General features: G+C 48.5%; 55 protein-coding genes, 2 tRNA genes and 1 pseudogene (1 of these 58 only partly in view). 24 read left to right on the forward strand and 34 right to left on the reverse strand.

The window, feature by feature from the left end; all coding sequences use genetic code 11:
* Positions 1–893: 893 nt before the first annotated feature.
* From AC6R1A_RS15090 to AC6R1A_RS15105, 4 genes and pseudogenes are all read right to left on the reverse strand, one after another.
* Positions 894–970, reverse strand: a tRNA-Val gene (locus tag AC6R1A_RS15090).
* Positions 971–1,005: 35 nt separating this feature from the next.
* Positions 1,006–1,082: transfer RNA gene (locus AC6R1A_RS15095), tRNA-Val, on the reverse strand.
* 146 nt (positions 1,083–1,228) lie between these two features.
* Positions 1,229–1,726 (reverse strand): annotated as a pseudogene (locus AC6R1A_RS15100) (sugar transferase); the annotation flags it as partial.
* Positions 1,727–1,801: 75 nt separating this feature from the next.
* Positions 1,802–2,122, reverse strand: coding sequence for an STAS domain-containing protein (locus AC6R1A_RS15105; protein ID WP_500633354.1), 321 nt, complete (start codon positions 2,120–2,122; stop codon positions 1,802–1,804).
* 284 nt (positions 2,123–2,406) lie between these two features.
* Here AC6R1A_RS15105 and AC6R1A_RS15110 point away from each other — a divergent pair, with 284 nt between their 5' ends.
* Positions 2,407–3,258 carry a DNA ligase gene (locus AC6R1A_RS15110; RefSeq protein ID WP_500633355.1) on the forward strand — a complete coding sequence of 284 codons (852 nt, stop codon included), beginning with the start codon at positions 2,407–2,409 and terminating at the stop codon, positions 3,256–3,258.
* A 24-nt stretch (positions 3,259–3,282) separates the two neighbouring features.
* Here the strand turns inward: AC6R1A_RS15110 and AC6R1A_RS15115 are convergent, their stop codons facing one another.
* Positions 3,283–4,263, reverse strand: coding sequence for a DUF3080 domain-containing protein (locus AC6R1A_RS15115; RefSeq protein WP_500633356.1), 981 nt, complete (start codon positions 4,261–4,263; stop codon positions 3,283–3,285).
* Positions 4,264–4,475: 212 nt separating this feature from the next.
* Positions 4,476–5,888: an MATE family efflux transporter gene (locus tag AC6R1A_RS15120; protein WP_500633397.1), complete on the reverse strand. Its 1,413-nt coding sequence runs from the start codon at positions 5,886–5,888 to the stop codon at positions 4,476–4,478.
* A 119-nt stretch (positions 5,889–6,007) separates the two neighbouring features.
* Between AC6R1A_RS15120 and AC6R1A_RS15125 the strand changes: the two genes are divergently transcribed.
* Entirely contained in the window at positions 6,008–6,616 is a 609-nt protein-coding gene (locus AC6R1A_RS15125; protein ID WP_500633357.1) for a riboflavin synthase subunit alpha, read from the forward strand.
* 76 nt (positions 6,617–6,692) lie between these two features.
* Here the strand turns inward: AC6R1A_RS15125 and AC6R1A_RS15130 are convergent, their stop codons facing one another.
* Both AC6R1A_RS15130 and AC6R1A_RS15135 read right to left on the reverse strand, forming a co-directional pair.
* On the reverse strand, positions 6,693–6,896 hold the full coding sequence (locus AC6R1A_RS15130; RefSeq protein ID WP_334555318.1) for a CPXCG motif-containing cysteine-rich protein: 204 nt from the start codon (positions 6,894–6,896) through the stop codon (positions 6,693–6,695).
* A 210-nt stretch (positions 6,897–7,106) separates the two neighbouring features.
* Entirely contained in the window at positions 7,107–7,973 is an 867-nt protein-coding gene (locus AC6R1A_RS15135) for a fructosamine kinase family protein (RefSeq protein ID WP_500629807.1), read from the reverse strand.
* A gap of 265 nt (positions 7,974–8,238) precedes the next feature.
* On the opposite strand from AC6R1A_RS15135, the gene AC6R1A_RS15140 reads away from it, so the two are divergent.
* The gene (locus AC6R1A_RS15140; protein ID WP_334555320.1) at positions 8,239–8,583 is read left to right on the forward strand and encodes a DUF3802 family protein; all 345 of its coding nucleotides are present in this window, start codon (positions 8,239–8,241) and stop codon (positions 8,581–8,583) included.
* Positions 8,584–8,691: 108 nt separating this feature from the next.
* On the opposite strand, the gene AC6R1A_RS15145 is transcribed toward AC6R1A_RS15140, so the two are convergent.
* The gene (locus AC6R1A_RS15145; protein ID WP_500631173.1) at positions 8,692–9,156 is read right to left on the reverse strand and encodes a C40 family peptidase; all 465 of its coding nucleotides are present in this window, start codon (positions 9,154–9,156) and stop codon (positions 8,692–8,694) included.
* A gap of 129 nt (positions 9,157–9,285) precedes the next feature.
* Between AC6R1A_RS15145 and AC6R1A_RS15150 the strand changes: the two genes are divergently transcribed.
* On the forward strand, positions 9,286–11,337 hold the full coding sequence (locus AC6R1A_RS15150; protein WP_500631102.1) for a methyl-accepting chemotaxis protein: 2,052 nt from the start codon (positions 9,286–9,288) through the stop codon (positions 11,335–11,337).
* A 28-nt stretch (positions 11,338–11,365) separates the two neighbouring features.
* Here the strand turns inward: AC6R1A_RS15150 and AC6R1A_RS15155 are convergent, their stop codons facing one another.
* The gene (locus AC6R1A_RS15155) at positions 11,366–12,160 is read right to left on the reverse strand and encodes a sterol desaturase family protein (RefSeq protein WP_500633358.1); all 795 of its coding nucleotides are present in this window, start codon (positions 12,158–12,160) and stop codon (positions 11,366–11,368) included.
* A 100-nt stretch (positions 12,161–12,260) separates the two neighbouring features.
* Between AC6R1A_RS15155 and AC6R1A_RS15160 the strand changes: the two genes are divergently transcribed.
* Together AC6R1A_RS15160 and nagK are read left to right on the forward strand one after the other, a co-directional pair.
* Positions 12,261–13,013: a tRNA-uridine aminocarboxypropyltransferase gene (locus AC6R1A_RS15160; RefSeq protein WP_500633359.1), complete on the forward strand. Its 753-nt coding sequence runs from the start codon at positions 12,261–12,263 to the stop codon at positions 13,011–13,013.
* 144 nt (positions 13,014–13,157) lie between these two features.
* Complete coding sequence (gene nagK, locus AC6R1A_RS15165; RefSeq protein ID WP_500633360.1) at positions 13,158–14,066, forward strand: N-acetylglucosamine kinase; 909 nt, start codon at positions 13,158–13,160, stop codon at positions 14,064–14,066.
* 121 nt (positions 14,067–14,187) lie between these two features.
* On the opposite strand, the gene AC6R1A_RS15170 is transcribed toward nagK, so the two are convergent.
* The 6 genes from AC6R1A_RS15170 to AC6R1A_RS15195 all read right to left on the reverse strand — a co-directional run bounded on the left by AC6R1A_RS15170 (position 14,188) and on the right by AC6R1A_RS15195 (position 19,187).
* A complete protein-coding gene (locus AC6R1A_RS15170; protein WP_334555325.1) occupies positions 14,188–14,454 on the reverse strand; it encodes a DUF2960 domain-containing protein in 267 nt (88 codons plus the stop codon).
* Positions 14,455–14,552: 98 nt separating this feature from the next.
* Positions 14,553–16,361, reverse strand: a complete 1,809-nt coding sequence (locus AC6R1A_RS15175; protein WP_500633361.1) for a bifunctional molybdopterin-guanine dinucleotide biosynthesis adaptor protein MobB/molybdopterin molybdotransferase MoeA — start codon at positions 16,359–16,361, stop codon at positions 14,553–14,555.
* On the reverse strand, positions 16,358–16,957 hold the full coding sequence (gene mobA / locus AC6R1A_RS15180) for a molybdenum cofactor guanylyltransferase MobA (protein ID WP_500633362.1): 600 nt from the start codon (positions 16,955–16,957) through the stop codon (positions 16,358–16,360). The genes AC6R1A_RS15175 and mobA overlap by 4 nt, the downstream gene beginning before the upstream one ends.
* The gene (locus tag AC6R1A_RS15185) at positions 16,935–17,651 is read right to left on the reverse strand and encodes an energy-coupling factor ABC transporter ATP-binding protein (RefSeq protein ID WP_500633363.1); all 717 of its coding nucleotides are present in this window, start codon (positions 17,649–17,651) and stop codon (positions 16,935–16,937) included. Before AC6R1A_RS15185 ends, mobA begins: the two co-directional genes overlap by 23 nt.
* 9 nt (positions 17,652–17,660) lie before the next feature.
* On the reverse strand, positions 17,661–18,362 hold the full coding sequence (locus tag AC6R1A_RS15190; RefSeq protein WP_487901941.1) for an ABC transporter permease: 702 nt from the start codon (positions 18,360–18,362) through the stop codon (positions 17,661–17,663).
* A gap of 6 nt (positions 18,363–18,368) precedes the next feature.
* Positions 18,369–19,187 (reverse strand): ABC transporter substrate-binding protein, encoded by an 819-nt coding sequence (locus AC6R1A_RS15195; RefSeq protein ID WP_500633364.1) that lies wholly within the window; start codon positions 19,185–19,187, stop codon positions 18,369–18,371.
* A 235-nt stretch (positions 19,188–19,422) separates the two neighbouring features.
* Between AC6R1A_RS15195 and AC6R1A_RS15200 the strand changes: the two genes are divergently transcribed.
* The 3 genes from AC6R1A_RS15200 to AC6R1A_RS15210 all read left to right on the forward strand — a co-directional run bounded on the left by AC6R1A_RS15200 (position 19,423) and on the right by AC6R1A_RS15210 (position 24,578).
* On the forward strand, positions 19,423–20,859 hold the full coding sequence (locus AC6R1A_RS15200; protein WP_334555331.1) for a sigma-54-dependent transcriptional regulator: 1,437 nt from the start codon (positions 19,423–19,425) through the stop codon (positions 20,857–20,859).
* Entirely contained in the window at positions 20,852–22,885 is a 2,034-nt protein-coding gene (locus tag AC6R1A_RS15205) for a sensor histidine kinase (RefSeq protein ID WP_500633365.1), read from the forward strand. The genes AC6R1A_RS15200 and AC6R1A_RS15205 overlap by 8 nt, the downstream gene beginning before the upstream one ends.
* Positions 22,886–22,985: 100 nt before the next feature.
* Positions 22,986–24,578, forward strand: a complete 1,593-nt coding sequence (locus tag AC6R1A_RS15210; protein WP_500633366.1) for an ABC-F family ATPase — start codon at positions 22,986–22,988, stop codon at positions 24,576–24,578.
* Between the two features lie 143 nt (positions 24,579–24,721).
* On the opposite strand, the gene AC6R1A_RS15215 is transcribed toward AC6R1A_RS15210, so the two are convergent.
* Positions 24,722–25,606: a formate dehydrogenase accessory sulfurtransferase FdhD gene (locus AC6R1A_RS15215; protein ID WP_500633367.1), complete on the reverse strand. Its 885-nt coding sequence runs from the start codon at positions 25,604–25,606 to the stop codon at positions 24,722–24,724.
* 290 nt (positions 25,607–25,896) lie between these two features.
* Between AC6R1A_RS15215 and AC6R1A_RS15220 the strand changes: the two genes are divergently transcribed.
* The 11 genes from AC6R1A_RS15220 to cobB all read left to right on the forward strand — a co-directional run bounded on the left by AC6R1A_RS15220 (position 25,897) and on the right by cobB (position 37,105).
* Complete coding sequence (locus AC6R1A_RS15220; protein WP_500631090.1) at positions 25,897–26,349, forward strand: DUF3305 domain-containing protein; 453 nt, start codon at positions 25,897–25,899, stop codon at positions 26,347–26,349.
* Positions 26,339–26,872, forward strand: coding sequence for a DUF3306 domain-containing protein (locus AC6R1A_RS15225; protein ID WP_500633368.1), 534 nt, complete (start codon positions 26,339–26,341; stop codon positions 26,870–26,872). Before AC6R1A_RS15220 ends, AC6R1A_RS15225 begins: the two co-directional genes overlap by 11 nt.
* Before the next feature lie 199 nt (positions 26,873–27,071).
* Positions 27,072–28,805 carry a 4Fe-4S binding protein gene (locus AC6R1A_RS15230; RefSeq protein ID WP_500633369.1) on the forward strand — a complete coding sequence of 578 codons (1,734 nt, stop codon included), beginning with the start codon at positions 27,072–27,074 and terminating at the stop codon, positions 28,803–28,805.
* An 8-nt stretch (positions 28,806–28,813) separates the two neighbouring features.
* A complete protein-coding gene (locus tag AC6R1A_RS15235) occupies positions 28,814–29,455 on the forward strand; it encodes a TorD/DmsD family molecular chaperone (RefSeq protein ID WP_500633370.1) in 642 nt (213 codons plus the stop codon).
* Between the two features lie 80 nt (positions 29,456–29,535).
* Positions 29,536–29,733: a twin-arginine translocation signal domain-containing protein gene (locus AC6R1A_RS15240; RefSeq protein ID WP_487901950.1), complete on the forward strand. Its 198-nt coding sequence runs from the start codon at positions 29,536–29,538 to the stop codon at positions 29,731–29,733.
* 11 nt (positions 29,734–29,744) lie between these two features.
* Positions 29,745–32,600, forward strand: coding sequence for a formate dehydrogenase subunit alpha (locus AC6R1A_RS15245; protein WP_500633371.1), 2,856 nt, complete (start codon positions 29,745–29,747; stop codon positions 32,598–32,600).
* Between the two features lie 11 nt (positions 32,601–32,611).
* Entirely contained in the window at positions 32,612–33,220 is a 609-nt protein-coding gene (fdh3B, locus tag AC6R1A_RS15250; RefSeq protein WP_334555341.1) for a formate dehydrogenase FDH3 subunit beta, read from the forward strand.
* Positions 33,221–33,234: 14 nt separating this feature from the next.
* The gene (locus AC6R1A_RS15255; protein WP_500633372.1) at positions 33,235–34,254 is read left to right on the forward strand and encodes a formate dehydrogenase subunit gamma; all 1,020 of its coding nucleotides are present in this window, start codon (positions 33,235–33,237) and stop codon (positions 34,252–34,254) included.
* Positions 34,238–34,654, forward strand: a complete 417-nt coding sequence (locus AC6R1A_RS15260) for a hypothetical protein (protein ID WP_500633373.1) — start codon at positions 34,238–34,240, stop codon at positions 34,652–34,654. The genes AC6R1A_RS15255 and AC6R1A_RS15260 overlap by 17 nt, the downstream gene beginning before the upstream one ends.
* 313 nt (positions 34,655–34,967) lie before the next feature.
* Entirely contained in the window at positions 34,968–36,188 is a 1,221-nt protein-coding gene (locus tag AC6R1A_RS15265) for an ammonium transporter (RefSeq protein ID WP_334555344.1), read from the forward strand.
* Between the two features lie 179 nt (positions 36,189–36,367).
* Positions 36,368–37,105, forward strand: a complete 738-nt coding sequence (gene cobB, locus AC6R1A_RS15270; protein WP_500633374.1) for a Sir2 family NAD+-dependent deacetylase — start codon at positions 36,368–36,370, stop codon at positions 37,103–37,105.
* A 141-nt stretch (positions 37,106–37,246) separates the two neighbouring features.
* On the opposite strand, the gene AC6R1A_RS15275 is transcribed toward cobB, so the two are convergent.
* The 5 genes from AC6R1A_RS15275 to potA form a co-directional block, all read right to left on the reverse strand.
* Positions 37,247–38,284, reverse strand: coding sequence for an extracellular solute-binding protein (locus tag AC6R1A_RS15275; RefSeq protein WP_500633375.1), 1,038 nt, complete (start codon positions 38,282–38,284; stop codon positions 37,247–37,249).
* A gap of 177 nt (positions 38,285–38,461) precedes the next feature.
* Entirely contained in the window at positions 38,462–39,493 is a 1,032-nt protein-coding gene (locus tag AC6R1A_RS15280; RefSeq protein WP_500633376.1) for an extracellular solute-binding protein, read from the reverse strand.
* 97 nt (positions 39,494–39,590) lie between these two features.
* On the reverse strand, positions 39,591–40,358 hold the full coding sequence (gene potC, locus AC6R1A_RS15285; protein WP_500633377.1) for a spermidine/putrescine ABC transporter permease PotC: 768 nt from the start codon (positions 40,356–40,358) through the stop codon (positions 39,591–39,593).
* Complete coding sequence (potB, locus tag AC6R1A_RS15290; RefSeq protein ID WP_334555349.1) at positions 40,358–41,218, reverse strand: spermidine/putrescine ABC transporter permease PotB; 861 nt, start codon at positions 41,216–41,218, stop codon at positions 40,358–40,360. Before potB ends, potC begins: the two co-directional genes overlap by 1 nt.
* Entirely contained in the window at positions 41,199–42,323 is a 1,125-nt protein-coding gene (gene potA / locus AC6R1A_RS15295; protein WP_500631172.1) for a spermidine/putrescine ABC transporter ATP-binding protein PotA, read from the reverse strand. The genes potB and potA overlap by 20 nt, the downstream gene beginning before the upstream one ends.
* Positions 42,324–42,758: 435 nt before the next feature.
* Between potA and AC6R1A_RS15300 the strand changes: the two genes are divergently transcribed.
* Genes AC6R1A_RS15300 through AC6R1A_RS15310 form a run of 3 tightly spaced genes read left to right on the forward strand, consistent with a single transcriptional unit; the run spans position 42,759 to position 45,039 of the window.
* On the forward strand, positions 42,759–43,562 hold the full coding sequence (locus AC6R1A_RS15300; protein ID WP_500633378.1) for a hypothetical protein: 804 nt from the start codon (positions 42,759–42,761) through the stop codon (positions 43,560–43,562).
* Positions 43,555–44,370: a glucosaminidase domain-containing protein gene (locus AC6R1A_RS15305; protein WP_500633379.1), complete on the forward strand. Its 816-nt coding sequence runs from the start codon at positions 43,555–43,557 to the stop codon at positions 44,368–44,370. Before AC6R1A_RS15300 ends, AC6R1A_RS15305 begins: the two co-directional genes overlap by 8 nt.
* A gap of 9 nt (positions 44,371–44,379) precedes the next feature.
* Positions 44,380–45,039, forward strand: coding sequence for a DUF2987 domain-containing protein (locus AC6R1A_RS15310; protein WP_500633380.1), 660 nt, complete (start codon positions 44,380–44,382; stop codon positions 45,037–45,039).
* Between the two features lie 75 nt (positions 45,040–45,114).
* On the opposite strand, the gene ttcA is transcribed toward AC6R1A_RS15310, so the two are convergent.
* The 11 genes from ttcA to ccoN all read right to left on the reverse strand — a co-directional run bounded on the left by ttcA (position 45,115) and on the right by ccoN (position 55,183).
* Entirely contained in the window at positions 45,115–46,047 is a 933-nt protein-coding gene (gene ttcA / locus AC6R1A_RS15315) for a tRNA 2-thiocytidine(32) synthetase TtcA (protein WP_500633381.1), read from the reverse strand.
* Between the two features lie 180 nt (positions 46,048–46,227).
* Positions 46,228–47,175 (reverse strand): universal stress protein UspE, encoded by a 948-nt coding sequence (uspE, locus tag AC6R1A_RS15320; RefSeq protein ID WP_500633382.1) that lies wholly within the window; start codon positions 47,173–47,175, stop codon positions 46,228–46,230.
* 130 nt (positions 47,176–47,305) lie between these two features.
* Positions 47,306–48,055 carry a fumarate/nitrate reduction transcriptional regulator Fnr gene (gene fnr, locus AC6R1A_RS15325; protein WP_334555354.1) on the reverse strand — a complete coding sequence of 250 codons (750 nt, stop codon included), beginning with the start codon at positions 48,053–48,055 and terminating at the stop codon, positions 47,306–47,308.
* An 88-nt stretch (positions 48,056–48,143) separates the two neighbouring features.
* Entirely contained in the window at positions 48,144–48,818 is a 675-nt protein-coding gene (locus AC6R1A_RS15330; protein ID WP_500633383.1) for a sulfite exporter TauE/SafE family protein, read from the reverse strand.
* Positions 48,815–48,982, reverse strand: coding sequence for a cbb3-type cytochrome oxidase assembly protein CcoS (ccoS, locus tag AC6R1A_RS15335; RefSeq protein ID WP_334555356.1), 168 nt, complete (start codon positions 48,980–48,982; stop codon positions 48,815–48,817). Before ccoS ends, AC6R1A_RS15330 begins: the two co-directional genes overlap by 4 nt.
* Positions 48,983–51,355: a heavy metal translocating P-type ATPase gene (locus AC6R1A_RS15340; RefSeq protein ID WP_500633384.1), complete on the reverse strand. Its 2,373-nt coding sequence runs from the start codon at positions 51,353–51,355 to the stop codon at positions 48,983–48,985. It lies immediately after the preceding gene.
* A 17-nt stretch (positions 51,356–51,372) separates the two neighbouring features.
* Positions 51,373–51,852 (reverse strand): FixH family protein, encoded by a 480-nt coding sequence (locus tag AC6R1A_RS15345; RefSeq protein ID WP_500638598.1) that lies wholly within the window; start codon positions 51,850–51,852, stop codon positions 51,373–51,375.
* Between the two features lie 104 nt (positions 51,853–51,956).
* Entirely contained in the window at positions 51,957–52,934 is a 978-nt protein-coding gene (gene ccoP, locus AC6R1A_RS15350) for a cytochrome-c oxidase, cbb3-type subunit III (RefSeq protein ID WP_334555359.1), read from the reverse strand.
* Positions 52,931–53,107 carry a cbb3-type cytochrome oxidase subunit 3 gene (locus AC6R1A_RS15355; RefSeq protein ID WP_334555360.1) on the reverse strand — a complete coding sequence of 59 codons (177 nt, stop codon included), beginning with the start codon at positions 53,105–53,107 and terminating at the stop codon, positions 52,931–52,933. Before AC6R1A_RS15355 ends, ccoP begins: the two co-directional genes overlap by 4 nt.
* 15 nt (positions 53,108–53,122) lie before the next feature.
* The gene (gene ccoO / locus AC6R1A_RS15360) at positions 53,123–53,743 is read right to left on the reverse strand and encodes a cytochrome-c oxidase, cbb3-type subunit II (RefSeq protein WP_334555361.1); all 621 of its coding nucleotides are present in this window, start codon (positions 53,741–53,743) and stop codon (positions 53,123–53,125) included.
* Between the two features lie 12 nt (positions 53,744–53,755).
* On the reverse strand, positions 53,756–55,183 hold the full coding sequence (gene ccoN, locus AC6R1A_RS15365; protein ID WP_334555362.1) for a cytochrome-c oxidase, cbb3-type subunit I: 1,428 nt from the start codon (positions 55,181–55,183) through the stop codon (positions 53,756–53,758).
* A 258-nt stretch (positions 55,184–55,441) separates the two neighbouring features.
* Between ccoN and AC6R1A_RS15370 the strand changes: the two genes are divergently transcribed.
* Positions 55,442–55,804, forward strand: coding sequence for a hypothetical protein (locus tag AC6R1A_RS15370; protein WP_500633386.1), 363 nt, complete (start codon positions 55,442–55,444; stop codon positions 55,802–55,804).
* A 694-nt stretch (positions 55,805–56,498) separates the two neighbouring features.
* Here the strand turns inward: AC6R1A_RS15370 and AC6R1A_RS15375 are convergent.
* Positions 56,499–56,741: the 3' portion of a hypothetical protein gene (locus AC6R1A_RS15375; RefSeq protein WP_500631058.1), read on the reverse strand. Its footprint extends 72 nt past the window's final position; the window shows 243 of its 315 coding nt (coding positions 73–315); the start codon falls outside the window, past its right edge; it ends in the stop codon at positions 56,499–56,501.

Genomic DNA, 56,741 nt, shown 5'->3' on the forward strand with positions numbered 1-56,741 from the left:
ATCTCTAACAGTATGATATTTAGCCTTGTTCTTATCTATCAATTCTATTTCCAGAACTAATATTTTATTGTCTGGTAATACGTATTGGGGGCAGGCCTATCGGAGTTTGATAATTTGGTAGAAGTTAGTCAACGAGATATGATCATTAACTAAAATTTGATTTGGCAAATTTTTGCTATACCAGAAATTATTTGTTAAGACAGAGTGCTCAATGGGTCGTAACTCGGAATTGTCCAAAAGTGAGTTTCAAACATTGTTGTCGCTTTCGTTGGATAGCGACGTTGATTGAGCCTAAGTTTCGCTCTTTATTGTCAATATTGGATTCTGGTAGTCACAATAGTAACGTTACTTCGGAAATTAAAAAAGTCTCAAACTTTAATGTCCTCCAACAACAACCAATGCAAATGTAGACCGAGAAAACCTAACTAGTGTGCGGTTTTTTGCTTTTTACTCTATGCGGATTGATGAATATACATTCACCATCTGATCGCTATCTAAACAATACTTACCAGCCTAATATAGTTTCGCGGTTTGTCGAAAGAGCGATAAATGAGAACAACCTAAGAACCAAAATGACTCTTTGCAACTGTAATGAATGAGGTGACTTCTATATTTCAAGGACACCGAAATTGAGTCCTACAACTTTCAGTTTGGACACCGTTTTGGTCACCAAACAATTTTCATTTAGCCACCATTTTGGACACCAGATGGACACCGAGCATTTTTGTGTATTTAGTTGGTTTTTGTGGGTGAATAAATTCCGAGTTTTTATGCACTTAGCAATTGCTGGAGTAGGGTAAGAGTTTAGGATTAAATCAACACCAAGTTATAGTGATTAAATACAACAAAGCCCGCGTAATGCGGGCTTTGTGCTTGTTCTATAAGAACTAATATGGTGGATCCGGGCGAACTCGAATCGCCGACCCCCGCCATGTCAAGGCGGTACTCTAACCAACTGAGCTACGGATCCAAAATTTAATTTATTGCATGTTTATGCAAAAGGAATGGTGCGTCCGAGTGAACTCGAATCACCGACCCCCACCATGTCAAGGTGGTGCTCTAACCAACTGAGCTACGGACGCATTCCCTTGGAACGCCGAGAATATTAACCAGTCTTAATTCCCTGTGCAAGCCTAATTTCAATGATTTGAGTGCGTTTGCTTTATATCTAATCGAATTGGCGCCGTTTTAGACGCCGTTGGCGGTAAAGTGTGCATTGGGTCACGTGTTAGCGGCCTCGGCCGTTAAACATTACGCTGACGGTTTTCGTCGTGATCGCCATATCCATCAGTAACCAAGACTTCACTGACGACAAAGAGAGTGCGTAGCTGTGGTCGAATCCGACTTTACGGCGTACATCGTCGATGCAGGAGTCGTAGCCTTGGTTCACTTGCGCAAGGCCTGTGATGCCGGGCATAACGCCATAGGTGCGGTGGGCAAAGTAGGGAATAGCGGTCTCCAATTTTTGATAAAAGACTGGGCGTTCTGGGCGCGGGCCAATCAGTGACATTTCCCCTTTGATGACATTAAGCAGCTGGGGGATCTCATCAAGGCGGGTTTTTCTAAGGAAACGGCCGACAGGAGTGATGCGTGGATCGTTGTCGGTGGCCCAGACCGCGCCACTCACTTTTTCCGCGTCTTGATACATGGTACGAAATTTAATGATTTCGAACAGCGCCATTCGATCGGGGCTGGATTGACCTACTCGCAACTGCTTGTAGAGCACCGCCAAAGTACGAATTTGGGTTGCCATACCGACGCTCCTGTTTAGTTAGAGTCTTATTGCTCGGGTAGTGCGACATTAATGCAGCTTTGAATTCACAGGAATCGCCTGGCTAATGCGCAGCAGATTCATGATTTCCAGTGGCTGCCCGCTGACATTTTCAATACGCATTTGGCGATTCCGCTCGACTAAACGCTTGTACAAATACACCAGTGCACCGATGCCTGAAGAGTCGAGAAACTGCACGTCTTTAAAGTCCACTTCGATCTCCGTTTTGTTTTGATCGTCGATAATGGAGTCAATATAAGGCTGCGCACTGCGACTGCCTTCTGCGTCCATGTTGCCGTGAATAATCAGTGAAATTGTATTGACGTTGAGTTCTAGAGTTTGCATTTCCATGGTCATTCCCTCGATAAGTGTGTTGGGTTTTGTTTGGCTTATCGGTAGTAGAGCATGGAGCGTGCCAATTTTATTTCTTATATATTTTAATGAGTTAAGCTGATCTTCTGTCATTTCTCATTTTGAGAAATTCGCTTTTGTCATTTTGACAAGCAATTCAACTGCAATTGATAACGTTCTAAGTTTAGGTCAACATGAAGTGGCTCGAACGAATTTTGTTCACAGTTGCATAAGCTTGTAGGCTGAACAATGATGTGCGTAACGCTTTTACATGGATGAATGTTATGGATTTACGTTACACATTAACGGCTTTCGCCATCGTCACGGCACTGACAAGCCAAGCGAGTGAACCCACAGGTGCGGATCCCTGGCTGCAAATGCCACTCGCCAACAGTTATGATGCGAATGTCGATGTTGAGGCGTATTGGAAAAGTGAGAAACTCGATGGGATTCGAGCAATATGGACGGGTAATACCTTGCTGACTCGAAGTGGCAATCCAATCCATGCGCCAGCGTGGTTTACCGAGTCACTACCGGATTATCCAGTGGAGGGCGAGTTGTGGGCAGGGCGAGGGCGCTTTCACATCGTGCAACAGACAGTGATGGATACCACACCTCAAGACGCAGCGTGGAAACAGATCGACTTTATGCTGTTTGATTTGCCGACCTCGGCAGGCAATTATCAAAAACGCTATTACAACTTAATTGCCTTAGTCGAGACTATTGACCGGCCACACATCCGTTATGTCGAACACACGCCGATAGGCGATGAAGATGAACTGCTGCGCTACCTAGATAGTATTGATAGTGATAGCGGCGAAGGGGTAATGCTAAGAAAAATTACCAGTCGTTACCAAGCCGGTCGCAGCACGGACCTGCTCAAACTGAAAAAATATCAAGACACCGAAGCGCAAGTGCTTGGTCATAAAGTAGGTAAGGGAAAATACAAAGGCATGCTCGGCGCGCTGCTGGTCAAGCTGCCGAATGGTATAGAGTTTTACATTGGTAGCGGGTTTAACGATGAACAGCGCCGCAATCCACCACCCCTTGGCAGCACCGTCACCTTTCGCTATAACGGACTGACCCAAAATGGTGTGCCCAAGTTTGCGCGTTTTATTCGCGTCCACCAAGAGTAAGAGGTCTCACTTTCCAGCCAGCTATCAGCGAGGAGAGTCACCACACCGCGCAAACAGCTGCTGCCAATACTTAACGTGTTCTAGCGTGGCTTGGCGATACACCTGGTAGGCCGTGTCAATAGGGTACGCCGGGTCAAGAGGGACGTCAGCGAGAAAAGTGAGATGCGGTTCTAGCGCGTAGTATAGTTTGTCGTAATAGCTCAGTTCGGGTTGAATTTTCTCTATATAGATAGATTGGAATACGTTACGTAGATAGCGATACCGAGTGGTGTCACGTCCGGTGCCACACACAATCGCATCATCGTACTGATGCAACTGCTTGGTGATGGTATCAAGCCACAATGTACTGTTTTGCAGGGAAAACAGGAGATTCCCCAACCACAGTTGCTTGTCCAGCACCTCTTGATGAGGTCGGATTGGATGCGCGTATTGCCACGCAGTGCGTGGCTCTATCAATTCGGAAATGCCTGCCAAGGTTTGCAACGCACTGACAAAACGCTCATCTGGAAATCCGTTACTCGGTGAGAGCCAATCTTGAACTTGAAGTTGTTGTCGCATCGCATCGCTGGTGTAGAGCAAGTTAAACCAATGGCTGCTGAGTTGCGCCTCTTTGCTGGGTAAGAGTGTCGAGAGCGTCGATACGAGCGCAGGAGAAAGAGACTCAGCGTTGATGCAGCGTTGAATACCTCTTAATAACTCTGTTTGATAATCGAAATTGGCGAACTCGTCTTGCACTTTGCCCAGTGACGAATTTTTTTCAGCGATCAGATGAAAGAGCCCACATTTTCTCAATTCATAACTGTCGAGTAAGCCAAGGGTTGTGGCAGCGATGTCGACTCGAATGTCTGATTGCGCGGGGAGCGACCAATAAACCGCATCTGGCGGATCCAGCGCGGGTTTATCTTGAACATTAGCAACACGGCTTAAATAGTCGTCAAATCGTCCACCGGTAGAATGCGCGCCAAAGTCGCAGCCTGATAAAAGCGCGAGCCATCCTACCGCCACCAACCTCATTATGAGTGTTCGGATATGACGACCGAGGGATAGGGTCATCTTCCGTTTGTTCTTTGCTGTTTCATTGACATCATAGCGAGGAGTCATGGAATACTGTCTGGTGGTTTGATTGATAAGTTGTTACGTATGAGGCCAAGTATGGTTCAAAAAGACCAGCATGTAGCTGGTCTTAAGAAGAATACAGGTGATGAGCAAACACGTCCTTATTTCGATGCAAACTCTAACTGCAACTGTTCAGGTTGGCGGTGCATCCACTTGAGGCGCAGACCCAGCATCAAGGCAGCGGAGGACAAACCGACAATGAATCCCATCCAAAAGCCGTGTGCGCCCATGGGGTCGGTAATCCAATCGGTCATCGCGAGAATGTAACCGGTGGGTAGCCCTAATACCCAGTAGGCGATAAAGGTACGGTTAAAAATCGCAGACATGTCTTTATAGCCACGCAGCGCACCGGCAGCGACCACTTGAATCGCGTCAGTCACTTGGTAAATCGCCGCGAGTAGCAGCAGTTGCAAAGCAAGATCGATCACCGCACGGTTGTGAGTGTAGAGCAGTGCGATCTGTTCACGAAAGACGACAGTGAGGACGGCTGTGGCTAGTGACAGTGTCACTGAAACAATAATCCCGACACGAGAAGCCACTGCGGCGCCATCCACACTCTCTTCACCCAGCTTATGACCCACGCGAATACTGGTCGCAGCGCCAATGCTCATGGGCAACATAAAGACCAGCGAACTAAAGTTGATCGCCACTTGGTGAGCGGCGACGACCAAGGGCCCAAGTGGGGCAACCAACAGCGCGACGACCGCGAACAGTGTGACTTCAAAAAACATCGCGGCAGCGACAGGAAAGCCTAATTTTAACAAGCGGACTTGAGCAGCCAGCTTAGGCGCACACCACTGACCAAACACATTGATATGCGCTAAGCGTTTCGAGGTCACCACGTAGAACAGCAACATGGCAAACATGATCCAATAGACGATTGCGGTGGCAACGCCACACCCAACGCCGCCTAACGCCGGGGCGCCAAATTTACCAAAGACAAATATCCAGTTGAGAGGGATATTCAGTAAAAGCCCGAGAAAGCCAATCACCATCGCGGGTTTGGTCAACGACATGCCATCGGTAAAACTGCGTAAGGTTTGAAACAGCAAAAAGGCCGGAACGGCAAGCATCACCGCATCCATATAACCGATGGTTTTGGCCGCCATCACGGGTTCGACGTCCATTAGGCCTAAAATGGTTTGTGTTTGCAGCAACACGATCACAGTCGGCACGCTGAGTAGTAGCGCCATAATGATGCCTTGATGAATTTCAAATGGGATTTTGTGCTGACGACCAGAGCCATTGAGCTGCGCGACAACCGGCACTAACGCCATAAGCAAACCGATACCAAACAAGATGGTCGGTAGCCAGATACTGGCGGCAATCGACACCGCCGCCATATCGGTGGCACTGACAGCCCCGGCCATCACGGTATCGACGAATCCCATTCCGGTTTGAGCGACGGAGGCGATCAAGACAGGTGTGGCCAACTTGATGAGGGCTTTGGCCTCTGATTGATAACGTTGCACGGAAATCTCCAACTTACGGTCGTTATTATAATAGAAGTGAATAGTACGCTTGTGCGCGATGATAAAGAAGTGTCACACTAAGCGCCATCAAAATACGTATCAATACTGTCTTATCTTGCACACTGAGCAAGGTGAGCCCGACAAAACAGGTGGAAGTGATTATGTTTACGGGAATTGTACAAGGAACGGCGCAAGTTGTATCCATTGAAAAAAAAGAGAACTTTCAAACTCATGTGATTGCACTTTCAGAGACGATGCGAGAAGGACTGGCTATCGGCGCATCGGTCGCGCATAACGGCTGCTGCTTGACGGTCACACACATCGACGGCGCAAACATCAGTTTCGATTTAATGCAGGCGACGCTGCGTTTGACCAATCTTGGTGAGTTGAACGAGGGCGACCAAGTCAATATCGAACGGGCGGCTAAGTTTGGCGATGAAATTGGCGGTCATTCTATGTCGGGTCACATCAGTGCAGTGGCCAAGATCGTTGAGATCATTGATACGCCTAACAATCGTACTATCTGGTTTGAGTTGCCTGAAGAGTGGCTCAAATACGTATTAGCCAAAGGCTATATTGGTCTAGACGGTTGTTCGCTGACCATTGGTGAGGTTAAAGATTCGCGCTTTTCGGTGCACCTGATCCCGGAAACCATGCAGCGTACCTTGTTTGGCCGCCGTCAAGTGGGTGATTGCATCAATGTTGAGTTTGATCCGCAAACCCAAGCGATTGTGGATACCGTCGAGCGCGTATTGGCAAGTCGCACCTAACCTCGTTAGGCGATCGTGGATGACCAGTCCTGAGCGCTCGTTGCGTTCAATCCGTGCTGTGCTTTAGGCTCGAGCGTTAAAAAATCTGTTCATCATCGGCGTCGACTTGGAGCTCAACCGTATCGTGCAACTCGTCGACCATCATATTGAGATGAATCGTGTGACAACAGGCAGGGCAGTCATCATAAAAGTTTTGACTGCCATTGGACGCGTCGAGCGTAATGGCAATATGGTGCCCGCAATGAGGGCAAGAGATACGTTTTTCGGTGTATTCACGCATAACAGACTCCTTGCAACAAAACCGCCTTGGCGATGAATAAAGCATACGCTGACTTGTTGCTGTTTGACGTGAATTAAGTAAAAAATTTGACCTACTAAGGAAAAATCCCACCAAAGAAGTAGGCCGCGCAGAGTTTATCTACGCGGCCTTTTGGTTAGATTTAACGTATCTTCTCTACACGTAACGTCGAGGCGTAGAGATTAGTAAAGATCAGTAGCTGAGAATCGTGTTGATGCTTTTTTGTGCTTGCTCGAGATAGTGCCCGCCAAATTGGTTGTAGTGATTTAAGAGGTGGTAGAGGTTGTAGATCTCTTTACGCTCGGAATAACCAAGATCGAGCGGTAAAATACTTTCATAACCTTGGTAAAACTCAGGCTGAAATCCCTCAAACAACTCAGTCATGGCAATATCGCACTCGTGATCACCCCAATAGCATGCCGGATCGTAGCAAATCGGACCAAACACAGAGAGCGATGCGTTACCATGCCACAAATCACCATGAAGTAGCGAAGGGCTAGGGTGGTGATTGGCTAAGCGGTCGCGGATGACTTGGGTAAATTCATCAATATCGACCAAATTAATCCCTTTCTCTTTCATCAGTTGCAGTTGCCAACCGATACGCTGCTCTGCAAAAAAGTGGTTCCATTTTTTCGTCCACGGATTGGGTTGTAAGGTCGCGCCAATATAGTTATCGACATCAAAGCCATACTCTTTTTGTTCACCCCACTGATGCAAACGTGCCAGTTGCTGACCAAACTTGTAGCTGTTTTCGGCATCGTCGAGCGGCTTAGTCGGCAGATAGTTGAGGATAATAAAGGCGTGAGTCTTGCTTTTGCCGACGGCGATCAACTCTGGGACAAACACGGTATTGCTCTCACGCATAATACGGATGTTTTCCGCTTCAATTTCGAACTTAGGCAAAAATTCACGTGTGTTCACTTTGACGAAATAACGTTGCTCGCCATCAGAGATCATATAGCAATCACTGATATCGCCGCCGCTGATGCGTGTTTTTTCGAGGATCTCGAAATTGAACATTAGGGTATCGGAAAGGTGCTTAGAGATCGCTTGCCACATAATCTGCCCTCAACTCGTTGCTATAAATCCAGTTTAGAAGAGTTGACGCATAATTACTGGTTTCTAGTGCAAAAATTTCAATCATTTCGAGACTTTAAACGTACGATTAACGAAAGTGTGACCGTGCTCTAATCGAACAGTGAATTCCAGCTTGGTGCAAAAAATCAACATAAGCATGGATTCTTAGCCTGAATTGGTTGTGAAAGGGTAAAAAAATGACTTAGTATTACTACTGTATGGAACGACATAAGTAAGAGGGTGGATTGTGGTCGTTGACACAGATGGTTACTTAGCATTAATTGAACATTTAGCACTTAATATTGATATTTTCACAGCGGCTGATGGTGACACCGGAACAGAGAGCGTGGAAGACGTGGTGACCGATATGGTGGCAAGTAACATAATGGCCATTTTTGAGCAAAATCCTGAACTCCACTCCAGTGTCCGTTTCAAGTTACTCAAAGAAGCCGATTCTGTTGTTGAAGATTTGGGTGAAGTGTTGGCGGGCGTGTGGACCAAACCGGCGACCAATGAGCAAATTACCTTCCTTGATGAGTTTATTGCTCTGTTGAAAAACCTGTTCGATAGCGCTGTCGCCAAATACGACTAACGCAGTGATTCGAGCCTGTCGGTAGCGACAATAAATAAAACCGCCCAAATAGGGCGGTTTTGTTGTTTTGAAATGTTCAGTTTATATTGTTCTCATTAGACGCCATGCCTACGCTGGCGGCGTCTCGATGCGCCTAAAGTGCCAGAACTTCGAGGCCCAATATGGATTATCCAAGCGAGAAATGATTACGCCTTTGGACGTCGAGGCGTGCATGAATCGCTTGTTGCCCACATAAACTCCCACATGACGCACATTCCACGAGGTTTTGAAAAACGCCAAATCACCGACTTGAGCGTCTTGGTAGTCTATTTGTGCGCCGAGTTTTACCTGAGCTTTGGTTGTACGCGGAAGGCTCAATTCAAGCGCGTCGCGATAGGCTATCTGCACAAACGCCGAGCAATCAATACCAGAGTATGAGCTGCCGCCTAAACGATAGGGCACCCCCTTCCACTGCTCATAAACTTGCATAAATGACTGATTAACGGTTTGTTCGTGTGCGCTTAACGGCTGGTTAAGCGGTGCCTGCGCCGAGCGCTGTGGCGAACTGCTGCAGGCGAAAAGCGTGAGCGACATCAGTGTTGTCGCTATTGTGCTGCTGGGTATCCTTACGACTTTCTTCACATTCACTCCTGACACGTGGTTGTCATAATCACGTCATACACTACGCGCATCTAAACTTTTGTATGACGTCGGTTCCAAACTATGACTCAAAACAAACCCGCGACTGCGCACGCCAAACATCGTAAATCGTTATCACTGATTCAAACCATCAGTGCGGTGTTTCTCTCCATCACCATACTGGTGATCGTCCAGTCTGTCACCAGTGTGAAAGGCTTAGAGAGAGTGGACGCACAATTTCACCGCTTATCAAACCAAGCGCTGCCATTAGCGATGACAAACGCTAAGTTAACACAAACCATTTTAGACCAGCTCAAGCAACTGAGCTATGGCACACAAGTCGAGAGCCAAACGGAGTTGACGCAGATTCAAGAGCAGGTTGAACAGCGCATTAGCCAATCACACCAATATGCGCAAGATGTGTTCACTATTGCCAACGAGTTTGATCAAGCCATTTCCACTGAAGATCAAACAGCGCTGGCGGACAATATTGATCAACTGAGTCAGTTGACGCGACAAATTCTCGCAACACAAGCAGCCCTTCTTCAGCGTCAAGCGCAGATCAACACTGACGTCAGCGGTTTTCGTTATGGATTGAGTTCAATCGGTCCTGAAATGAACCGAATAAGCTCGTTTTTGGCGATAGACAACCCAGAATCAAGTGATGCGGCGAACCGATTTATTGCCAGTGCCAGCTCAATGGAGAGCACTTTTCTGGTATTGATGATGCAAGACAACTTGGATCAGGCCATGGACGAATACAAAGAGATGCGCAACCGGATCGCCGGCATCACCTTAGCGTACGATGACTTCGCTGAGTGGCACCCGGATGTGGTTGAGTTTGCCAGCTTGATCGCGCCGTATGAGATGGTTTTAGCGGGGTTTGAAGACGCTGGGGTCTTACAACAGATCCTAGACAAACTTGAACTCGCGGATACGCAAAGAGCGAACGTAGCAAAAGCGGCGGTATTGGCGAATCAAACCGTTACGCTTTTGAATCAGCTCTCAGACACATCCGAGGGGCTAATGAACGATAGCCAGGCGGTCGTCAACACGGCGATGAGTCAGATTGTCTCGACCATGTTGTTAAGTAGCGCCCTCTTAGTGACATTGGTGGTAGTCTCTTGGTTGGCACTGCGCAGCTGGACCAGTCGCGGCTTGAAGAACATTCTCGCTAGCCTCACCACACTCACAGAGCATGACTTTTCTCAATCGATTAGTTCAGTCGGGCCGTTTGAATTTAAAGAGATCGCCCGGAAGCTCAATCAAGTCGTTGCGTCAACCAATGAGTCTATTTCGACAGTGACACGCAACTGCGAAACCTTGTATCAAACCGCTGAAATCAGTCACAACGCCGCGGAGCAATCCAATCAAAGTTTGACTCAGCAAAACGAAGCGTTGGCGAGCATGGTGACCACGGTGACCCAACTAGAGGCATCGATTCGTGAAATCGCGCAGGTGACCAATGAATCTTACGGCGAGTCTCAAGCTGCAGCGCAGTTTTCAAGTCAAGGCGTCAACGCTATTGTCGATAATCAAGCCAGATTGCAATCACTAGAACAGACGTTAAACCTGAACGAGTCTTCGATGGTCGAGTTAGATAACCGCGTCAAACAGATCCGTGAAATGGTGGATATGATCGCCGGAATTGCAGAAAACACCAATTTGCTGGCTCTCAATGCTGCGATAGAAGCGGCAAGGGCAGGTGAGCAAGGGCGAGGCTTTGCGGTCGTCGCAGATGAAGTGAGGAAACTGGCTAGCGATACTTCTAAGCAAACCACGCAAATTAGTCAGCGTATGGGGGAGTTGGTCTCTGCGGCGGAGAAGTCGCGCCAAGCCGTTGCTGATACTAGAGCGGAAATGACCCACGCATTGGCATCGAGCGAAACGGTGAAACACACCTTTGCTGACATCGAACAAGCGGTTAACCAAATCAAATTGCGCGTCGAGCAGATCACGGTCGCCACTGAAGAGCAAGAACGCGCCACCGCTGATGTGAGTCAATCCATTACTCAGGTCTCCGATCAGGGTCAACAGACTAAATTGCAGCTGGAATCGATGGTTGAAAGCTCAGAGCAAGTGGCAGACATTGCGGGCCAACAGCAGACAATGCTGCATAAGTACCGCTTGTCCTGAGAAAAATAAGCGAAAGAAATATCGATAGTTAGGCTTTGGGGCGGCGAAAGGGCTGAGACAGCATTTTATCCAGCCACTGCTCGCGTGCTAGGTTGAAGATCGGTAAACCGATCTTCACTTCATCGTGGCCCAAAGCGGGCTGGTCGATATAAGTGCCAAACCCTCTATCCCATATTGAAAGAAAGAAGCCAAAGTTGGAGTGGGTCTCACGGGGGATGACTGAATGATGCACGCGATGCATGTCTGGTGTGACGATGAAGTGACGCAGCTTTCGGTCCCAATCAAGACGCAGCTTGGCGTTGCTATGATTAAACATCGCACTTGCATTGAGTAGCACTTCAAACACCACTACAGCAATCGGGGACACCCCCAGACCCAACACCAAGGCCATTTTAATCAGCATCGAAAGGAAAATTTCTAGCGGATGAAATCTCGCCCCGGTGGTGACATCGATGTCTTGATCCGAGTGATGCATGCGGTGCAATCGCCACAGCAAAGGGATGCGATGAAACAGGCGGTGCTGAATATAAATGGCTAAATCGAGCAGTAACACAGATAGGGCAACATTGAGCCAAGCAGGCACCTCCAGCCAATGCATGACGCCAAATTGATACTCGAGCGCGTACAAAGCAACGCCAAAAGCGAGGGTTGGCAGCAATAGGCTAAGAACAACAGAGTTAAACGCCACAAGCGTGAGGTTATTTAGCCAACGCACCGCTTTACTCTGGGTCAAGGTTTTACGCGGCACACACCACTCCCACAGCCCACACGCGAGCAGTACACCGATAAATACGCTGAGTCGAATAAATTGTGGGTCTTGCATGGCATCCTCTACATCTTCTACATCGGGAGTGAGTTTTGATTGAATCTCCCATCATGCTAGGTACACTCTAGCTCCCTAATTTGACCTTGCCAAACATTGTATGAGAGTTCACGCGTTTCATCGCTTATATCAACACCGATTAGACCGCTCAACCAAACCGTTTATTGCACGCGGCTGCAAAGTGGTGCGCTGCCCTTATTGCCAAGTGGCGCAGTCGTATTGCCTATGCGCGCATCAACCCAACATCGAGTGTGGCGTGCAGGTTTTGCTCATTGTCTCAGATAATGAAGTGTTCAAACCAAGCAATACCGGTCGGTTAATTGCCGATACCGTGCGTGAGACGCATGTCTATCAGTGGCAGCGCACGGAGCCCGATCCTGACATGCTCGCCCTCATCGCCGATCCAAGCAACGCGCCGGTGTTGGTGTTTCCAGATGCCTACGTAGACGATAGTTCTCGTTTAGTCACACCGGAATGGATTCAAAGCCAAAGCCTCAATCAACCGAATAAGACGCCATTACTGATTTTGTTTGATGGCAGTTGGCGAGAAGCGCGAAAAATGTTTCGCAAATCGCCTTATTTGGCGCATTTACCCGTGGTTTCGCTGACACCAGAAAGCGTGTCCCAATACCTGATTCGCCGCTCTGACAATGAGCAGCACCTCGCGACAGCAGAAGTAGCCAGCCTATTGCTGGCGCAACTGGGCGAAGTCAAGGCATCTCGCACACTGAGCGATTGGTTTTCGGTATTTCGTGAAGCCTATCTACTGACCAAAAGTCGTGGTTTGGGCGATGCCACTCGACCAGCGCTGAAACATTTCATCGAACAGAGTGAAAATGAGAATTCGCTCTAAAAGCCACGGTTTGAGTGGCGATTGTCTGCGCACCTGGTTTTAAGCGACAACTAAATCCGTCATCGGTCACGGAATGTAGGCGTAGCAATATGGATAATGAGTCGATTTATAAAATTGATAACATTGATTTCTGGGAGAGAAACCATGTACTACGGCTTTGATGTGGGTGGCACTAAGATTGAGTTTGGTGCGTTCAATGAGCAGTTAGAGCGTGTTGCAACCGAGCGTGTGCCTACACCAACCGATAACTATGAATTGCTGGTCGAGACCATCGCTGGCTTGGTGAGCAAATACGATGCGCAGTTCGGCTGCGAAGGCAAGATTGGCCTGGGTTTGCCAGGTATGGAAGATGCCGATGACGGCACCGTGCTGACCGTTAACGTTCCTGCAGCGAAAGGCAAACCGCTGCGCAGCGATCTGGAAGCGAAAATTGGTCGTGGCGTTAAAATCGAAAACGATGCGAACTGTTTTGCTCTATCAGAAGCGTGGGACGATGAGCTGAAAGATGAGCCTTCAGTGATGGGCCTTATTCTCGGCACCGGCTTTGGTGGCGGTTTGGTGTACGAAGGTAAAGTATTCTCAGGTCGCAACCACGTTGCGGGTGAATTGGGTCATATGCGTTTGCCTATCGACGCTTGGTTCCACCTTGGTGACAACGCCCCGCTGCTGGGCTGTGGTTGTGGCAAGAAGGGCTGTTTGGACAGCTACCTGTCTGGTCGCGGCTTTGAGCTTATCTACGAGCACTACTTCCAAGAGTCGAAAAAAGCGCTCGATATCATCACCGCTTACCAACAAGGCGAGAGCAAAGCCGTTGAGCACGTTGAGCGCTTTATGGAGCTACTTGCGATCTGTTTTGCCAACATCTTCACCGCCAATGACCCTCATGTGGTCGCACTGGGCGGCGGTCTCTCGAACTTCGAATTGATCTATGAAGAGATGCCAAAACGTGTGCCAAAATACCTACTGTCTGTGGCCAAGTGTCCGAAAATCATCAAAGCAAAACACGGTGATTCTGGCGGCGTGCGCGGCGCGGCATTCTTGAATATCAAGTAACGGATGGTCATAAAGAAATAAGAAGAGAGCTTGCCTAGGCAAGCTCTCTTTTTGTCAGTGGATTAATGGGTCGTGGTGTTTGCGGCTCATAGCAATTAAGTTAGTGAGCGCAGAGACGTCTCTACGACTTCTTTTTACCCACACCCAAGTTTTCTTTTTGCGCTAGGGTGATTTTGTCAAACCCTAACTTTCTGAAGTGGTTGTCGCGGTAGTTGCGCATCGCCTTGGTGTCAGAGACGGCTTCGATTTGCTGCTCCATTTTGAGATATGCTGAAATATCAAGACCTTCCGCTTCGGCGACGGCTTCATGAATATTGCGATGCTGCTGGTAGGAAAAAGTCAGGGTTTTGTCTTCACCTTTGTAGGTGTAGAGGATGGTACGCGCCATAAATCTTCTCTATATAAGTCACTAAAGCGTGGAGGCTTTGGTTAGCATCCACGCTGGCAAATCGAATCGTGATGCGATCATAAGGATCGTCGTTAGGGTTAGATTCTGCCTTGGAGTGGGAGGATTGTCACGCTTTCACCCACTTTAACCGTATCAACGCTGGGTGAAATCTCAATCAAACAGTTAGCTTCACTCATTGAGCGCAAAATGCCGGAACCCTGACTGCCAGTGGTGGCGACGCACAACTGTCCGTTGGCATTGATGTGATAGATGCCGCGGCTAAACTCGGTGCGACCAAGGCGAGAGCGTAAATTCTCAGTGGCAATGGCGGGCACCTTGAGTGGCTTCCAGCCGGTTTCGCCCTGCATCTTTCTCAGCGCAGGTTCAACAAAGTTAATGAACGACACCATCACAGCAACCGGGTTACCGGGCAAACCGAAAAATGGGATACCTTGCACTTGACCAAAGGCCAGAGGTCGCCCCGGGCGCATATTGATGCGCCAAAAATCGATGCTGCCTAATCGCTCAAGCGCCAGTTTGATAAAGTCGGCATCGCCGACGGACACGCCGCCAGAGGTAATAATCACATCGGCTTGGTTGGCCGCTTCAGCAATCACTTGTGTCATGGTTTGCTCATCATCCTCAATGATCCCTAAATCGATGATGTCGCAGCCTAACTGGGTAAGTAAACCAAACAGTGTAAAGCGGTTCGAGTCGTAAATGGTGTTGGCTTGCGCCGCGCAGCCTGGGGCTTGCACTTCATCGCCAGTGGAGAATATCGCCACTTTAAGACGGCGGTAAACCTCGCATTCGGCAAAACCGAGTGACGCCATCATACCCATCTCCGGCGAGTTGAGGCGCTGACCCGCATCAAACACCGCGCTGCCGATGTTTAGGTCTTCCCCGGCCATACGCACATTCTGGCCAGCTTTAATGCTCGCGCCTGCAAAGGTGACATTGTCACCGTCTGTTTGCGCTTGTTCACGCATCACCACAGTGTCGGCGTTGATTGGCACCGGAGCGCCAGTCATGATTTTGACCGCTTGACCAGGTTCGAGTGGGCGATCGTAGCTCGAACCTGCCAAGACTTGCGCCACAACCTGGTAGTGGCTGCGATTAAGATCGTCGCCGCGAATGGCAAACCCATCCATCGCTGAATTGGTGTACGCTGGTACATCGATCGGTGAGGTGACCGGTTTAGCCAATACGCGTTGGTAACTGCTCTGGATGGAGGCGGTTTCACGCTCTTCAATCGGGCTTACCGCGGCAAGTATGTTGGCTCGTCCTTGCTCAACCGAGAGAAACGCTGGCGAGAGGGCGTCGCAACTGGCCGGTGTGGATGCGCTTTGTTGGATACTTTGTCGGACGTGTTGTTGCGAGCTCTGCACAATATAGTCTTGAACAAACTGCGCAATACCATCGAGGTCATTGATATTAAGTGTGGGTAGCGAGGTGTCGAGTGAGTCGCTGTCCGAGGCCACGGCGATAATGTTGCTGTCCGTCGGGTATAGCCAAGGTTTTCCTACCGCTTCACGATGCAGTTCGATTTTGTTGAACGCAATGTTCTTACAGCCTTCCACCAAAATGACGTCGAGTGCGCTGCGATCGAATCGTTTAAGCAAATAGTCAAACTGCGCTTCTGCTTGCGGTGTTTCTGTCATCAGAGCGTAGCGATTGTGTGAAGCGATTAGCATTTGGCTGGCGCCCGCTTTACGGAGTCGGTAGCTGTCTTTACCGGGTTTGTCGACGTCAAAGTTGTGGTGCGCATGTTTGAGCATGCCGACGCGCAACCCTGCCTGGGTTAGTTTGGGCAATAAGGCTTCAAGTAGGGTAGTTTTTCCTGTGCCTGAGTAGGCAGCAAAACCAAGCACTGGTACGCCAAGCTCGGCATAAAACGATCTATTCATGAGGTAAGGTGTCCAAAACGCTGCAATTCTTCAGGGGTATTGAGATTGACAAAACAATCGGGCGAATCACTGAAATCGACCCATTTGGTCTGACACTCTTGGTAGAGGAGGATGATTTTGCGATCGCCTCGGCGTAAGAACGCCTCAAGCCTTGGCAGAACGGTGGTGTGAAACAGAGTAAAGACCGGTTGCAGATGATCGCCATCATGGGCGACCAAGATTTCAACGCCATCGTCAATCGCCTCACAAAAACGTTCCACCAGATCGAGATTGATCATCGGGCTGTCACACGGTACAAATCCTACCCAAGGGGATGAGGATTTCGCCAGTGCATAGTGAAGGCCGGCATGAATGCCACCGAGTGGTCCGGGGAAGTCTTTGAATTGATCCTCAAAAACCGGCGCCATCTGCCCGTAACGCTTAAGGTTGCGGTTGGCATTAATAGCAATCTGGGAGGTTTGCGTCGCAAGACGTTGGTAGACATGTTCAATCAACGGTTTATCGCTGAGCGTAATCAGCCCCTTGTCTTGTCCACCCATTCGGGTTGCTTGCCCACCCGCTAAGATAACCCAACTAGTTTGCGTTGGATGAAGCATAGTTATTCTCTTTTGCTTGTTCTGAAATGACGTGCAGCAGCGGCGATTCGATTAGCGTTGTCTTTTTAATCCACCACTGCTTACGGCACAAATTGGTTAGGGCATTTTGCTGGTGACTGGTGACGACGATACTCGAACCTCGATCTAATAAATCCTTCGCCATCAATACCAAACGCTCGATAGACGCTTGGTCGAGTGAGGCGCTCGGTTCATCCATTAACAGAATCGACGGTTTCAGAATCCACGCTCGAGCCATCGCCACTCGCTGCTTTTCACCACCTGAGAGCACCGAAATGTGCTCATCGGCCAAGGTTTCTAATCCTACCATGCGCAGCGCTTGAATAACTTGCGCTCGCTTGTCTTTTGCCGTTGCTTGCTGAAACTTTATCCCATACACCACGTTTTGATAGACGCTACCATCAAACAGATAAGGAGACTGATGCAAATAGATAACGTCACTGCGGCCAAGCCTTGGGAAGAGGCGTTGTAGCCAGTGATCGTTTTGTGCCAATACTTGACCTGTAGTGGGCTTGATTAAGCCCGAGAGAATTTTAAGCAGTGTCGTCTTACCGACGCCGTTGGCCCCTTTAAGGTAGATGGCGTCATTAGGGCCAATCGTCAGACGAGGAATGTGAAACAGCACTCGGTCTTTAAAGCGCATCGACAATTGGGTCGCGTTAAGTTTGATGGTCATAGTCGAGCCTTATTGATTTCTAAGATGGCCTTTGCCACGCATCGAAGTGAGTACAAAATTCAACGCCAGCGCCAAAGTAAGCAACACAATCCCCAGAGCTACCCCTTGCGCGAATGCGCCTTTATGGCTCTCCATCGCAATAGCGGTTGGGATGTTTCGTGTGATCCCCATGATATTGCCGCCAACCATAGTAGAACAACCCACCTCAGTCACAATCCGTGAGAAGGCCGCAATCGCCGCCGCCAGCAGAGGAAAGCGGGTTTCCCAAATCATGGTGGCGATGATACGTGGTATCGAGGCGCCAAGGGTGACGGCGGTTTCCACTGCGCGGCGATCGCTCGATTGAAGCGCGCCATGCATCATGGACACCATCACAGGAAAGCCGATCAGCATTTGCCCAACCACCATCGCTTTTTGGGTAAACAGCATTTGCCAATCGCCCAGTGGCCCCGCGCGTGACAGCAGCATATAGAGGAGCAGACCGATGACCACCGTTGGGATAGCCTGTAGAGTATTGACGATCGCAAGCAGCAGCCATTTGCCCGTGAACTCAGTATAGGCAAGCAAAAATGACAGCAAAATCGCCGGTAACAATACAATCGAAATAGCGCTGAGAGAGACGGAAAAGGAGACCGCAACGATCTCCCACAGCTCTTGATCAAAGTGAATAAGTAACGCTAGCGCTTCTAGCGTCGTTTGCCAAACGGTCATCGACGATCAGTTCTTCTCTGCATTGGCAACAAACAGTTGCTGGTTGTTGAGTTTGAACTCATTGATCAACGTTTGCCCTTGAGGATTAACCAACCAATCGCTGAACGCTTTTGCGCCTTGGTAATTAATACTCGGGTAGCGTTTGGGATTCACTAGAATCACCTGATAAGGGTTAAACAGCGCTTGGTCGCCTTGGTAAACGATGCTCAACTCAAGCTTGTTATTATACGCCAACCAAGTGCCACGGTCGGTCAGGGTGTAGCCTTGCATTTCATTGGCCATATTCAGTGTCGGGCCCATACCTTGGCCTACCGAGCGATAGCCACCAAAGTTAGGTTCCATCTCGGTTTGTTGCCAAATGCCAAGCTCTTTTTTGTGCGTGCCTGAGTCATCGCCTCGAGAGACAAAAGTCACGCCTGATGTTGCGATCGCTTTGAATGCATCCATCACGCTCTCTTGCTCACTGACTTTGGCCGGATCGCTGTCTGGGCCGACCAAGACAAAATCGTTGTACATTAACGCGCGAGGCAGCACGCCGTAGCCTTTGTTGACAAATGCTGCTTCGGCCTTGGGGGCGTGGGTCATCACCAAATCGACATCGCCGTTCTCGCCCATCTTCAGTGCTTTTCCTGTTCCTGCGGCAATCACGTCGACGCGATAGCCACTTTCTTGCTCAAACTTGGGCAAAAGGTAGTCGAGCAGTCCTGAGTGATAGGTACTGGTCGTGGTGGCTAAGCGTACATGCGAAGGTGAGTCGCTTGATTGCGCGGAGTAACTGACGATGGCTAAAGACGCCGATAGGGCGACGAGTGAGGTTGATTTCATGCTAACTGTCCGTAATTGTTATTGTCTTTATGGTTGCTCTCAAAAAATGAGGCGTGATCACTAAAATAGAATACGCTTAGTATGCAATTCAAATGCCATTGAATCATCTTATATATTTCAATAAGTTAGATTAGCGCAACGTGAGGTGGGACAAATTGTCGCACATAAAATAGGGCGAAAAGACCATTTGTTGATACACTCAAGCGCAATGATACCCAACACAGACACTGCGGTTATGCCAAGCTCACTCGATATGCAAAAAGCCAATCAATACCATGCCTTTTCGGTTCTTGTCGTTGACGATGAAGAGGGCATGCAGGCGATATTAAAAAAAGCCTTGAGTAAATGGTTCACGCGCGTCGACTGCGCCGGAAGCATTGAAGAGGCAGAGGGACTGCGCAGCCAACACCATTTTGATCTGATCATTCTCGACATCAATTTGCCGGGAAGATCCGGGATTGAGTGGGAAGAAGCGTTTGATGACGATGATAAACGTGCCGATGTGATTTTTATGACTGGCTATGCGGATCTCGATACAGCAATCAGCGCGTTAAAACTCGGCGCGTCTGATTTTATTCTCAAACCGTTTAACTTAGAACAGATGCTCGCCGCGGTGCAGCGCTGTATGAATAAGCGTTTGGCAGAGCGTCATCAATACGCGCTGAAGCGCGATGTTGCGCGGCACATCAAAACCGACATTGTCGGTGGCTCAGAAAAAACCAAGCAACTGAAACAATTGATCGCTCAGTTTGCGCCGTCTCGCGCTTCTGTACTTATTGAGGGTGAATCGGGTACGGGTAAGGAGTTGGTCGCAAGGGGGGTTCATGAAGCCAGTCAACGCAGTGGGCCGTTTGTGCCGGTGAACTGCGGTGCGATTGCACCTGAGTTATTAGAAAGTGAATTGTTCGGCCATACCTCGGGCGCGTTTACCGGTGCAAAGAAGAACCGAGAAGGTCTGTTTCGCGTGGCCAATGGCGGCACACTGTTTTTAGATGAAATTGGTGAGATGCCGCTCTCGATGCAATCGGCGCTGCTGCGGGTACTCGAGCAACGAACCATACGTCCGGTCGGTAGCGAGCGAGAGATCACGGTGGATGTGCGCGTTGTAGCCGCCACCAACCGCAACTTGCAAGAGGAGGTCGAAAAAGGGCAATTTCGCGCGGACCTCTATTATCGCCTCAATGTACTGAAAATCGACGTCGCGCCACTTCGTCAGCGTAAGCTCGACCTGATTGAGTTGATCCCCTTTTTCACGCGCATGTTGGCCTCTGAGCTTGGTATGCCCGATCCTAAGTGGGCGCATGAAGACATCGTCGCACTGAACGATTACGATTGGCCCGGCAATATTCGTGAGTTGAAAAACGTCATCGAGCGCTGCATTTTGCTCGGTAAGCCCCCAGCGCACTATTGGCGTGAGACCGACACTCTGCCTGTGCACAGCGCGATCAGTGTCAATGTGTCGACCGGCAGTGAACTGATTGACTTTGGTAGTGATAATCCACCCACCGGTTACCCCAATAACTGGTCACTTAAAGAGGTAGAAAAGGCGCACATTTGCCAAGTGGTCGAGTTGCATGACGGCAATAAATCGGCAGCGGCGCGCGATTTGGGTGTGGCGAGAAAAACGCTTGAACGCAAGTTTAAAGAGTGGGAAGACTCCGACCATGTCTAATCGCCTCAGCTATAAGTGGCGACGCCGTTTTCAGAGTATGGTGCGCTATCGGTTGATGTTTTTGACCTCCGCGCCTATCGCTCTGACGTTAATTGCCTTGATTGGCATTACTATCTACTGGTCTATTCAATACACTTGGCAGAGCGCGTTGGTGGATGTCTCTGAGCGACTTGGCGTGGCCAACAACAGCATCGAACTGATTCAAGAGAAGCAAGCCAATCACGTTAAAGCCTTTGCTGATTCTTACCAATTTCGTGTGCGTTTATCCAAGCGTCTCTCTCTGCATCAAAACAACGCCGATTTTATTTCATGGGTGGCGAGCAAAAAGCGCGATTACCAACTCGATTTTTTGCGATTTCACAGTGTCGATACGATTGAAGATAAGTTCCGTTTTCTTGATCTCACGCGGCGCGAATCCTTTTTTGACCTGTTGTCAAAACAAGAGCTTGAGATGCTCGGCGGCGATCTGAAAAATCGCGCTCAAGTGCCCATTCTTGGCAGTGACGATATTGTTAGAGAGGGGCTGATCAGTCGTACTGTGGTGCCGATTCATGATGATCAGGGCGATCTGATGGGATTTCTAGACGGCGGGTTACTGCTCAACAACAGTACCGTTCTGGTCGATCAAATTCGCGATCTCATTTATCCAACCAAACAAGATGCCTTAAGGCCGGTTGGCACCTTGACCCTGTTTCTTGATGATATCCGCGTCAGTACCAATGTACCGCTCGATAGTGAAGACCGCCTCGGCCGCGCCATCGGCACGCGCGTGTCTAATGAGGTGCGCCAAAGCGTGCTTGAGGACGGACAAGAGTGGGTCAATTTGGCCTTTGTGTATGACGCTTGGTACATCACCGCCTATCAGCCACTGCGCGATCAATACGATAACGTGATTGGCATGCTGTATACCGGTTACTTGCTGTGGCCATTTGTCATGACCTACATGACCAACATTGCTGAGGTGTCGATCATTACCGTGCTGCTTCTGATCGGGTCTGGGGTGATGGTCTATCGCGGCTCGCGCGATTTGTTCAAACCTATCGAGCACATTCACCGTGTCGTCAAATGGATTCAACTGGGTAAGGAGACCCGCATTGGCGATTTAGGGCTTGACGAAAACCACGAGCTGGCGCAACTGGCCAAGCAATTTGACAATATGTTGGACTTGCTTGAGAAACAAAAACGCCAGCTCGAGATGGCGGCGAGCGAGTTAGAAGGTCAGGTGCGTCAACGCACGGCCAGTTTAGAAGAGAAGACGCAACAACTGGAGCTGCATATCCAATTACTCAACCAAACCCGCGATAAGCTGGTGGTCAGGGAGAAGCTGGCGGCGCTCGGGGAGTTAACCGCGGGCATCGCGCACGAGATCAACAACCCAACTGCGGTGATCCTTGGCAATATTGAGTTGATTCAATTTGAACTCGGTCAGGAAGCCCATCGAGTCAACGATGAAATAGTGGCGATTCACGGTCAAATTGATCGGATCCGAAATATTACTCGCAGTTTGTTGCAATACAGTCGACAGGGCGGCGTGCAAGACGAAATCACCTGGCAGCATGTTAATCCCATCATTGAAGAGAGCATTACCTTAGTCAAGACGGGCAGTAAAAAGCGCCAAGTGACTTTTGAGACCGAGCTTTGTGCACACACGCCGGCTGAAGTGAATCGACATCATCTGCTGCAAATCTTGGTGAACCTACAGATGAACGGCATTCATGCGATGCAAGGGGAAGGGACGCTGATCATTCGCAGTCACGATTGGCAAGAAGAGGGGCAGATCCTTGGCGTCGTGATTCAAGTCGAGGATCACGGCTGCGGCATCAAGCCAGAAAATGTAACGCGTATTTTCTCGCCTTTCTACACCACCAAACGCGAAGGCACTGGCCTTGGGCTGTCGGTCTCGCAAAGTTTACTTAGCCAAACGGGCGGCGAGATCTCAGTCACATCAACACTAGGAAAAGGCAGCTGCTTTAGTCTTCACCTGCCATGCAAAGCAGATAACGGTATCAAGGTCGCCACCCTATAAAGCATCACACGACAGGAAAAGCGGTAAAAGGCTTGCAGTTGCCGCCTTGAGCAAGTAGTGTGGCGCCGTTTTTAACGGTTTCAAAAATAAGGTAACGATTGTGATATCCACCAACAACATCACGCAGCAATTTGGTGCTAAGCCGCTGTTTGAAAATATCTCGGTAAAGTTTGGCGAAGGTAACCGCTATGGCTTGATTGGCGCGAATGGATGTGGCAAATCAACCTTTATGAAAATCCTCAGTGGTGAGCTAGAGCCAACGGGCGGTAACGTCAGCTACGACCCGAACGAGCGCGTTGCTAAACTGAACCAGGACCAGTTCGCCTACGAAGAGTTCACTGTGATTGATACCGTGATCATGGGTTACAAAGAGCTTTGGACGGTGAAAAAAGAGCGCGATCGTATCTACGCTTTGCCAGAAATGACTGAAGAAGAAGGCATGCTGGTGGCCGACCTGGAAGTTCAATTTGCTGAAATGGACGGTTACATGGCCGATGCCAAAGCGGGTGAATTGCTACTCGCAGTGGGCATTCCTGAAGAGCAACATTACGGTTTGATGAGCGACATTGCCCCAGGCTGGAAACTGCGTGTGCTGTTGGCTCAGGTACTGTTTGCTGACCCGCACATCATGTTGCTTGACGAACCAACCAACAACTTGGACATCGACACCATTCGTTGGTTGGAAGAGACGCTAAACCAGCGTAACTGCACCATGATCATCATCTCGCACGACCGTCACTTCCTCAACTCTGTCTGTACCCACATGGCGGATCTCGATTACGGCGAACTGCGTGTCTACCCGGGTAACTACGATGAATACATGATGGCTGCCATGCAGGCGCGTGAACGTCTACTGGCCGACAATGCGAAGAAGAAAGCGCAAATTGCCGAGCTGCAAACCTTCGTCGCGCGCTTCTCTGCCAACGCTTCAAAAGCTAAGCAGGCCACCTCTCGCGCAAAGCAAATTGATAAGATTCAATTGCAAGAAGTCAAAGCATCAAGCCGTCAAAACCCGTTCATCCGTTTTGAGCAATCAAAAGAGCTGTTCCGAAATGCATTGGAAGTGGAAAACCTAAGCCAAGGTTTTGAATCCATGCTATTTGAAAACTTCAATGCGATTTTTGAAGTGGGCGAACGCGTCGCGATTATCGGTGAAAACGGTGTGGGTAAAACCACGTTGCTCAACACGCTTGCTGGCGTCCTTGAGCCGAAATCGGGGACTTATAAGTGGTCTGAAAACTCAAACCTTGGTTACTACGCCCAAGATCATGCGCATGACTTTGAAGAAGACATGAACTTGATGGAGTGGATGGGTCAATGGCGACAAGAGGGTGACGACGAGCAAGTGATTCGCAGCTTCTTAGGCCGTATGTTGTTTTCACAAGATGACATCAAAAAGTCCGTCAAAGTGCTTTCTGGTGGTGAACAAGGCCGCATGTTGTTGGGTAAATTGATGATGCATAAACCCAACATGTTGTTGATGGATGAGCCTACCAACCACATGGACATGGAATCGATCGAATCACTCAACAATGCGCTAGAGCAATACAAGGGCACCTTGTTCTTCGTCTCGCACGACCGCGTCTTTGTTGACTCTTTGGCGACACGAATCATCGAACTCAAAGACGGTAAGATCACTGACTTCAAAGGCACTTACGCTGAGTTCTTGAAAGCCAAAGGCATCGATGGCTAATGGACGATCCCTAGGATGACATCATCAATGCCATCCTAGATGAATGATAACGGCCGCTTCAGGTACTCTTTCGATAGAAAGCATCCTGAGGCGGCCGTTTTTGTAGGTCGCGTTGATTGATGTTGCTTAGAAGATTTAGAGTCTTAACGCGTCCCGCTACTCGTTTCCCCTTTGACATCAAACACCATTTTTTGCGCGCCGGTAAAGACCTGAAAACGAAGCCCTTTGGCGCGCGCAATGGTGGTGATGCCAAACTGCTCAGCAAGCTCTAACCCCATTTGCGTGACACCAGAGCGCGAGAGCAGAACAGGAATGCCCATTTGCGCGACTTTAATCACCATCTCAGACGTCAAGCGACCCGTGGTATAGAAGATTTTATCCTCGCCGGACTCTTGATTGATCCACATCTCACCCGCCAAGGTGTCTACCGCATTGTGCCTGCCTACATCTTCGACAAAAGAGAGCACTTGATCGCCCTGACAAATCGCGCAGCCATGCACCGCGCCGGCTTTTTTGTAGGTATCATTGTAATGGGTGAGCGCTTCTAGGGCTTGGTAGGTGGCGCTTTGCTTGATCGAGATTTGCGGGACTTGATACCCCTCCAGTTGCTTCATGACATTGCCATACATGGTGCCTTGACCGCAGCCCGACGTGACCGTCTTTTTCTTTAGCGCACCTTCAACGTGTTCAATATCCTCTTTGGTTACCACCGCAGCGGTGTGCGTTTCCCAATCGATGATCACCGACTCAATCGCGTCCGGGTCAGTGAGGAAACTCTGGTTTTTCAGATAACCCAATACTAACGATTCGGGTCTTGAACCGAGTGTCATCAGCGTGACCACTTCTTTCCAATTGAGCATCACAGTCAACGGACGCTCACAGGCGATCTGCTTAACGAGTTTCTCTCCGTACTCGTCATAAACGTCGACTTCAATCGTTTGCTGAGGGTTGGGTTGGGTTTTAATGATGTTGGGTTTCACGTCGACACGGCCTTTCGCATGGGTTTGTATTGTTGTTGAGACAAACATATAGCAATTTGCGTTCCTAAACTCTAGTGAGATCAATATTTAGAATACTCAACCTCATTAAGTACGATCGATGTGCACTCTGTTGTCTATGTTATTAGAGCGACTGAGGCATCGTGTCTCTTTGCGCACACATCAACGCTAGGTACGATATTTGCAGAGCGTTATTTTACTGTTCGTTCTTCAAGACTCGTCTTTTAAGAAATTAATAGTGGGTCTTGTCAGGCGAATAGATAATACGAGCGCCATTCATTTTCTCGAATGGGCTGATAACAATGATACGCTGGTGAACCATGTCAAACTCAATACATCGAATTAAAACCGAGGATAGCTGGCCCATCGCGAGCCGATTGGTGTCGCATGAAATTTCAACTGGGATTTGGTCAACCACCCAATGGCAACTCAAGGAGTTTGAGCTTAACCCCACCTCCGGTGAGCCATTTGTTAGCACGCTGCGCTTATTTAAAGATGAGCGCACGGACTATCGATTCAACTTAAGCGCTCAGCAACCCAAGCTATTCTTAATATTGGATGTTATGGAAAGCGATGAAACGCCAAAAATCGTGATGATCACTGCTTCGCAAAGTGTTGCGGGGCAATACATGGATGGCGATTACCTAGTGCTTTCCAACGCCATGCCACTGCCCGTCCAAGCGTGGATGGAAGCGTTTATCGGCCGACACGGCGAGCTACTCGAAGTGAGACGTAAGAAACGCAAAGGAGCAGGGCGCGCCAGTGGCAAGTAATTTTTTACAGCGTTGGTCCCAGCGCAAACTCGAGGACGTGAGAGAGGAGGCTCAACCTGTCTTACCGTCCGATTCAGAGGCGCAAGATTCGAACGATAGCGGAGCACAGCCGTCGACCAGTGGTGTTGAGGCGAAGCAAGATACGTCAGCGCCGGGTAGTTCGTCACATCATTCTCTCGATAAGTCCTCTGGCGACATCGCCGCACTATTGTCATCAGATGTAGAGCAGAGCATAAAAAAGCTCGCGCTAAGACAACTGTTTCAATCCGGCGCCTTTAGTGAAGTCGATAATCTCAATGATTACGATCATAACTTTAAGGCGGTCAAGAGCTTATCCAGCGATGTGGTGAGTCAATTGCGTGACTGGATGGGTGAACAAGATAAGGCATCCACCAGCGACCCGATAGAAGAACCGTCGCAAGCAGACACGTCATGCTCTGATCTTGACACGCATTCGGATGAAGAGCTCCCAGAGATCGCAGATCCCGTTAATGTGAGTGGGACAAAAGATCCCACATTGTAATAAGGGACATTTTGACCAAGAGATAAAGAAAAGGTGAGACAAATTGTCTCACCTTTTTTTATGGTCTTTAGCTGATCAGCACTAACTGTTTATAAAATAGAGCTAATTTACTGATTAATTTGAAATTATTTTTTGGTATGGCATTTGCTTTGTTCTGTTCCATCAAAATAAAACGATAATAAAACACTGGAACGCAGCAATGCATGATCACACACACGTGAGCAGTTACCCGGCGCAAGGTGGGGGAGGTCAACACCTGCCTAGCGAACTTGGCTTAAGGCAACTGCTCGAACAAAGTCAGTCAATCAATGGCCTAGCACGCGCCGCCGCCATTCAAAGCACGGTTGAGCTTGCCAACCTCATCCCACCCACCGTCAGTTATGAAAGCCAAGGCGATACGCTGATCATTGGCCCAACCGCCATTATCGAGAGCGCTGCCGAGCAGTTAACTATGATGGGCAGCGTTACTTTGCTTTCTACCGACGGAGAAGCGGGCACACATCCATCCCTTTACTTTACTCGCAGCGTGCGAGTAAGTGGGTTTCTCGGCGCATTTGAGGTGATGATCGAGAGTCAAGGCGGCGAAAGCAATCTCGCTGCTGCAACACTGGGCCGCAGTCAATTCGATATTGTGCTTGATCTCTGCTTAAGCAGTTGCATGAGTGAAGAAGTGCCGGTGCCGGGTTATTACCCTGTAGGCCGAGGTTACCCCAAACTGACTCAAGCGCTTGAAGAGATACCGACCTTAAAAGGCACCTTTGATAAGCCTAAATATTTTCGTCTCGATACCGACTTGTGCGCGCACAGCTCACGAGGTGTCAAAGGGTGTGAGCGCTGTGTCGATGCCTGTCCGGCAGGCGCACTTTCCAGCCAAGGGAGTGAGAAAACGGGGCATAAGATAGAGATTAATCCGTTTCTCTGCCAAGGGGTTGGCACCTGTGCAACCAGCTGCCCGACGGAAGCGATTCATTACGCGCTACCTAACCCGACACAAACGCAGACGTTTGTTGAGCGTCTATTGGCCAACTACCGCAAGCACAACGGCCAAGCGCCCGTCCTTCTATTTTGCAGTGAACGCCATGAAAGTTACAACGTCATAGCGCTTAAGCAGTTACCTGACAATGTTATTCCCGTCGAGTTGGAAGAGATCGCCAGCGTCGGTATCGATACGTGGTTTGCAGCATTGAGCAATGGCGCTTGCCAAGTGTTGTTTGCCGTCAGTCAGCACATGCCACAAACCATATTGCGCGTACTCAATAGTGAGATTGACACTGCTCAACGCTTTCTTGCGCAACTAGGGATTGAGACCTCGCGTATTGAGCTACTCTATATCGAGTCACTGCGCAGCACGATACCTCAGTTGATCACCGAGCCGTTAAGCATCTCTTTGGGTGAGATCAGTGGCAACAAACGTCAGCGTCTGTTTAGCTGTTTAGATGCCCTCGCGCAGCACTACCCGCCAAGCCAGGTTATCGCCGATGTTCCTGCTCATGCGCCTTATGGTCAAGTGAAGTGTGACAGCACTAAGTGTACCTCTTGCATGAGCTGCGTGGCGGTGTGTCCGACGCGCGCCTTACATACCGACGGTCAATCGCCCTCTTTGCAGTTTGTCGAGCAAGATTGCGTGCAGTGCGGCTTGTGTGAAAAAGCGTGTCCAGAGAGCGCGATTGAGTTCGAAGCGCGCATGAACTGGAATCAGCAAGAGCGAGAGAGCGCCAGAATCATTCACCAAGAACCGGCTGCCAAGTGTTTACGCTGTGAAAAGCCGTTTGCTCCTCAGTCTATGATAGACATGCTGCAATCCAAGTTACAGGGTCACTCACATTTCACCGATCAAGCAGCAATCAATCGTATTGCCATGTGTGAAGATTGTCGTGTCGTCGATATGTTTGAGTCGATGGCGAACGACCCGATGCAACAGCTCAACTATTAGGATTTCAAATGGAAACGACAATGGACCCTCATCCATCCCCGCGCGCAGAAGTGTATCTGTTGATTGCGACCTTGCTGCGCCAGTGCCCCAATGAGCCGATGTTGAACTTTTTGCGAGAGTTAGAGACCGAGTCTGCGAACAATGACATGGTCAAGGCGTGGCAATCACTCAACAGCGCAGCAAAGCACGTCGAGCCAAGCCAACTTGAAGATGAGTTCTTTGAGCTGTTTATCGGTATTGGCCGAGGCGAAGTGGTGCCGTTTGCCTCCTGGCACCTGACGGGCTCTTTGATGGAGAAACCGTTGGCAGAGCTGCGTCAGACGCTAGCCAGACTCGGATTCGAACGCGACAGCCATGTTAAAGAGCCCGAGGATCACCTCGCAGCATTGTGTGAAGTCATGGCGATGCTGGTTCCTCAAGATGAAGTGACTCAGCAACAGTTTTTTAACGACCACATTGCGCCTTGGTTTTATCTGTTTACCGAGCAACTGAATGAAGCAAAGCACGCCCAGTTCTATCGAAGTGTTGCTCAATTGATAAGCGCTTTTCTCACTGTCGAGCAGGTGCGTTTTACGCGCTCGCCAGATCATCACACCAGTACACGAATTGAAGTTAAAGATGCCACCGAGTATGGACCGAGTTCTCTATAGAGATTTGGTCTGAACTCAGGAATAAGAGAGGGCACGACAACAGAGTGACTCTCTCAATACCAATAAGGTAAGGAAGCAAAATGAAAAACAAAAGTGAAGTGGATAATGGACGCCGCGACCTGCTCAAAGGCGTGGCCAGTGCCGCCGTTGTTGGTGCGGTTGTCGCCGGAACCAGTCAAGCCGTAGAGGCAAAAGAGAGCAGCGTTACAGCCACCGAGCCAACCAAAGCTGGCTATCGTGAAACGCAGCATGTGCGCGATTACTACGACACGCTATAGGAGTGAAGACGATGAAACTAACCAAACGCTCCGATACGGTCAGCCAGCAAAATAATCCGCTGGGTATTTCGCGTCGCGCCTTTATGAAAAATAGCTCGCTCGCCGCAGGAGGTGCAGTGGCGGGTGCGTGTCTCTTCACCCCGGGAATGATGAAAAAAGCCGAAGCGAAAGCGGTTGATCCTGAGGCGAAAACCGAAGTAAAACGCACGATTTGTTCGCACTGCTCTGTGGGTTGCGGTATTTACGCCGAAGTGCAAAACGGCGTATGGACAGGGCAAGAGCCTGCGTTCGATCACCCGTTTAACGCAGGCGGTCACTGCGCAAAAGGGGCAGCGCTACGAGAGCACGGTCATGGTGAGCGCCGCTTAAAGTACCCAATGAAGCTTGAAAATGGCAAATGGAAGAAGTTGTCATGGGAGCAAGCGATCAACGAAATTGGTGATCAGTGCTTGTCTATTAGAGAGCAGTCGGGCCCAGATTCGGTTTATTTCCTTGGGAGCGCTAAGCACAATAACGAACAAGCTTATATGTTCCGTAAAATGGCGTCGTTGTGGGGAACCAACAACGTCGACCACCAAGCGCGTATTTGTCACTCAACGACGGTCGCCGGTGTCGCCAATACTTGGGGCTACGGCGCGATGACCAACTCCTTCAATGATATGCACAACTGTAAGTCGATGCTGTTTATCGGCTCTAACCCGGCGGAAGCGCATCCTGTGGCGATGCAGCATATCCTGATCGCTAAAGAGAAGAACAACTGTAAGATTGTTGTCGCGGATCCGCGTAGAACGCGCACTGCGGCGAAGTCGGATCACTACGTTTCTCTGCGACCGGGCTCGGACGTTGCTTTTATTTGGGGCATCTTATGGCACGTGTTCGCTAATCAGTGGGAAGATAAAGAGTTCATTCGTCAACGCGTGTTTGGTATGGACGAAATCCGTCAGGAAGTCGCCAAATGGACGCCAGCCGAAGTCGAACGTGTGACGGGCGTCAGTGAAGCGGATGTTTATCAGACGGCGAAATTGCTCTCTGAAAATCGACCTGGCTGCGTGGTTTGGTGTATGGGCGGAACTCAACACACCACAGGTAACAACAACACTCGTGCTTACTGTGTATTAGAGCTGGCACTGGGTAATATGGGTAAGTCGGGCGGCGGCGCTAACATTTTCCGCGGCCACGATAACGTGCAAGGTGCGACGGACCTTGGCGTTTTGTCGCACACTCTTCCTGGGTATTACGGTCTTGCTGATGGAGCATGGCAACATTGGGCGCGCGTATGGGATCTGGATTTTGACTGGGTGAAGAATCGCTTTGATCAAAACGAGTATCGCGGTCAGAAACCGATGAATAACATGGGTATCCCAGTATCACGCTGGATTGATGGTGTACTGGAAAACAAAGAGAACATCGAGCAAAACGACAACATTCGCGCCATGTTCTACTGGGGACACGCAGTCAACTCGCAAACCCGTGGCGTTGAGATGCGTCAGGCGATGAAAAAGCTCGACATGATGGTGATTGTCGATCCATACCCAACCGTCGCAGCCGTAATGAACGATCGCACCGATGGCGTCTATCTGCTGCCTGCCACAACGCAATTTGAGACCTATGGCAGCGTTACTGCGTCAAACCGCTCAATTCAGTGGCGCGATAAAGTGGTTGAGCCCTTGTTTGAATCCAAACCGGATCATGAAATCATCTATTTATTGAGTCAGAAACTGGGTATTGCCGATCAACTGTTTAAACACATTCGGGTCGAAAACAATCAGCCTGTGATTGAAGACATCACGCGTGAATTCAACAAAGGGATGTGGACCATTGGCTACACAGGACAAAGCCCTGAGCGATTGAAGGCGCACCAACAAAACTGGCACACCTTCCACAAAACCACATTGGAAGCAGAAGGCGGCCCGATCCACGGTGAAACCTACGGACTGCCTTGGCCATGTTGGGGAACGCCAGAGATGAAGCACCCAGGTACGCACATCCTGTACGATACCTCCAAGCCAGTAGCACAAGGTGGCGGTAACTTCCGCGCTCGTTACGGGGTTGAATTTGAGGGCAAAAACCTATTGGCAGAAGACAGCTATTCGAAAGGCTCTGAGATCCAAGATGGTTACCCTGAGTTCAGTGACAAGTTGCTTAAATCGCTCGGTTGGTGGGACGATCTCACGGAAGCTGAGAAAGCCGCCGCAGAGGGCAAAAACTGGAAAACCGATCTCTCTGGCGGCATTCAACGTGTGGCCATCGCCCACGGCTGTATTCCATTTGGTAATGCGAAAGCACGAGCGATTGTATGGACCTTCCCAGATCGCGTGCCGCTTCACCGTGAGCCACTTTATACACCTCGTCGTGATCTTGTTGCCGATTACCCAACTTGGGACGACAGTGAATCGATTTACCGATTACCGACGCTCTACAAATCCATTCAAGACCAAGATAAATCCGGTGAGTACCCGATTATTTTGACCTCCGGTCGCTTGGTCGAGTACGAAGGTGGCGGTGATGAAACGCGCTCAAACCCTTGGTTGGCAGAGCTGCAACAAGAGATGTTTGTTGAGGTGAACCCGAAAGATGCCAACGATCTCGGCTTTAAAGATGGCGATATGGTTTGGGTTGAAGGGGCTGAGAAAGGGCGAATCAATGTTAAAGCCATGGTAACGCGCCGAGTTCGCCCGGGTATGGCGTTCATTCCTTTCCACTTTGGCGGCAAATTCCAAGGCGAAGATCTGCGCAGTCGTTACCCTGAAGGCTCTGATCCTTATGTGATTGGTGAGTCTGCCAACATTGCCACGACATACGGTTATGACCCTGTGACGCAAATGCAGGAAACCAAAGTCACCCTCTGTAACATTCGCAAAGCGTAAGGAGTTACCCCATGGCTAGAATGAAATTCCTATGTGACACCAAACGCTGCATCGAATGTAACGGCTGTGTCACGGCATGTAAAAACGAAAACGATGACGCATTAGAGTGGGGCATACAGCGCCGCCGCGTTGTGACCCTCAATGATGGTGAACCGGGTGAAAACTCGATTTCGGTGGCGTGCATGCACTGTACCGATGCACCATGTATGGCAGTGTGTCCCGCCGATTGTTTTGAACACACTGAAGATGGCATCGTGCTGCACAACAAAGATCTCTGCATTGGTTGCGGCTACTGTTTGTTTGCTTGCCCATTTGGTGCACCGCAGTTTCCAAAACAGGAAGCGTTTGGTGAACGTGGCAAAATGGACAAATGCACCTTCTGTGCAGGCGGACCGGAAACAGAGCCAGGCTCGCCAGAAGAGCGTCAAAAGTACGGGGCTAACCGCATTGCGGAAGGTAAGTTGCCGATGTGTGCGTCATTGTGTTCAACCAAAGCACTGCTGGCGGGCGATGCAGAGAAAGTATCTGACATTTTCCGCCAACGTGTGGTTGAACGGGGAGCAAAAGGGGCTGGTTGGACCGATGGTCATGATCTCGCCTTTGATGCCACTAAGAGCTGAGCACGGAGAGTAGAATGAGTTCTATTTTTAAACGTGTTTGGGTCACCATGCTGTCAGTAATGGCGGCATGGTGGGCTGTATCTCTGCCCGTGCACGCGGAGCAAGAGACAAACGTGGCACAAAGTGAGATGACCCAATTAGCCGGCGCCGATTATTGGCGCCAAGTGCGCGAAGGCGAGGCGGGGTATACAACCTCGCAGTTTCCTGAGCATGGCGTTCTGATCAGTGCCCCAGGGCAAACCTGGTACATCCTCAAAGAAAAGTGGATGTCGCCCGCAGGCGCAGTAGCGATATTTGGCAGTATTGCGATGGTGACCTTGGTCTACTTAGTGATGGGGCCAATTAAGTTGAGTGCGCCGCGTACAGGCAGAAAGATCAAACGCTGGTCACGCCTAGACCGTGCACTGCACTGGAGTATGGCTTTTACCTTTTTGACATTGGCGTTTAGTGGCTTGATGTTGGTTTACGGCAAGCACTTTCTTAAGCCGTATATTCCAAGTGAGCTATGGGGCTGGGTGATCATCACCGCCAAGCAGTATCACAACTACATTGGCCCTATTTTTTACCTCTTGCTGCTGTGCATCCTCGTTAAGTGGTGGCGAAAGTCGGTGTTTAAAAAGGTGGATCTGGTTTGGTTCTTCAAGCTGGGTGGCATGGTGGGCAAACACAAAGGTAGCCATCCGTCCGCAGAGTTTTCAAATGCGGGGGAGAAAGCGCTGTTTTGGCTCTTGATCGTGGTGGGCACCGTGGTTGCGTTTAGCGGGTTGGTGTTGGATTTTCCAATATTCGGTCAAACTCGCCGCGATATGGAGCTTTCTAATCTCGTGCACGGCTTAGCGGCGCTGATTTTGATTTGTGGTTTTGTCTTCCACATTTATATCGGTCTGTTTGGTATGGAGGGCGCACTAGAGGGCATGGTCACGGGTGAAGTCGACGAAACTTGGGCGAAAGAGCACCATGATTTGTGGTACGAGGAAGTCATGGCAAAAACGCCCGAGGGCAACAAAGGAGATAAGCATGAACCAAACGCATAAAGGAATTTGGGTCGCCTATATCCTGAGTTGCTTCACTCCCATTACCTGTTTGATTTCAGGGGTGATCGCCATTGTGTACGCGGGTTATCGACTCGATAAAGGTGAAGATGGACAGGTGGTGGATTCACACTACTATGGATTGATCAGAACCTTTTTCCTTAATTTGACCTATTTTGTGGTCTTGATCATCACCGTCGCGACATCCAATGGCTTGCTTAAAGGGGGGAACGACTACTGGTATAAAAGCCAGTGGATAGATTCGATGGCTCATGCGATTCCATACATCGGTTTTGCTTTGGGCTTGGTGGCCATTGCAGTCTGGTTTGTGCGTATGGCACAGGGAATGCGATTGCTTCGCCAGAATCAACCGTTTCAATTCTCCAAAGGGCCCAACCTCTAACGGTAACGTGGCATTCACATATATTGATAGCGCTCCAATATGGGGCGCTTTATTGATTTGGTGGATGCATTAAATTGGTGCGTTATCACCAAGTTGGTGCTATTGGTTTAAATCTCTCTCACTTTTAGTCGCTCTCCCTTCAAGCTTTAGAATTATTATCCACATAAAATCAATGCCTTATTTTTACTCTGACATATTGCTCAATACTGGCACAGATATTGTTTACTGGCTTTCCTGATTCATTTTTCACTAATTTGGTGAATAGAAAACAACCGACGCACATAAAAAGCGCGCTACATGGAGACAGACAATAATGAGCCTAGATGTAAGTCAGGTACACGGAGCCGTTCAAACCCTGACACAGAGTTCAGATACCCTTTTTTTGCTGCTTGGTGCAATCATGGTGTTTTTAATGCACGCGGGCTTTGCTTTTCTCGAAGTAGGGACGGTGCGCCACAAAAACCAAGTCAATGCACTGGTCAAGATCCTCGCTGATTTCGGTATTTCAGCCCTCGCTTACTTTTTCTTTGGTTACTGGCTTGCCTATGGCGCGAACTTCTTTGCCGATGCGCAAACCCTATCGCAAGGCAATGGCTATGAACTGGTGAAGTTCTTCTTCCTTCTCACCTTTGCGGCGGCGATACCAGCGATTGTCTCAGGCGGTATTGCTGAGCGTGCACGATTCTATCCGGTACTGATTGCCACGTTTTTTACCGTCGGTCTGGTCTACCCAATCTTTGAGGGTATGATTTGGAACGGCAACTACGGCGTTCAAGCTTGGTTTGAAAATCAATTTGGTTATGGCTTCCATGACTTTGCAGGCTCTGTCGTTGTGCATGGCGTGGGCGGTTGGATAGCCTTGGTTGCCGTGCTGTTTCTAGGTATGCGTAACGGCCGTATTCGCGCAGGTAAGCACACCAACTTCGCGCCTTCAAATATCCCATTTTTGGCACTTGGGGCATGGATTCTATGTGTCGGCTGGTTTGGTTTTAACGTGATGTCTGCACAAACGCTGGAAGGCATCAGCGGCCTAGTGGCGATGAACTCACTGATGGCGATGGTCGGGGGTATTGTGGCGGCCTTAATTGCGGGTAAAAATGACCCAGGCTTTATTCACAATGGACCACTCGCCGGTTTGGTTGCGGTGTGTGCCGGTTCCGATCTGATGCATCCGATTGGCGCGCTTGTCACTGGTGCGGTGGCTGGCGCGTTGTTCGTATACCTCTTTACCTATCTACAAAACAAAACCAAGATCGATGATGTGCTCGGCGTATGGCCTCTGCACGGCGTTTGTGGCGCGTGGGGTGGTGTTGCGGCTGGAATCTTTGGCCAAACGGCACTCGGTGGCTTAGGCGGCGTGAGCTTGACGGTTCAAGTGCTTGGCACCATCGCTGGTATCGTGATTGCGGTCGTTGGCGCCATGCTTGTCTACGGCATCATCAATAGTGTGACCGGATTACGCTTGTCTGAGGAAGATGAGTTCAATGGCGCCGATTTGGCGATTCACAAGATCTCTTCGACCAACGAAGACTGATCAAAGCGCAGTATCCAACGCACTCGGGGCGCGATTAGGCGCCCCGTTTTTGATCATCCATCACAGAAACCACACCTCGTTTAAAACGCTTCGACTATGGTCTAATCCTTATTCCTATTGTTGTTATTGATGAAGTGCTAAGCTAACAGCAAAGGAAGAAAACCAATAAAGGAAGACCTATGAAGTTTCCGTACCGCAACGTCGTTATTTTGACTGGCGCAGGTATCTCCGCTGAATCTGGTATTAAGACCTTTCGCGCTCAAGATGGCCTTTGGGAAAACCACCGTATTGAAGATGTCGCAACGCCAGAAGGATTCGCGCGCAACCCAGACTTAGTGCAAGAGTTTTACAATCAACGTCGTCTCAAACTCCAAGATGATTCGATTAAACCTAACGCCGCCCATCTCGCATTAGGTAGGCTAGAGCAAGAGTTGGAAGGCAGTGTCACCATCATTACGCAAAATATCGATAACTTACATGAGCGCGGTGGCAGTACCAATGTCATTCATATGCATGGCGAGCTACTGAAAGCGCGTTGCAGCGTCTCCAATCAAGTAGTCGATGAACAGGGGCCGATTCACACCGGTGATTTATGTCACTGTTGTCAAATCCCGTCACAGATGCGCCCCCACGTTGTGTGGTTTGGCGAAATGCCGCTGCGCATGGGCGACATCTATGAAGCGTTGGAAAAGTCGGATCTGTTTATATCCATCGGCACTTCCGGTGTGGTGTATCCCGCCGCAGGATTTGTTCATGATGCAAGAATGCACGGTGCCCATTCGATTGAAATCAATCTTGAGCCCAGCGCTATCGAGAGTGAGTTTGAAGAAAAACGCTACGGTAAAGCAAGTATTGAGGTGCCGAAACTTGTGGATGAAATTTTGTCGCTACAGACACCATCACGCAAACATGCATAACTGGCGCGACAGGAGCTCAAACGACTCACTTTCAACGATTAAAGTGAGCAGTTAAATACAACAACGGCCACATTGCGTGGCCGTTTTACTTTGATACTCTTATCGACAATGGATTATCGATATGAGTGAGTCATTCGTGGACTAGTTGTTCACTTTGAGTTTTTGGAAGTACTTATCGTAAAGCACGCTGGCTTCACCCACCTCATCTTGCCATGTGCCGCTTTCCATCACCTCTTGTGGTGGGAAGATGCTTGGATCGTTGGCAAAATCTTCGGGCAGCAAGTCGTGCGCGGTGGCGACGGGGGTCGGGTAGCCGATTTCAACGGCAATTTTCGCTGCGTTCTCAGGACGCAGTAGGAAATCGATCATCTTGTGCGCGGCTTCGATGTTTTTCGCTTCTGCTGGAATAGCTAAGCTGTCCATCCAAAAAATGGCGCCTTTTTCTGGCCAAATGATGTCGATGGATGCGCCCTCTTGACGAGCCATGTAGGCAGACCCATTCCAGAGCATACCCAGCGAGACTTCACCGGCAAGGTAAGGGTTCGCGGGGAAGTCAGAGTTAAATACCAACACATTAGGCATCAGTTTTTTCAGCTCTTGATACGCCGCTTCAATTTCGTCAGGGTTGGTGGTGTTGGGTGAGTAACCGAGTTTGGTTAAGGCGATGTGGAATACCTCACGCGAATCGTCCATCAGCATGAGTTGGCCTTCCCACTTGGTATCCCAAAAGTCGTCCCACTTGGTGACGGTTGAGCGGTCTAGCATATCAGAGTTGATGCCAATCCCCGTCGCGCCCCAAATGTAGGGAATCGAGTAATTGTTGCTTGGGTCAAAAGGTTTGTTCAAGAAATTACTGTCGAGATCGGCAAAGTGCGACAACTGTGTTTTATCGATTTGTTGAAGCATGCCTTCCTTACGCATCTTCGACACAAAATAGGTAGACGGTACTACGAGGTCATAACCTGAGCCTTGAGTCTTTAACTTGGCGTACATACTTTCGTTAGACTCGTAGGTTGAGTAGATCACTTTGATCCCAGTTTCTTTTGTAAAGTCTTCAAGAACTTCAGACGGAATGTATTCCGACCAGTTGTAGAAATAGAGTTCTTGATCAGCAGCCATAGCAGGGGAAGCGATAAGTGTCGCTGCGCACAGGGCGCTTGCATAGAATTTACTTTTCATTGTATTTCCGTTTTTTGGTGCGCCATCAAGATCCATCGTTCCTGACGTATCTTATTGATAGTGCAGTGAGTAATAATATTTATCGACAATATAAACCATACGCGAAAAGTATATCAGCCAAACAAAAAAATAGGCAGCATCCGCTACCTATTTTGTTCTTTTTCGTCTGTTAAACGGTTATTGACCCGCTTTCAACTTCATAAAGTAGTCTTCGTACTTAACCGTCATGTCACCAACCGCATCTTGCCATTCTACTCGGTCAAGATCCTCTTGTGATGGGAAGAGCGGCGCCACATCTTTAAACTTGGCATTAGACTCTGCTACAGCGGTCAAATAACCGGTATCACGCGAGATTTGTTCAGCGATTTCAGGGCGTAGTAAGAAATCGATCATCTTATGCGCGGCTTCTACGTTTTTCGCTCCGGAAGAAATAGCAAAGTTGTCGACCCAACCAATGCCTCCTTCTTTTGGAAAGACCAGTTTAAGGTTGAGACCTTCGTTTTGCGCGGCGGCAGCACTGCCATTCCACAACATGCCGACACCAACTTCGCCCGATAAGTAAGGCGCTGCTGGGTTGTCTGAGTTAAATACTAAGACGTTTGGCATGAGCTTTTGCAGTTCAGCGTATGCTTGGTCGATTTGCTCTGGGTCAGTGGTATTGCCTGAGTAACCCAGTTTACGTAAAGCGATATGGAACACCTCACGCGTGTCATCCATCAACATGACTTGACCTTGCAAATCCGGGTTCCATAGGTCTGCCCAGCTGGTAAAGTCGTTGGTATCGTACATGTCTTCATTTACGGCCAGACCTGTGATCGCTACTACATGTGGAATCGAGTATTCGTTGTTTAGATCATAAGGTTTGTTGAGGTAGTTTTTGTCCAAGTTGGCAAAGTTTGACAGCTTGCTCTTATCAATTTTCTGCAACATACCTTCGTCACGCATTTTAGCGACGAAGTAGGTAGAAGGGACGACTAAATCGTAGCCTTGGTTGTGCGTTTTTAGCTTGGCATAGAGTGTTTCATTCGACTCATACGTCGAGTAAATCACTTTAATGCCGGTTTCACTGGTGAACTGCTCAAGCAAACTGCTGTTAATGTACGGCCCCCAGTTCATAAACACTAATTCTTTGTCTTCTGCACGCGTTTGCGCTGAAAAGAGAGAGAACATGCATGCACTTGCCGTAATTAAAGTTGCCCATTTTTTCATTGACGTTAGCTCCAAACCAAACGTACAGGCCAGCAACACTGGCCATTATCGATAAAAAACAGGACGGTGAGTGCCGTCCCGTACAAAGTCATGGGTATCAGTCCTTCTCGCGAGCAATCAGTTGCGAGAGGATAACCAGTGTCAACGACACCACCAACATGACGGTTGCAAGAGCATTCACCTCTGGTGAAATGCCCACCTTCACCATTGAATAGATCTTCAATGGTAGAATTTCATAAGTCGGCCCTGTGACAAAGGAACTGATGATCACATCGTCCAGTGATAGCGTGAAGCTCAGCAGCCAACCGGCAGCGACCGCTGGCTTCGCCAAGGGTAAGATGATTTTGCTTAAAATCGTCCACTCACTCGCGCCCAGATCTTTTGCTGCCTCAAGCATTTTTACATCAAACCCGTTTAAGCGGCTGTATACCGTCACAACCACAAAAGGCAGACAGAAGGTAATGTGGGCGATCAACAAAGTGAAAAAGCCCAGTTGGGCGCCTAGCACCAAGAATAGGGCAAGCAGCGAAATCGCCATCACGATATCCGGTGACATCATGACAACAAACAGCATGCCATTCACCGCGTTTTTGCCTTTGAAGTTATAGCGAAATAGCGCCACCGCAGTTAGGCTACCAATCACGGTGGCGGCAGTAGCGGAAAACACCGCCACGTTGATCGAGTGCCACGCAGCTTGCATTAGGCTGTCATTGTTGACCAAGGTTTCGTACCACTTGGTGGTAAAACCATCCCACTTCATGCCGAATTTATTGGCATTGAATGAGTTAACGATCAGCACGATGATAGGCAGGTACAAAAAGCCGTACACAACGCTCATAAAGCTAAATCTAACTGTTTTTCCCATCAGCTTAGCTCCACTTTCTTATTCAAGAGTTTTCCTGCCCGATAGTAGGCGTACAACATTACCGCCATCGCAATGGTCAATGCGATACTGGTTGCCGCGCCGAATGGCCAATCACGTGCATTGAGCACTTGGCTTTTGATCACGTTACCAATGAGCAAGTTCTTCGCACCACCGAGCAAATCGGAGATATAGAACATGCCGAGTGCAGGCAGCAGAACTAATAAGCAACCACCAATAATGCCCGGCATGGTCAATGGTAAGGTGACACGCGTGAAGATTTGCAGTTTGTTGGCACCGAGATCTTTCGCCGCCTCAATGTAGGTATCGTCTAATTTTTCAATCGCCGAATACAACGGCAGAATCATAAACGGCAGCAAGATGTAGACAAGGCCAATCATCACGGCGCTCTCGGTGTACATAATGCGTAGTGGCTTATCGATAAGTTCTAGTGCCATCAATGATTTGTTTAAAATACCCTGAGTACCTAAGACAATTTTTAGCCCATAAGTACGAATCAGCGAGTTGGTCCAAAAAGGAACGATGACCAAAAACAGCATGATAGGGCGCCACTTGGCCGGCATCTTTGCCACGATGTAGGCAAAAGGGTAGCCAATCACCAAGCAGATCAAGGTGGCGACGATCGCCATATAAAACGAATGCCACAGCACTTTGGCGTACAATGGGTCGAATAAGCGCGCGTAGTTGTCTAAAGTAAAGGTCAGATCGATGAGATTCGCTTCGTCACGCGTAAGGAAACTCGTACCAATGATCATCAGGTTGGGTAACAGCACAAATAGTGTTAACCAGCCGACAATCAGTGTGATGATCGCATTTTGAAGATTAAACTTCGACGCTTTCATTGAGCACCACCTCCCAGCTCTCCACCCAAGTGATGGCAACTTTTTGACCGAGAGAGTGATCAACATCCGGGTCATCTTCATTGAAGAATTCACTCACCATGACGCGCATACCTGATTCAAGTTCTATCACGGAGTCGAGCGTCATCCCTTTATAGGTACGCTCAGTGACATGACCAACGATGCCACGCTGCTCGGACTCTTTGATCTCTTCGATACGTAAGTCTTCAGGGCGTAGCATCACTTGTAGCTTGTCGCCGGCTTGAGCTTCACCTTCGAAGTAAACAACGCTATCGACGCCTTCAATTTCGGCGCGCACACGTTTGTCGTCCAAACGCTCGATCATGGTGGCATGAAAGACGTTAATTTCACCGATAAAACGCGCAACGAATAGGTTCTTCGGCTCTTCGTAAATCTCACGTGGGGAGCCATCTTGCTCGATGACGCCATCGCGCATCACGATAATGCGGTCCGACATCGATAGCGCTTCCTCTTGGTCGTGGGTGACGAAGATGAAGGTGATGCCCAGTTTGCGCTGAAGCTGCTTAAGCTCAATTTGCATCTGCTTGCGCAGTTTGTAGTCCAACGCTGACAACGATTCGTCTAACAGCAATACCTTGGGTTTGTTGACCACCGCGCGTGCAATGGCTATGCGCTGCTGCTGGCCTCCGGAAAGCTGGTGAGGCTTGCGTTGCGCCATCTCTTCAAGGCGCACCATGCGCAGCGCTTCAAGGACTCGGGGTTCAATATCTTGGCTCGGCACTTTTTGCATACGCAAACCAAACGCGACGTTCTCAAACACCGTCATGTGCGGGAAGAGGGCATAACTCTGGAAAACAGTATTGACGTGTCGCTGCTCAGCAGGAACATGAGTCACAGTTTGACCATCAAGAATGATGTCACCGTTATCTGCAGACTCGAAGCCCGCAATCATACGTAATACGGTTGTTTTACCACAGCCTGAAGGGCCTAAAATGGTCAAAAACTCACCGTGATTTACATCGAGATTTAGGTGACCGATGATTTCTTTACCATCGAAGCTTTTACTGATGCCGGCTAAGCGTATAACCGGTTGTTCTGCTGTATTTTTGCTGTTCAACGTCTGTATTTCTCCTACTTAAACAGAACCATAGCGTTGTACCTAGCCATCACTATGGGTATTGATTCATTTCCCTAATGAGAAAGCGCATAAAATAACGTGAAGTTAGAGGCGCGAATCATAATCACCAAAATCGTGAAATCAAAGCAATTTATCAGCCTCCAAGTGAAAAAATTTTTATGAAGTCTGACCTGTATGTTTGTTAACGAAACTAGCCCACGTTATCTAACGTGGGTGGACGAGACTACGACCCGTGATTTGTTCAACCTGTTGCCCACTTTAAAACACAGAAAGTTCAAATATCAATCAAATCGTTGATAAAACTGGCAACAATGACGGTTCTGATTTTAGAGTGCGAGATGTTTCAGTATAATGATGTTAATTTTTTCTCTAAAAGTGAGTGTGCCAGCGTAACATGGCAGGCAGACCAGTGATGGAATTCCAATGAAGAGTGAGTTTGAAAAAGACTTCAACCTTGGCGGCAGTATCGAGCGCGCCTTATCCGGAAATTACGAGCTGAAGGTGGTGGATGTGCTCAAAGAAGCGGGCCAGCACACCATGAAACATTTCATCTCTTTCTCTCCGGCGGTCATCGCCTTGATTGCGTTGCAACTGGCGATTTTTTATATCGCTCTAAAATTGCAACTGGGTAATCCTTCTATCATCTTCGATGCGATTTTAGGTACCGCAGAGTTCGACCCCAGTATTTTCAGTGCGATTATGGTCGCCAACTTTAGTTACGAAGTGATCAGTGCACCGATTTATGCCGGGATCAGCTTAATGGCGATGAGTCACGCGGCTGGACTCTCAACCAAGCCCCGCCACATGCTCAAAGGGCTACAACATACCATTCCAGTTATTATGGCGACACTGTTTAGCCTGCTCCTTCAAGGCGTGGCCGGAATGATTCTGCCCTTTGTTTCTATGTATTTGTCGCTGGCGTTTAGCAACTCTATGCTCCTTATCTGTGAGAAGCGTGTACCGCCCATGCAATCGCTGCTGTTGTCGCTGCGCGCCGTTAATAAGAAGTTTTTCCCACTAGTGGGTTTGTATTCCGTCGTAACGGTGCTGTTTATCGTCGGTGTGATGTTCTACGGAATCGGCCTCATTTTAGTGCTGCCGTTTTTCTTCCACGTCAAAGGCATCGTGTACCGCAATATGTTTGGTATTAAGTTAAAAATTGTCGCCAAAGAACAACCTACAGATGAGAATGATGATGACAACGACCCACAAATTTTCAATGCGTAAGACGGAACTACTTGTTTTAGTGATCGCAGCTCTGGTTGCCAGTTGCAGTTACTACCAGTACGAGAAACAGGATCAAGAAGAGGCGGTGAGCGTTTCCTATTCTCAAGCGAAGAAAGTCGGTAAAGCGCCAGATTTTACTCGCTTTGATGATGTCTCCGAGAAAAAACAGGCGTTCTTCGACTACCTACGCCCGGGTATCGAGTTGGAAAACCAGAGAGTCAAAAAAGAGCGTTCGCGTTTAGACATCATTCAACGTCGTTTTCAAAAAGGCCAGTTAACAGCCAAAGATCGTCAATACGCCTCTGAGTTGGGTGAACGATACAACGTTCAGCTTCCAGAAGGCGGCATTGATCAAGCTTGGCTTGAGACTATGTTGCATCGGGTCGATGTATTGCCGGAATCTCTGGTGTTGGTTCAAGCTGCCAATGAGTCTGCGTGGGGAACGTCGCGTTTCGCTCGCAAGGCAAACAACTACTTTGGTCAATGGTGTTACTCCGAAGGGTGCGGTGTGGTACCACTGAAGCGGGGCGATGATATGAGCCATGAAGTCGCCAAGTTTAAATCGGTCCAGCAGTCCATCCATGGCTATTTTATGAATGTGAATCGTAATCACGCGTATGAAGACTTGCGTGAGATCCGTTACCAACGACATGTAAAAGATAAAAGTCTCACCGACACTGAAGCGGCTATCGCTTTAACTAATGGCTTGCTGCGCTATTCTGAGCGCGGTGAGGACTATGTCCAAGACATCAAGACGATGATCATGCACAATCAGGACTTCTGGGAAGATAACCTGACAAAACAATAAGTAAAGATAATGACTCGATTAAAGTTAGCCCTAGGACTTGGGTTTGCAGCGGCGATGGCGTGCACGCCCGTCACAGCGCAAGAATACATGTTTACCTACACCAAGCTTTACACGCACATGAAGCAAAACGCCAAAGAGGGGCATGAAGACATTAAAATCGGCTTCTTTTTTCTCAATGCCGATACAAAGCGCAATTGCGTGATTGAGAAAGCCTGGATGGAAAAAGAGCAGCACTACGAAGAGCTCAAATCTTCTCAGTACCATGAACTTTTGGTGCCACTCGATAACAATCTGCGCTCTGCGAATCCATTAGTCTTCGTGCGCACCCCGCAAGATCAGCGCTGTGATTTCTCTATGGTCGTCATGACCAAACAGCCCATGGAAGGAGAGGTCTCTTACCAAGAGGTTGAGGTACTCCTTCCTCAAATGCATGCCATGCTTGTCGATCTCGGAGGGATGTTCGCTAGCTGGTTCACGCCAGATGTCGAAGGTGTCACGTTGGAGTTTCCCAACGATCTCAATGGTGTGATTCAGTTCTCCAATGGCTCAGAGAAAGCGATTGTGGCTGGCAAAGTGCAAGTGGCGTTAAGTGAGATTGGTGAGGGGGGTAAGATAACTCTTCCGACCCAAACTGCGCGAGTGTTGCCATACTTACCCAAGGCAAAATAGCCATCTGCTCGTCTTTACCTAAACGTAATAAGGGCCGCATCTGCGGCCCTTATTCTTTATGACGACTAAACCTGACTACAAGTTGGTCACATTGAGCTGAAGGCTAGGATCGAACTCTTGTACACGATCGTCTTCATCAAGCTCTGGAGTCGGGATCTGTTCTTTATCAAAACCAATATCACCACCATTGATGACACCAGAGTCTTTATCAACGGATTTAAAATCGAACAGTTCAAAGTCAGCCAAGTGGCTAGGTACCACATTTTGCATAGCGCGGAACATGCTTTCGATTCGACCAGGGAAGCGTTTGTCCCACTCATTAAGCATCTGTTTAATGTTCTGGCGCTGCAAGTTTGGTTGTGAACCACACAAGTTACACGGAATAATTGGATAGCCGCGCAAATCTGCATACTTGATGATGTCTTTTTCACGGCAGTACGCCAGGGGACGAATCACCACGTGCTCACCGTTATCCGACACCAATTTAGGTGGCATGCCTTTCATTTTTCCGCCGTGGAACATATTCAAAAAGAGTGTTTCGAGAATGTCATCACGGTGGTGGCCAAGGGCAATCTTGGTTGCGCCCAACTCTTTTGCAGTGCGATACAAGATACCACGACGCAAACGTGAACAGAGTGAACAGGTCGTCTTGCCTTCAGGGATCTTATCTTGAACGATAGAGTACGTATCCTCTTCGACAATTTTGTATTCGACACCAAGTGACTCTAAATACTCTGGCAGGATGTGTGCAGGGAAGCCAGGCTGTTTTTGATCAAGGTTGACCGCAATCAATTGGAAATTGATTGGCGCACTCTTTTGTAAACTCATCAAAATATCAAGCATAGTAAAGCTGTCTTTGCCGCCGGATAAGCAAACCATAATGCGATCACCGTCTTCAATCATATTGAAGTCTTGGATGGCTTGGCCGGTGTTGCGGCGGATACGCTTTTGCAGCTTATTAAAGTTGTATTGTTGAGCTTTAGTTAGCTCTTGAGTTTGCTCAGTCATCAGCTTGCAGTCTTAATCAATCATGAATCCAAATGAAGTGCGTATGATACGGATAAATCACTGAGATGCCAGCGTTAGCGCAGAAAATAATTTACCGGCTTGAGGTCCAAACCGCGGTCTTTTGAGAGGAAAGAAAATAGCCTCACCAAAGGGTGAGGCTATTGAAGGAGAACAAGTCCATTAGATTGCTGTTTTAGGATCGAGTGGGCTGATATAACCAGCGGGTTTCAGTGCGAGTACATCGCAATTGATCTTATCAATCACATGTTCAGCGGTATTCCCGATAAACACCGCTGAGAGTCCGGTGCGTCCAGTGGTACCGATAATCACCATAGCGGCATTCTCTTTGATAGCGGCGTCTGGGATAACGTCCTCTGGCAAACCTTGCTCTACAATGGTTTGCTCTTCATCAAAACCATGTTTTTGTCTCAGTGCTTTCATCGCTGTTAAGTGGTGGCCGCGAACAGCATCGGTATAGGTGGTCGGGTCAAACTCTGGTAACTCAATAGTAATGTTGGCCGGTGTGACTGGATAAGCGTTAACAAGCAGCGGACGTGCGCCTAATCGCTCAGACAAACTCTTTAGCTGCTCAACCATTTCATCGTTTAACCCAATGTGTGTGTCATTTTCTGAACCCACGTGCACGGAGGCGAGAATACTTGCGTCCTCTGACCACGTTTCGTTTTTAACCAGCAACACAGGAGAAGGGCATTTACGCAGCAAATGCCAATCGGTTGGGGTGAAAATCACCGATTCTAAGACGTCATGCTTGCGTGTACCTTTAATAACGATGTCGTGTTCACCAGAAAAGACTTCGGCTATAATCGCTTCATATGGACGGTTGTGCCACACCACTTTGACTTCAAACTCCACGTTGTCATTCAAATAGGGCTGTGCGACTTTTTGCATCCATTGCTCGCGTTGACCGATCACACCTCGGCGCATTGCATCTCTTTCATCAGAAGAGAGCATTGAGGTCATGTCATAAGAGAAGTCATAGATAGAGAGAAAGAACGTCACTCGACTCGGTGAACGGCTCTGCGCGGCAAGCTGCATCGCTCTGGAAAGGGCGGGTTGTTCTTCTTTATTGATATCGGCAACCACTAAAATCTTATTGTAAATGCTCATAATTACTCCTTGGAGTAGAGTTGGGCTATAAGATTAATGTAGCTTACTTTTGAGGAGAGTATTAGGAAAACAATGCGGAAAGTAGAAGAAGTATGATGTAGCTCAGAATAGAGCTACATCATTGAACTGATTACGATTCTTTTGAAACGCCCGCCAGATCCATCAGCGCATCGTGGTCGATGATGGTGATGTATTTCCCTTTCACGCTGAGAATTTCAGACTTTTGGAAACGGCCTAGCAAACGCGAGATTGTCTCTACCGTCAATCCGAGATAGTTACCAATATCACCACGAGTCATGGTTAAACGGAACTCACGAGGGCTAAAGCCGCGCTGCGAAAAACGAGTTGAAAGGTTGTATAGGAAAGCAGCGAGACGCTCTTCTGCGTTCTTCTTTGAGAGCAGGAGAATCATGTCTTGGTCGCCTTTGATTTCATTACTCATCAGGCGCATGATTTGCTGACGCAACTTAGGCATTTTACCTGAAAGGTCGTCCAAGATTTCGTAAGGGATCTCACACACCATCGACGTCTCAAGCGCTTGAGCGAAACTTGGGTGACAATCACCAGTAATCGCATCAAAGCCTACAAGGTCACCGGCGAGGTGAAAGGCTGTAATTTGTTCATCGCCTTGCTCGGTAATGGTGTAGCTCTTAATGGTTCCTGAACGAATTGCGTAAAGAGATTTAAGCTCATCACCCGCTTTAAATAGCTCTTGGCCTTTCTGGATAGGCTTCTTTCGTTCGATAATTTGGTCAAGCTGGTCAAGTTCGGACTCGTTCAAAGTGAACGGAATACAAAGCTGACTGATACTACAGTCCTGACAGTGAATCGCACAACCACCGGACTGAATTCGCTTTGTTGCAGGCTTTTCAGAAATCATAACAACCTTTCACTATTTGATATACATCAATATTTTAGCACCCATTAGCGGCAAAAGGTAGCGGAAAAAAATGTATAAAAACAGGTATCTATAAACTAATTAATAAAATCGATATTGCATCATATCCGGTAAAAATGCCGTAGATTAACAGCATAAACGCAACAATTTGACGAAATACTGAAGAATTTTGAATCCGCTTACGCGCCTCAGCCCCCATGCCAACCGCCAGCATTGCGGGTAGGGTTCCCAGCCCAAACATCAACATGACTAAGGCGCCGTTTAGCGCGCTGCCAGACACGGCAGACCACGTCAATGTGGAGTAGACAAGTCCGCAGGGTAGCCATCCCCAGACCATGCCAAACGGAAGGGCGTGCAAGGGGGATTGTAAAGGCAGTAGGGATTTGCCCGCTGGAGCGATAAAACGCCAAATCTGCTGACCCAGCTTTTCAATATGCAGCAGTCCGTGCCACCATTTTCCGATGTAACACGCCAGCAAAATCATGAAAAGTGCCGCCAGCAAACGAAGCCATATCAAGACACTATTTATTTGGCTCAGTTTGCTCAACGACGCCACTGCGCCGCCGACGATGGCTCCAAGCAGTGCGTAACTGATTAATCGACCAAGATTGTAATAAACGGGCGTCCAGCGAGAGGGCGAGGTTTGCCCGATGGTGAGCATTGAGGCGATACCACCACACATCCCCATACAATGTCCGGCCCCGACAAGACCGATAACAAACGCGCCGAACCAATCAATCATCATGGCTCACGTTTCTTTTGCTCAGACTCATCTTCGTCAAACAGAATGTTGTGACCTTGACGCTCGAGATCTTCAAACTGCTCGCTTTTCACTGCCCACAGAAACACCGCTACGGCAACACAAACCAGTACGATGGCAATAGGGATTAAGATATACAAGCTTTCCATTTACTTACCCTGTTCTTTGAGCAAACGCAGAGAGTTCGATACTACAATAATTGAGCTTGCAGACATACCAACCACAGCAAAATAAGGCGCGACCAAGCCGGCAACAGCGAGTGGCAAAATCAATACGTTATAGCCCAGTGACCACGCGAGGTTTTCACGGATGATTTTTCGAGTTTGCAGCGCGAGTTTTCGTGCATCAAGGATTCGTTCCAAGTGATCACCAAGCAACACCATGTCCGCTGAGGCTTTGGCAACATCGGCACCACCACCCATGGCGACAGACAGATGGGCGCCGGCGAGAGTAGGGGCATCGTTAATGCCATCCCCGATCATCATGGTGACGTCATTCGCATCAACGTGGTTTAAGAATTCGAGCTTGTCTTGAGGCTTGGCTCCTGCGACTACATCCTCAATCCCAATTTGCTCGGCGACCAATGTCGCGTTGGTGTGGGAATCACCCGTTAGCAGCGTCACTTTGATGCCCGCTTGCTGAAACTGCTCAATAAACGGCTTGGCGTCCTTACGAATCGGGTCGTGATATTCAAAGGTGGCCACTAGCTCGTTATTCAGTGATAAGTAAATGCAGTTAGGTGAGGGACTCGCCCCTTCACCAATCACAAACGAGGCACTGCCTATTTTCGCAATCGCACCATCAATCGAACCGGTTACACCAGAACCAATTACGTTCTCGATGTCTTGAATCTCCAGGCTCTGAACCGCATAAGGCTTAAACGCACGGGCCAGAGGATGATTGGCGTGGGACTCCAATGCTGCGGCCATAGAGAGCGCTTCTTCACGAGTGATATCTCCATGGAGCGTCACGTGACAAATTTCAATGTCACCATGCGTTAAGGTCCCGGTTTTATCGATGATCAAATGGTTCACTTTACACAGCGTTTCGAACACGTGGCTTTTGCGCAGAAGTATGCCAAAATTGCCCATGCGAGATGTCGCGCAGGTCAACGCCGTTGGTGTCGCGAGAGAGAGGGCGCAAGGACAGGTCGCGACCAATACTGACAACATGATCCAGAATGCATCGTCTGGGTTTGCTTGGTGCCAAAAGAACCAGGTAACCGCAGCAATCACCAAAATAATCGCGACAAAATAGCGCGCAACGACGTCGGCTATCTCGGCGATTTTTGGTTTCGCAAGCTGCGCTTCATCTTGCAGGCGTACAATTTTCGAGATCATCGAGTCCGCTTTGCTGGATGTCACCTCAAGTTCAAACGCTTCCTCGCCGTTGAGGGTACCGGCGTACACATAATCCTCGACATTTTTCACGACAGGAACGGATTCGCCCGTTAACATCGACTCATCGATGTGGACTCGGCCTTTGATGATCTTGCCATCGGCAGGAATGTGCTCACCGGGTAACACGCGGATTTGATCACCAAGTTTTAGGCTTCTGACGGCAATTTGGTCACCTTGAACCGTGGTGGCCATTGCAGGTATTAATTTAAGCAGGTTTCCACTTGCAGCGGCGGCTTTGCGTCTTGCGCGCATTTCAAGAAAGCGGCCAACCAAAAGGAAAAACGCAAACATCGAAATGGATTCAAAGAAAACTTCACCTTGCTCTGTAATGGTCGCCACCAAACTGGCAAAGTAGGCAAAAATCATCGCCAAAGAGACGGGGACATCCATGCCGAGAGTTTTACTGCGTAAGCTACGCCATGCATTTAGGTAAAAGGGCAGCGCCGAGTAGAGCATAACCGGTGTGGCAAAAATAAGGCTTACCCAGCGAAAGTAGTGTTTAAACTCTGGTTCTAGATCGCCAAACACTTCAAGGTAGAGCGCCACTGCCAACATCATGACTTGCATGGTCGCAAGGCCAGCTATACCTAACCGATAGAGGTACTGCTTCATTTGCTGATGGTAAGCCGCTTCTTGCTGGTCAGCTTCAAATGGCGCAGCTTTGTAACCCAATTGGTGAATCGACGAGAGAAGATCGCTGAGTCGAGTTTTGCTTTTATCCCACGCGAGTATCGCACGATTGGTCGTGGTGTTGACACGAATAGACAAAACGCCAGATTGGGTCGAAACTTGTTTCTCAATCAGCCAAGCACAAGCCGCACAAGAGACACCATCGAGTGACAATGTCACCTCTGCATGTTCTTCATTGGTTCTGACAAACTCCGATTGAACCTCTTCGTTGTCATAGTGAATGAGTGCCTTGAGCTGCTCGGGAACCAGTTCGACTTTTTCTGCAGGCGCTGTTCGATATTGATAGTAGGACACGAGCCCGCTATCAATAATCGTTTGGGCGACGGTTTCACACCCTGGGCAACACATATCGCGAGATTCGCCGAGGATCTCCACCTTATAATCCGTGTTGTCTGGTACTTCTTCACCACAGTGGTAACACGTTTTACACATAGCTACGCTTACATCAATTAGTTGGAAAGAGGGATGGCCATCTTAGAAGGGAATGTCACGCGGCCTTGAATTAACCATTGTGCATCATGAGGGGTCAGTTCGATAAACCAGGGGCCTTGCAGCGCCTCGTCGAGCTCAAAGCGATATTGACCTTTGGCGTCAGACGTCAGTAATCGGCTAAAATCGCGATCAGGCAGTGTGCGATGGGCAAACATCGCGGTGATTGCGGGGAAGTGTTCGAGAGTGCCTTTATCAAGCGTGATGACGATAGCGTTTTCGTCAGAGACGACTTGAGCGCTGAGTCCTAACTCTTTTGCAACGTTAATCTTTGAAATATCAACGTTGATCCCTTTTCCTTTTTTATAGTAATCCTCAGTAACCAGGTCGACCGAGTTCTGAGTGAAAATAACGACCGTTATAATAGTCCACACCACCACGATCGATGGAAGGATGATTAGAAACCACGGCCAAAACTGCTTATACCAAGGCTTTTCCATAAAAAAGTTCTCAATTTATAAAATGAAATCAGGGCTTTAACTGTAAAGGAAAGACAGCCCCATTACCATCTGTTGACAGCATGGGGCTGGAATTGAAATGTAACTTATTGTTCTGAGTTGCTTAGGCTCCATACATAGGCAGCGACAAGTTGCACTTTGTCTTCACCTAGTATGTCTTTCCAAGCTGGCATTACGCCTGAGCGGCCGTTCATGACCGTCTCTGTCACTTCAGCACGCGAGCCACCGAACAACCAATCTTGGTCAGTCAGATCCGGTGCACCCACAGCTGGATTACCTTTACCGTCCGTACCATGACAAGCCGCACAAACCGCAAAACGTACTTTACCCGCTTCTGCTTCGCGCGCGTTCACGCTACGACCTGACAAGCTCAGCGTATAGCTCACGACTTCTTTCACGCCTTCTTCGCCAAGCGCATCTTTCCACGCAGGCATTTGACCGATTCGGCCTTGCATGATGGTGGTCACGATAGCTTCTGGCTCGCCACCGTATAGCCATGCGTCGTCAGTCAAATTAGGGAATCCTTTTTGACCACGAGCGTCAGAGCCGTGACACTGCGAACAGTTTTGTAAGAACAGGCGCTGACCCACTTTTACTGCTTCATCATCCGCTGCAATCGCAGGGATAGGGCGCAGATCAGAGGAGCCATCAACATACGCAAGTCGCTTGAATGCTTCACCAAAGTAGGCATCTGCATCATCAAGCTCTTTGGCGTATTGTACTAGCTGCTTGTTCTCTTGAGAGGCGGCAATCGACGCTTTTGACTCTTCAACCGAACGAACGGTTTGATCTGAGCTCTGCCAGCCCAAGACACCTTTAAAGCTGCCAAGACCTGGATAAAGCGTTAAATAGATCGCTGCAAATACGAACGTACCAATGAAAAGGTAGGTCCACCATTTAGGTAGAGGATTGTTAAGCTCACGAATACCATCGTATTCATGGCCCATATCAGCGCCTTCCTCTACGCCCATTTTGTCTTTAAGACACCAGATAAGTAGTGCAGCACAGCCGACCAGTGTTCCGACCGTGATGATAATTATCCAAAGACTCCAAAACGTCGTCATTGCTTAGTCACTCCCTGTTCTTTTTTGGGCTGTTCAATCTCGTCAGCAAAGACAAGGTTGGCATCTTCTTCGAAGCGAGCTTTACGGTTTTTGCCGTAAGCCCACCACACAACGCCAATAAAGCTCACGAACAGAACGATGGTCCAAATACTGTGAATAGTACCGATATCCATTACGTCACCCCTTATTTACTTCATTGCGTGACCAAGAGACTGAAGATAAGCAATGATGGCATCCATCTCTGTTTTACCTTCTACATCTTTAGACGCGTTTGCGATTTGTTCATCTGTGTAAGGCACGCCGAATAGGTCGCGGAAAATACGCAGTTTCTTCTCAGTGTCCTTACCATCCAGTTCATTGTCAGCCAGCCATGGGAAACCAGGCATGTTTGACTCAGGAACCAACTCGCGTGGGTCAATCAAGTGAACGCGGTGCCACTCGTCAGAGTAACGGCCACCAACGCGCGCAAGATCTGGACCTGTACGCTTAGAGCCCCATAAGAACGGATGCTCCCAAACGCTTTCGCCCGCGACGGAGTAGTGACCGTAGCGCTCTGTTTCCGAACGGAAAGGACGAATCATTTGGCTGTGACACACGTTACAACCTTCGCGAATGTAAATATCACGACCTTCGAGTTCCAGCGCAGAATAGGGACGCAAGTTTTCAACCGGCTCCGTTGTCTGTTTTTGGAAAATCAGTGGCGTGATTTCTACCAGCGCACCCAAACTGATGGCAAACACAATCAGGATCGCAAGCAAACCGACATTACGTTCTACTAGTTCGTGGCGATTGTTAGAATTTGAACTCATTCTTTAATCTCCTTATGCCGGTTGCGGGATAGCTTTCAGGCTATCTTTTGGCGCGGTAACGGTTTTGTACGTGTTGTATGCCATGAGGAACATACCTGCTAGGAAGATGAAGCCACCTAGGAAACGAACAAAATAGAACGGGTAAGACGCTTGCACAGACTCTACAAAACTGTACGTTAATGTGCCGTCTGAGTTCACTGCGCGCCACATTAGGCCCTGCATAACGCCCGAAATCCACATCGCGACGATGTAAAGAACAGTACCGATAGTGGCAAGCCAGAAGTGGGCGTTGATCATGCCAACAGAGTACATACGTTGCTGACCGAACAGACGCGGAACCAAGTGGTAAACCGAACCAATCGACACCATAGCAACCCAACCTAACGCCCCTGAGTGCACGTGACCGATTGTCCAGTCAGTGTAGTGGGAAAGGGCATTGACGGTCTTAATCGACATCATCGGGCCTTCAAAGGTTGACATGCCATAAAACGACAGAGATACGATGAGGAAACGCAAAATTGGGTCATAACGAAGTTTGTGCCATGCGCCAGATAGCGTCATGATGCCGTTGATCATGCCACCCCAAGAAGGTGCGAACAGTACGAGAGACATCACCATACCGAGCGACTGAGTCCAGTCAGGCAGAGCCGTGTAGTGAAGGTGGTGTGGGCCTGCCCAGATGTATAGCGAGACCAATGCCCAGAAGTGAACAATCGATAAACGGTATGAATAAACGGGACGTTCAGCTTGCTTCGGAACAAAGTAGTACATCATGCCAAGGAAGCCAGCGGTCAGTAGGAAACCTACCGCGTTGTGTCCGTACCACCATTGTACCATTGCATCAACGGCACCGGAGTAGACAGAGTAAGACTTACCCATAGAAACCGGAATCGCCATGCTGTTGACAATATGCAATACAGCGACAGTGATGATGAACGCACCAAAGAACCAGTTTGCCACGTAGATGTGTGATGTTTTACGCGTAATCAGTGTGCCGAAGAACACTACTGCGTAAGCCACCCAGACAACAGCGATCGCAATATCGATCGGCCATTCTAGTTCCGCGTACTCTTTACCCGAGGTAAAACCGAGTGGGAGAGTGATCGCGGCTGCGAGGATAATTGCCTGCCAACCCCAGAAGGTGAAGGCGACGAGAGGGCCACCAAATAGACGTGTTTGACAAGTTCTCTGTACAACGTAATAAGACGTTGCGAATAGGGCACTTGTACCAAACGCAAAAATAACCGCATTAGTATGCAGAGGACGTAAGCGACTGTACGTCAACCACGGCGTATCAAAGTTTAGCTGTGGCCAAACTAATTGAGCGGCAATCAAAACACCAACAGCCATGCCGACGATACCCCAGAGAATAGTCACTAAGGTAAACTGACGGACGACCGTATAGTTGTAGTTTTGTTCTAGCTGCTTTTCTTGGCTCATTTGCATGCTTCCAATTTCTAATTAACTACACTTTACTTCCAACACGACACATGTCGTAATGCCACCCAAAACCTCAAGAAAATGTCGCCAATCTCAGTTGGTTAAATAATCTTGCCAGTTTTTAAAAAAAGTGGCACTTTCAGCCGCCAACTATACTTCATTTAACAATTCAATGACAGCATAGTAACCTTACACTTGGTCAGGTTTTGGCCTTTTATTTTAAAAGTTTGAAGTTTGTTACACGGAGAACCCAACAGAATGGCTGCCCAAAAACTAACAAGAGGTCGTTTTGCTCAAATAATCATCATGTTAACCCTGCTTCTGACGGCGTTTTTCTGGCGTACTATCACGCACAAAGATGCGATAGAAGTGGTGTGCGAACTCAAACCCGCGTGCACATTTGTTGTCGAAAACGACCGCTTCACCGCAAAATTTGAGGCAAACGAGATTATCATCACCAAGCCCAATACAAACTGGCTGCTAAAATCGTTAGAATCACCGCAAACAATTACGGAAAGTGATACTGACTGGAGACTCGAGGCTACCGTCAATGAAGCGTTAAGTCTAAGCTTGCAAGACCTCAACAAGACCAAAGAAGCGACAATCAAGTTTCGAATGTAACTGAGCCCAAATTTGGGAAAATTAACGTCCTACAATCCATTTTGATAGCCAATGGCTCGAACAGTGAGATGTTAAATTTGACGCGAACGAGAGAGAAAACGTGCGAGTTCTTCGTCGAAATCACAAATTATGGTATCGCTCAGCACTAATAATCAGCTTTGGAAATCTTTGATTAACAAACTGATTATTAGGTATTTTATGGTAAATGAAATTATGTTTAATGGAATAGCTTATGGGATGGGTAGATTGGATAGGGAGTGGTCTTTCCTGTGTTTTTCTAAAGTACATTTAACATAATATACATAATGCGTACTGTTATGTAGGCACAATCAAGTTGTGTCAGATTCTAGTCTAGCTATTTATAGTTATCCTTATTTGCTTAATTAAATTTTTGAGCTTTGAGGACCTCAACCGATGCTAATTCCCATGAGTGGCCAAGAAATTAATCGCTTCTAAATACGATACCGCCTTCATCAAATCCAAGGCAGACATCCTAAAACGTTTATCGAGTCAGCTAAGTCAATATAGCGTCTTTTCTTTGGCACATTTCCCCCGGGGCGATCCTAGTAACCGACATTATCCCGCTGCTTTTCTTGGTTCAACTGCGAAGATTTGAGTTTAGATTTTTCGTGCCAGTTTGCTTATCAGGTTAATTGGTGGTTTGTATTTACCTCAAACAAATTAGTTATAGTGCCTAATATCTACTAACATGGATATGAATGATGGCGTGTGGGATTGAGGATTTGTAACGCTTTCCTTTGGGGATCACTTTCTTTGACTGGTCACATACCTGATGATCACCAGATGAGTTAACTCGGATAACTTTCAGATACTTATCGTCAAATTTGGTGTGTACGTATACGTCACAAAAGCCTTGAACACCAGATTTGTTTAACTGCTTTAGCACTTGTTTCTTGATCTTTTTTGCTACAGTGTA

Source organism: Vibrio sp. R10-SG3-ISO3 (assembly GCF_059834225.1).

Excerpts from the sequence above, each read along its gene's own strand:
- AC6R1A_RS15105 (WP_500633354.1), bottom strand. The coding sequence starts at position 2,122 with ATGGAAATGCAAACTCTAGAACTCAACGTCAATACAATTTCACTGATT.
- AC6R1A_RS15110 (WP_500633355.1), top strand. The coding sequence starts at position 2,407 with ATGGATTTACGTTACACATTAACGGCTTTCGCCATCGTCACGGCACTG.
- AC6R1A_RS15125 (WP_500633357.1), top strand. The coding sequence starts at position 6,008 with ATGTTTACGGGAATTGTACAAGGAACGGCGCAAGTTGTATCCATTGAA.
- AC6R1A_RS15130 (WP_334555318.1), bottom strand. The coding sequence starts at position 6,896 with ATGCGTGAATACACCGAAAAACGTATCTCTTGCCCTCATTGCGGGCAC.
- AC6R1A_RS15135 (WP_500629807.1), bottom strand. The coding sequence starts at position 7,973 with ATGTGGCAAGCGATCTCTAAGCACCTTTCCGATACCCTAATGTTCAAT.
- AC6R1A_RS15145 (WP_500631173.1), bottom strand. The coding sequence starts at position 9,156 with ATGTCGCTCACGCTTTTCGCCTGCAGCAGTTCGCCACAGCGCTCGGCG.
- AC6R1A_RS15150 (WP_500631102.1), top strand. The coding sequence starts at position 9,286 with ATGACTCAAAACAAACCCGCGACTGCGCACGCCAAACATCGTAAATCG.
- AC6R1A_RS15155 (WP_500633358.1), bottom strand. The coding sequence starts at position 12,160 with ATGCAAGACCCACAATTTATTCGACTCAGCGTATTTATCGGTGTACTG.
- AC6R1A_RS15160 (WP_500633359.1), top strand. The coding sequence starts at position 12,261 with ATGAGAGTTCACGCGTTTCATCGCTTATATCAACACCGATTAGACCGC.
- nagK (WP_500633360.1), top strand. The coding sequence starts at position 13,158 with ATGTACTACGGCTTTGATGTGGGTGGCACTAAGATTGAGTTTGGTGCG.
- AC6R1A_RS15170 (WP_334555325.1), bottom strand. The coding sequence starts at position 14,454 with ATGGCGCGTACCATCCTCTACACCTACAAAGGTGAAGACAAAACCCTG.
- AC6R1A_RS15175 (WP_500633361.1), bottom strand. The coding sequence starts at position 16,361 with ATGAATAGATCGTTTTATGCCGAGCTTGGCGTACCAGTGCTTGGTTTT.
- mobA (WP_500633362.1), bottom strand. The coding sequence starts at position 16,957 with ATGCTTCATCCAACGCAAACTAGTTGGGTTATCTTAGCGGGTGGGCAA.
- AC6R1A_RS15185 (WP_500633363.1), bottom strand. The coding sequence starts at position 17,651 with ATGACCATCAAACTTAACGCGACCCAATTGTCGATGCGCTTTAAAGAC.
- AC6R1A_RS15190 (WP_487901941.1), bottom strand. The coding sequence starts at position 18,362 with ATGACCGTTTGGCAAACGACGCTAGAAGCGCTAGCGTTACTTATTCAC.
- AC6R1A_RS15195 (WP_500633364.1), bottom strand. The coding sequence starts at position 19,187 with ATGAAATCAACCTCACTCGTCGCCCTATCGGCGTCTTTAGCCATCGTC.
- AC6R1A_RS15200 (WP_334555331.1), top strand. The coding sequence starts at position 19,423 with ATGCCAAGCTCACTCGATATGCAAAAAGCCAATCAATACCATGCCTTT.
- AC6R1A_RS15205 (WP_500633365.1), top strand. The coding sequence starts at position 20,852 with ATGTCTAATCGCCTCAGCTATAAGTGGCGACGCCGTTTTCAGAGTATG.
- AC6R1A_RS15215 (WP_500633367.1), bottom strand. The coding sequence starts at position 25,606 with ATGTTTGTCTCAACAACAATACAAACCCATGCGAAAGGCCGTGTCGAC.
- AC6R1A_RS15220 (WP_500631090.1), top strand. The coding sequence starts at position 25,897 with ATGTCAAACTCAATACATCGAATTAAAACCGAGGATAGCTGGCCCATC.
- AC6R1A_RS15230 (WP_500633369.1), top strand. The coding sequence starts at position 27,072 with ATGCATGATCACACACACGTGAGCAGTTACCCGGCGCAAGGTGGGGGA.
- AC6R1A_RS15235 (WP_500633370.1), top strand. The coding sequence starts at position 28,814 with ATGGAAACGACAATGGACCCTCATCCATCCCCGCGCGCAGAAGTGTAT.
- AC6R1A_RS15240 (WP_487901950.1), top strand. The coding sequence starts at position 29,536 with ATGAAAAACAAAAGTGAAGTGGATAATGGACGCCGCGACCTGCTCAAA.
- AC6R1A_RS15245 (WP_500633371.1), top strand. The coding sequence starts at position 29,745 with ATGAAACTAACCAAACGCTCCGATACGGTCAGCCAGCAAAATAATCCG.
- fdh3B (WP_334555341.1), top strand. The coding sequence starts at position 32,612 with ATGGCTAGAATGAAATTCCTATGTGACACCAAACGCTGCATCGAATGT.
- AC6R1A_RS15255 (WP_500633372.1), top strand. The coding sequence starts at position 33,235 with ATGAGTTCTATTTTTAAACGTGTTTGGGTCACCATGCTGTCAGTAATG.
- AC6R1A_RS15260 (WP_500633373.1), top strand. The coding sequence starts at position 34,238 with ATGAACCAAACGCATAAAGGAATTTGGGTCGCCTATATCCTGAGTTGC.
- AC6R1A_RS15265 (WP_334555344.1), top strand. The coding sequence starts at position 34,968 with ATGAGCCTAGATGTAAGTCAGGTACACGGAGCCGTTCAAACCCTGACA.
- cobB (WP_500633374.1), top strand. The coding sequence starts at position 36,368 with ATGAAGTTTCCGTACCGCAACGTCGTTATTTTGACTGGCGCAGGTATC.
- AC6R1A_RS15275 (WP_500633375.1), bottom strand. The coding sequence starts at position 38,284 with ATGAAAAGTAAATTCTATGCAAGCGCCCTGTGCGCAGCGACACTTATC.
- AC6R1A_RS15280 (WP_500633376.1), bottom strand. The coding sequence starts at position 39,493 with ATGAAAAAATGGGCAACTTTAATTACGGCAAGTGCATGCATGTTCTCT.
- potC (WP_500633377.1), bottom strand. The coding sequence starts at position 40,358 with ATGGGAAAAACAGTTAGATTTAGCTTTATGAGCGTTGTGTACGGCTTT.
- potB (WP_334555349.1), bottom strand. The coding sequence starts at position 41,218 with ATGAAAGCGTCGAAGTTTAATCTTCAAAATGCGATCATCACACTGATT.
- AC6R1A_RS15300 (WP_500633378.1), top strand. The coding sequence starts at position 42,759 with ATGAAGAGTGAGTTTGAAAAAGACTTCAACCTTGGCGGCAGTATCGAG.
- AC6R1A_RS15305 (WP_500633379.1), top strand. The coding sequence starts at position 43,555 with ATGCGTAAGACGGAACTACTTGTTTTAGTGATCGCAGCTCTGGTTGCC.
- AC6R1A_RS15310 (WP_500633380.1), top strand. The coding sequence starts at position 44,380 with ATGACTCGATTAAAGTTAGCCCTAGGACTTGGGTTTGCAGCGGCGATG.
- ttcA (WP_500633381.1), bottom strand. The coding sequence starts at position 46,047 with ATGACTGAGCAAACTCAAGAGCTAACTAAAGCTCAACAATACAACTTT.
- uspE (WP_500633382.1), bottom strand. The coding sequence starts at position 47,175 with ATGAGCATTTACAATAAGATTTTAGTGGTTGCCGATATCAATAAAGAA.
- fnr (WP_334555354.1), bottom strand. The coding sequence starts at position 48,055 with ATGATTTCTGAAAAGCCTGCAACAAAGCGAATTCAGTCCGGTGGTTGT.
- AC6R1A_RS15330 (WP_500633383.1), bottom strand. The coding sequence starts at position 48,818 with ATGATGATTGATTGGTTCGGCGCGTTTGTTATCGGTCTTGTCGGGGCC.
- ccoS (WP_334555356.1), bottom strand. The coding sequence starts at position 48,982 with ATGGAAAGCTTGTATATCTTAATCCCTATTGCCATCGTACTGGTTTGT.
- AC6R1A_RS15340 (WP_500633384.1), bottom strand. The coding sequence starts at position 51,355 with ATGTGTAAAACGTGTTACCACTGTGGTGAAGAAGTACCAGACAACACG.
- AC6R1A_RS15345 (WP_500638598.1), bottom strand. The coding sequence starts at position 51,852 with ATGGAAAAGCCTTGGTATAAGCAGTTTTGGCCGTGGTTTCTAATCATC.
- ccoP (WP_334555359.1), bottom strand. The coding sequence starts at position 52,934 with ATGACGACGTTTTGGAGTCTTTGGATAATTATCATCACGGTCGGAACA.
- AC6R1A_RS15355 (WP_334555360.1), bottom strand. The coding sequence starts at position 53,107 with ATGGATATCGGTACTATTCACAGTATTTGGACCATCGTTCTGTTCGTG.
- ccoO (WP_334555361.1), bottom strand. The coding sequence starts at position 53,743 with ATGAGTTCAAATTCTAACAATCGCCACGAACTAGTAGAACGTAATGTC.
- ccoN (WP_334555362.1), bottom strand. The coding sequence starts at position 55,183 with ATGAGCCAAGAAAAGCAGCTAGAACAAAACTACAACTATACGGTCGTC.
- AC6R1A_RS15370 (WP_500633386.1), top strand. The coding sequence starts at position 55,442 with ATGGCTGCCCAAAAACTAACAAGAGGTCGTTTTGCTCAAATAATCATC.